The 57,671-nt window shown below is 37.0% G+C and carries 53 protein-coding genes and 4 riboswitches (1 of these 57 running past the window's edge); of the genes, 40 read left to right on the top strand and 13 right to left on the bottom strand.

Annotated features, from left to right (window positions below; genetic code table 11):
• The 8 genes from BFJ97_RS20210 to BFJ97_RS20175 all read left to right on the top strand — a co-directional run.
• A protein-coding gene (locus BFJ97_RS20210; protein WP_068986443.1) for a YcdB/YcdC domain-containing protein crosses the window boundary here: on the top strand, window positions 1-1,534 show its 3' portion. The gene continues 689 nt to the left of window position 1, outside the view; 1,534 of the gene's 2,223 nt are visible here — the last part of the coding sequence; its start codon lies beyond the left edge, outside the window; it ends in the stop codon at window positions 1,532-1,534.
• Window positions 1,535-1,634: 100 nt separating this feature from the next.
• Window positions 1,635-2,099 (top strand): YusW family protein, encoded by a 465-nt coding sequence (locus tag BFJ97_RS20205; RefSeq protein ID WP_068986442.1) that lies wholly within the window; start codon window positions 1,635-1,637, stop codon window positions 2,097-2,099.
• Window positions 2,100-2,265: 166 nt separating this feature from the next.
• Window positions 2,266-2,499: a MarR family transcriptional regulator gene (locus BFJ97_RS20200; protein ID WP_068986441.1), complete on the top strand. Its 234-nt coding sequence runs from the start codon at window positions 2,266-2,268 to the stop codon at window positions 2,497-2,499.
• Between the two features lie 59 nt (window positions 2,500-2,558).
• Window positions 2,559-3,542, top strand: a complete 984-nt coding sequence (locus BFJ97_RS20195) for a ring-cleaving dioxygenase (protein ID WP_068986440.1) — start codon at window positions 2,559-2,561, stop codon at window positions 3,540-3,542.
• Between the two features lie 76 nt (window positions 3,543-3,618).
• Window positions 3,619-4,236 (top strand): nitroreductase family protein, encoded by a 618-nt coding sequence (locus BFJ97_RS20190; RefSeq protein ID WP_068986439.1) that lies wholly within the window; start codon window positions 3,619-3,621, stop codon window positions 4,234-4,236.
• 62 nt (window positions 4,237-4,298) lie between these two features.
• A complete protein-coding gene (locus BFJ97_RS20185) occupies window positions 4,299-4,841 on the top strand; it encodes an NADPH-dependent FMN reductase (RefSeq protein WP_068986438.1) in 543 nt (180 codons plus the stop codon).
• Between the two features lie 518 nt (window positions 4,842-5,359).
• Window positions 5,360-6,724, top strand: a complete 1,365-nt coding sequence (locus BFJ97_RS20180) for a sensor histidine kinase (RefSeq protein ID WP_139114491.1) — start codon at window positions 5,360-5,362, stop codon at window positions 6,722-6,724.
• 6 nt (window positions 6,725-6,730) lie between these two features.
• Window positions 6,731-7,414: a response regulator transcription factor gene (locus tag BFJ97_RS20175; RefSeq protein ID WP_068986437.1), complete on the top strand. Its 684-nt coding sequence runs from the start codon at window positions 6,731-6,733 to the stop codon at window positions 7,412-7,414.
• Window positions 7,415-7,603: 189 nt separating this feature from the next.
• On the opposite strand, the gene BFJ97_RS20170 is transcribed toward BFJ97_RS20175, so the two are convergent.
• Together BFJ97_RS20170 and BFJ97_RS20165 are read right to left on the bottom strand one after the other, a co-directional pair.
• Window positions 7,604-8,188, bottom strand: coding sequence for a YdhK family protein (locus BFJ97_RS20170; RefSeq protein WP_068986436.1), 585 nt, complete (start codon window positions 8,186-8,188; stop codon window positions 7,604-7,606).
• Between the two features lie 126 nt (window positions 8,189-8,314).
• Window positions 8,315-8,911, bottom strand: a complete 597-nt coding sequence (locus BFJ97_RS20165; protein WP_068986435.1) for a biotin transporter BioY — start codon at window positions 8,909-8,911, stop codon at window positions 8,315-8,317.
• 172 nt (window positions 8,912-9,083) lie between these two features.
• A riboswitch (cobalamin riboswitch) is annotated at window positions 9,084-9,275 on the top strand.
• Window positions 9,276-9,429: 154 nt separating this feature from the next.
• Between BFJ97_RS20165 and BFJ97_RS20160 the strand changes: the two genes are divergently transcribed.
• Both BFJ97_RS20160 and BFJ97_RS20155 read left to right on the top strand, forming a co-directional pair.
• Window positions 9,430-10,476 carry a FecCD family ABC transporter permease gene (locus BFJ97_RS20160; RefSeq protein ID WP_068986434.1) on the top strand — a complete coding sequence of 349 codons (1,047 nt, stop codon included), beginning with the start codon at window positions 9,430-9,432 and terminating at the stop codon, window positions 10,474-10,476.
• A gap of 5 nt (window positions 10,477-10,481) precedes the next feature.
• Window positions 10,482-11,279, top strand: coding sequence for an ABC transporter ATP-binding protein (locus BFJ97_RS20155; RefSeq protein WP_068986433.1), 798 nt, complete (start codon window positions 10,482-10,484; stop codon window positions 11,277-11,279).
• A gap of 213 nt (window positions 11,280-11,492) precedes the next feature.
• On the opposite strand, the gene BFJ97_RS20150 is transcribed toward BFJ97_RS20155, so the two are convergent.
• From BFJ97_RS20150 to BFJ97_RS20135, 4 genes are all read right to left on the bottom strand, one after another.
• Window positions 11,493-11,801, bottom strand: coding sequence for a monooxygenase (locus BFJ97_RS20150; RefSeq protein WP_068986432.1), 309 nt, complete (start codon window positions 11,799-11,801; stop codon window positions 11,493-11,495).
• A 97-nt stretch (window positions 11,802-11,898) separates the two neighbouring features.
• Window positions 11,899-12,213 carry a DMT family transporter gene (locus BFJ97_RS20145; RefSeq protein WP_068986431.1) on the bottom strand — a complete coding sequence of 105 codons (315 nt, stop codon included), beginning with the start codon at window positions 12,211-12,213 and terminating at the stop codon, window positions 11,899-11,901.
• A complete protein-coding gene (locus tag BFJ97_RS20140; protein WP_068986430.1) occupies window positions 12,213-12,566 on the bottom strand; it encodes a DMT family transporter in 354 nt (117 codons plus the stop codon). The genes BFJ97_RS20145 and BFJ97_RS20140 overlap by 1 nt, the downstream gene beginning before the upstream one ends.
• Window positions 12,567-12,641: 75 nt before the next feature.
• A complete protein-coding gene (locus BFJ97_RS20135; protein ID WP_068986429.1) occupies window positions 12,642-13,220 on the bottom strand; it encodes a TetR family transcriptional regulator in 579 nt (192 codons plus the stop codon).
• 146 nt (window positions 13,221-13,366) lie between these two features.
• On the opposite strand from BFJ97_RS20135, the gene BFJ97_RS24900 reads away from it, so the two are divergent.
• The 3 genes from BFJ97_RS24900 (at window position 13,367) to BFJ97_RS20125 (ending at window position 16,485) form a co-directional block, all read left to right on the top strand.
• Complete coding sequence (locus BFJ97_RS24900; RefSeq protein WP_175401818.1) at window positions 13,367-13,528, top strand: hypothetical protein; 162 nt, start codon at window positions 13,367-13,369, stop codon at window positions 13,526-13,528.
• A 78-nt stretch (window positions 13,529-13,606) separates the two neighbouring features.
• Window positions 13,607-14,773 (top strand): endonuclease Q family protein, encoded by a 1,167-nt coding sequence (locus tag BFJ97_RS20130; RefSeq protein WP_068986458.1) that lies wholly within the window; start codon window positions 13,607-13,609, stop codon window positions 14,771-14,773.
• A 77-nt stretch (window positions 14,774-14,850) separates the two neighbouring features.
• Window positions 14,851-16,485 carry an S-layer homology domain-containing protein gene (locus tag BFJ97_RS20125; RefSeq protein WP_068986428.1) on the top strand — a complete coding sequence of 545 codons (1,635 nt, stop codon included), beginning with the start codon at window positions 14,851-14,853 and terminating at the stop codon, window positions 16,483-16,485.
• Between the two features lie 65 nt (window positions 16,486-16,550).
• Here the strand turns inward: BFJ97_RS20125 and BFJ97_RS20120 are convergent, their stop codons facing one another.
• Window positions 16,551-16,838, bottom strand: a complete 288-nt coding sequence (locus BFJ97_RS20120) for a DUF2653 family protein (protein ID WP_068986427.1) — start codon at window positions 16,836-16,838, stop codon at window positions 16,551-16,553.
• Entirely contained in the window at window positions 16,826-17,284 is a 459-nt protein-coding gene (locus tag BFJ97_RS20115) for a hypothetical protein (protein WP_068986426.1), read from the bottom strand. The genes BFJ97_RS20120 and BFJ97_RS20115 overlap by 13 nt, the downstream gene beginning before the upstream one ends.
• A gap of 185 nt (window positions 17,285-17,469) precedes the next feature.
• On the opposite strand from BFJ97_RS20115, the gene BFJ97_RS20110 reads away from it, so the two are divergent.
• The 11 genes from BFJ97_RS20110 to BFJ97_RS20060 all read left to right on the top strand — a co-directional run bounded on the left by BFJ97_RS20110 (window position 17,470) and on the right by BFJ97_RS20060 (window position 33,472).
• The gene (locus BFJ97_RS20110; protein WP_254660214.1) at window positions 17,470-18,486 is read left to right on the top strand and encodes a YdcF family protein; all 1,017 of its coding nucleotides are present in this window, start codon (window positions 17,470-17,472) and stop codon (window positions 18,484-18,486) included.
• Between the two features lie 169 nt (window positions 18,487-18,655).
• The gene (locus BFJ97_RS20105) at window positions 18,656-19,942 is read left to right on the top strand and encodes an SEL1-like repeat protein (protein ID WP_068986425.1); all 1,287 of its coding nucleotides are present in this window, start codon (window positions 18,656-18,658) and stop codon (window positions 19,940-19,942) included.
• Between the two features lie 504 nt (window positions 19,943-20,446).
• Window positions 20,447-21,736: a globin-coupled sensor protein gene (locus BFJ97_RS20100; RefSeq protein WP_068986424.1), complete on the top strand. Its 1,290-nt coding sequence runs from the start codon at window positions 20,447-20,449 to the stop codon at window positions 21,734-21,736.
• Between the two features lie 290 nt (window positions 21,737-22,026).
• Window positions 22,027-23,415 carry a protoporphyrinogen oxidase gene (locus tag BFJ97_RS20095; protein WP_068986423.1) on the top strand — a complete coding sequence of 463 codons (1,389 nt, stop codon included), beginning with the start codon at window positions 22,027-22,029 and terminating at the stop codon, window positions 23,413-23,415.
• Between the two features lie 127 nt (window positions 23,416-23,542).
• Window positions 23,543-23,642, top strand: a riboswitch (SAM riboswitch).
• 86 nt (window positions 23,643-23,728) lie between these two features.
• Window positions 23,729-25,576, top strand: coding sequence for a bifunctional homocysteine S-methyltransferase/methylenetetrahydrofolate reductase (locus BFJ97_RS20090; protein ID WP_068986422.1), 1,848 nt, complete (start codon window positions 23,729-23,731; stop codon window positions 25,574-25,576).
• Window positions 25,569-29,000 (top strand): methionine synthase, encoded by a 3,432-nt coding sequence (metH, locus tag BFJ97_RS20085; RefSeq protein ID WP_068986421.1) that lies wholly within the window; start codon window positions 25,569-25,571, stop codon window positions 28,998-29,000. Before BFJ97_RS20090 ends, metH begins: the two co-directional genes overlap by 8 nt.
• Window positions 29,001-29,142: 142 nt before the next feature.
• Window positions 29,143-29,643 carry a GNAT family N-acetyltransferase gene (locus BFJ97_RS20080; protein ID WP_068986420.1) on the top strand — a complete coding sequence of 167 codons (501 nt, stop codon included), beginning with the start codon at window positions 29,143-29,145 and terminating at the stop codon, window positions 29,641-29,643.
• Between the two features lie 111 nt (window positions 29,644-29,754).
• The gene (locus tag BFJ97_RS20075; RefSeq protein WP_068986419.1) at window positions 29,755-30,786 is read left to right on the top strand and encodes a fatty acid desaturase; all 1,032 of its coding nucleotides are present in this window, start codon (window positions 29,755-29,757) and stop codon (window positions 30,784-30,786) included.
• Between the two features lie 156 nt (window positions 30,787-30,942).
• Entirely contained in the window at window positions 30,943-32,088 is a 1,146-nt protein-coding gene (locus tag BFJ97_RS20070) for a sensor histidine kinase (protein ID WP_422655647.1), read from the top strand.
• A 16-nt stretch (window positions 32,089-32,104) separates the two neighbouring features.
• Window positions 32,105-32,716 (top strand): response regulator transcription factor, encoded by a 612-nt coding sequence (locus BFJ97_RS20065; protein ID WP_068986417.1) that lies wholly within the window; start codon window positions 32,105-32,107, stop codon window positions 32,714-32,716.
• Window positions 32,717-32,911: 195 nt separating this feature from the next.
• Window positions 32,912-33,472: a hypothetical protein gene (locus tag BFJ97_RS20060; RefSeq protein ID WP_068986456.1), complete on the top strand. Its 561-nt coding sequence runs from the start codon at window positions 32,912-32,914 to the stop codon at window positions 33,470-33,472.
• Between the two features lie 301 nt (window positions 33,473-33,773).
• On the opposite strand, the gene BFJ97_RS20055 is transcribed toward BFJ97_RS20060, so the two are convergent.
• The 3 genes from BFJ97_RS20055 to BFJ97_RS20045 all read right to left on the bottom strand — a co-directional run bounded on the left by BFJ97_RS20055 (window position 33,774) and on the right by BFJ97_RS20045 (window position 36,303).
• Window positions 33,774-34,748, bottom strand: a complete 975-nt coding sequence (locus BFJ97_RS20055) for a proline dehydrogenase family protein (RefSeq protein ID WP_068986416.1) — start codon at window positions 34,746-34,748, stop codon at window positions 33,774-33,776.
• 74 nt (window positions 34,749-34,822) lie between these two features.
• Window positions 34,823-35,575, bottom strand: coding sequence for an ABC transporter permease (locus BFJ97_RS20050; RefSeq protein WP_068986415.1), 753 nt, complete (start codon window positions 35,573-35,575; stop codon window positions 34,823-34,825).
• Entirely contained in the window at window positions 35,572-36,303 is a 732-nt protein-coding gene (locus BFJ97_RS20045) for an ABC transporter ATP-binding protein (protein ID WP_068986414.1), read from the bottom strand. The genes BFJ97_RS20050 and BFJ97_RS20045 overlap by 4 nt, the downstream gene beginning before the upstream one ends.
• A 124-nt stretch (window positions 36,304-36,427) precedes the next feature.
• Here BFJ97_RS20045 and BFJ97_RS20040 point away from each other — a divergent pair, with 124 nt between their 5' ends.
• Entirely contained in the window at window positions 36,428-36,928 is a 501-nt protein-coding gene (locus BFJ97_RS20040; RefSeq protein WP_068986413.1) for a methylated-DNA--[protein]-cysteine S-methyltransferase, read from the top strand.
• Between the two features lie 73 nt (window positions 36,929-37,001).
• Here BFJ97_RS20040 and BFJ97_RS20035 read toward each other — a convergent pair whose 3' ends face one another.
• Window positions 37,002-38,297: an ammonium transporter gene (locus BFJ97_RS20035; protein ID WP_068986412.1), complete on the bottom strand. Its 1,296-nt coding sequence runs from the start codon at window positions 38,295-38,297 to the stop codon at window positions 37,002-37,004.
• A 13-nt stretch (window positions 38,298-38,310) separates the two neighbouring features.
• Entirely contained in the window at window positions 38,311-38,652 is a 342-nt protein-coding gene (locus tag BFJ97_RS20030) for a P-II family nitrogen regulator (protein ID WP_068986411.1), read from the bottom strand.
• Window positions 38,653-38,965: 313 nt separating this feature from the next.
• Here BFJ97_RS20030 and BFJ97_RS20025 point away from each other — a divergent pair, with 313 nt between their 5' ends.
• The 15 genes from BFJ97_RS20025 (at window position 38,966) to BFJ97_RS19955 (ending at window position 57,253) form a co-directional block, all read left to right on the top strand.
• Entirely contained in the window at window positions 38,966-40,426 is a 1,461-nt protein-coding gene (locus BFJ97_RS20025; protein ID WP_083227111.1) for a nicotinate phosphoribosyltransferase, read from the top strand.
• A 21-nt stretch (window positions 40,427-40,447) separates the two neighbouring features.
• Entirely contained in the window at window positions 40,448-41,272 is an 825-nt protein-coding gene (gene nadE / locus BFJ97_RS20020) for an ammonia-dependent NAD(+) synthetase (protein ID WP_068986410.1), read from the top strand.
• A gap of 306 nt (window positions 41,273-41,578) precedes the next feature.
• Window positions 41,579-41,896, top strand: a complete 318-nt coding sequence (locus BFJ97_RS20015) for an NAD synthetase (RefSeq protein ID WP_068986409.1) — start codon at window positions 41,579-41,581, stop codon at window positions 41,894-41,896.
• Window positions 41,897-42,682: 786 nt separating this feature from the next.
• The gene (locus tag BFJ97_RS20010) at window positions 42,683-43,321 is read left to right on the top strand and encodes a nitrous oxide reductase accessory protein NosL (RefSeq protein ID WP_068986408.1); all 639 of its coding nucleotides are present in this window, start codon (window positions 42,683-42,685) and stop codon (window positions 43,319-43,321) included.
• A gap of 61 nt (window positions 43,322-43,382) precedes the next feature.
• Window positions 43,383-44,654 (top strand): right-handed parallel beta-helix repeat-containing protein, encoded by a 1,272-nt coding sequence (locus tag BFJ97_RS20005; RefSeq protein WP_254660215.1) that lies wholly within the window; start codon window positions 43,383-43,385, stop codon window positions 44,652-44,654.
• Window positions 44,651-45,103 carry a nitrous oxide reductase accessory protein NosL gene (locus BFJ97_RS20000; protein WP_068986407.1) on the top strand — a complete coding sequence of 151 codons (453 nt, stop codon included), beginning with the start codon at window positions 44,651-44,653 and terminating at the stop codon, window positions 45,101-45,103. Before BFJ97_RS20005 ends, BFJ97_RS20000 begins: the two co-directional genes overlap by 4 nt.
• Window positions 45,103-45,912, top strand: a complete 810-nt coding sequence (locus BFJ97_RS19995) for an ABC transporter permease (protein ID WP_223555375.1) — start codon at window positions 45,103-45,105, stop codon at window positions 45,910-45,912. Before BFJ97_RS20000 ends, BFJ97_RS19995 begins: the two co-directional genes overlap by 1 nt.
• Complete coding sequence (locus BFJ97_RS19990; RefSeq protein ID WP_068986406.1) at window positions 45,912-46,589, top strand: ABC transporter ATP-binding protein; 678 nt, start codon at window positions 45,912-45,914, stop codon at window positions 46,587-46,589. Before BFJ97_RS19995 ends, BFJ97_RS19990 begins: the two co-directional genes overlap by 1 nt.
• Window positions 46,590-46,817: 228 nt before the next feature.
• Window positions 46,818-47,762 (top strand): AAA family ATPase, encoded by a 945-nt coding sequence (locus BFJ97_RS19985; protein WP_068986405.1) that lies wholly within the window; start codon window positions 46,818-46,820, stop codon window positions 47,760-47,762.
• Window positions 47,759-48,940: a DUF58 domain-containing protein gene (locus BFJ97_RS19980; protein WP_068986404.1), complete on the top strand. Its 1,182-nt coding sequence runs from the start codon at window positions 47,759-47,761 to the stop codon at window positions 48,938-48,940. Before BFJ97_RS19985 ends, BFJ97_RS19980 begins: the two co-directional genes overlap by 4 nt.
• Window positions 48,937-51,120: a transglutaminase TgpA family protein gene (locus tag BFJ97_RS19975; protein WP_068986403.1), complete on the top strand. Its 2,184-nt coding sequence runs from the start codon at window positions 48,937-48,939 to the stop codon at window positions 51,118-51,120. The genes BFJ97_RS19980 and BFJ97_RS19975 overlap by 4 nt, the downstream gene beginning before the upstream one ends.
• Window positions 51,121-51,156: 36 nt before the next feature.
• Window positions 51,157-51,258: riboswitch (purine riboswitch) on the top strand.
• Between the two features lie 152 nt (window positions 51,259-51,410).
• Window positions 51,411-52,964: a glutamine-hydrolyzing GMP synthase gene (gene guaA, locus BFJ97_RS19970; protein WP_068986402.1), complete on the top strand. Its 1,554-nt coding sequence runs from the start codon at window positions 51,411-51,413 to the stop codon at window positions 52,962-52,964.
• 553 nt (window positions 52,965-53,517) lie between these two features.
• Window positions 53,518-54,603, top strand: coding sequence for an SH3 domain-containing protein (locus BFJ97_RS19965; protein WP_068986401.1), 1,086 nt, complete (start codon window positions 53,518-53,520; stop codon window positions 54,601-54,603).
• Between the two features lie 176 nt (window positions 54,604-54,779).
• A complete protein-coding gene (locus tag BFJ97_RS19960) occupies window positions 54,780-55,448 on the top strand; it encodes an MOSC domain-containing protein (protein WP_068986400.1) in 669 nt (222 codons plus the stop codon).
• Window positions 55,449-55,691: 243 nt separating this feature from the next.
• A riboswitch (purine riboswitch) is annotated at window positions 55,692-55,793 on the top strand.
• 134 nt (window positions 55,794-55,927) lie between these two features.
• A complete protein-coding gene (locus BFJ97_RS19955; protein ID WP_068986399.1) occupies window positions 55,928-57,253 on the top strand; it encodes an NCS2 family permease in 1,326 nt (441 codons plus the stop codon).
• Window positions 57,254-57,671 lie beyond the last annotated feature (418 nt).

The raw sequence follows: 57,671 nt of genomic DNA, 5'->3' as shown, positions 1-57,671 counted from the left end.
GAGTGAGGCAGACATACTTGCACAGATTCGCGAAAACTTGTCAGTAGAGTTACGTTATTTTATTGACTATAACTACCAATCAGAAGAAGCAATTGCTAAGCTTGTGTACATGCCTTCTAGCTTCATGGGTGTAAATGCTTTAAATGGACAATGGCAAACAACAAATGGTTTTACTTCACAAGTACCAAAAACAAAAGGTGTTGAAAAACTTTCAGCACAACCGCTTGAGCCTAGAAAGAAGAACATGACAGTAGCTGAAGTTGAAGAGTTAGCAAAGTCTCTCTTAAAAGTTGATTCAGACAAAGTAAAGCTACGAATTGAAGCGATTGATGAAAGAGAAAATGAAAATGGCGAGACAATTTATTCAGTAAATTACATGTATGATTATGGAAATCATGGCTCAGGCTCATCAATTGAAGTGAACAAAGCAACAGGTGAGATTGTAAACTTCTGGAATATGGGTAATGAATTCTTTGAGATGAATGATAAAGTAGAGCCAATCTCAAAAGATGCTGCGTTAGCAAAGGCAATTGGCTATTTAAAAGAGTTCGCTCCGTCACATCTTCATAACTATTCAAAACCACTAGAAGATCCAATGTATGATAAAGATAGTAAGCAATATAACTTCTCGTTCCCACGTATTGTTAATGGCATTGCTGTAATGGGGGATGAAATTTCTGTTGCTATTAATGCAGATGGGAAATTAGGTGCTTTACATGTTAATAATCAAAAGATTGATAATTGGCCATCTGTAAACAAGGCTATTTCTACTGATAAAGCAAAAACAATGTTCAGTGATGGGCTAAAACTAAATCTGCAGTATTCAAAACAGGATGGAGAGGATAATAACCACTATAATTTAGTATACTCTCCAGTTTATAATGGAATCCTATTCAATAGTATTGATGCAACAACTGGCGAATGGCTACTGAAAGCGGATGATTCTAAAGAAAAACCAGCTATTTCACATCCAACAGCTGGAGAAGAACTAACTTATTTACTACGCCAAAATGTGTTAGACGTTAAAGATCCAGCAAACTTTAATGCTGATGCAGCTGTAACAAAGGGAGAAGCTTTGAAAATATTAGTAAAATCATTATCATACGGATACTTTGAGTATGGTCCTTATGGTAGCGACAACGATAAGCAATCCTTTAATAATATTGACAAAAAGCATCCATTATATGAAACTGTTGAACAAGCTGTAAGAATGGGTATGTTACAACCTGCGGATAAATTTGAAGTTGATGCAACATTGACTCGTCAAGAGCTGGCACAATGGTTAGTACGTGCACTAGATTTAGAAAAAGCAGCAAAACATAGTGACATTTATAAATTAAACTTCACTGATGCAGGCACAATTGATTCAGCGCATGCAGGCTATGTTGCTTTAGTAAGCGCAATGGGGCTAATGGATGCACAGCAAAATAAATTTAATGCTACTGAGAAAGTGACATATGCAGATTTAGCTGTTTCAACAGTTCGTTTAGCAAAAGCAGTTAATGAAAATAACAGCAGTCGTAATTACTGGTAATCGATAATGAAAAGGGTATCTCCTAATTAAGTTGGGGATACTCTTTTTAGTTTGTTTATAGGCGATTATGGAAATAATAGTTGAAGAAAGGAGTGCCAAGATGAGAATGAAATTATGGTTAGTTGTTTCGTTAATGACAGTCATACTTTATGGTTGTACCAAGGAAAAAGTTCAAGACGTCCCTGCTAATGCTCCAACTAAACAAAATACAGGACAGCAGGTGAGCGATACTGCTACTGAACAAATAACGTTTAATTTTTTGGAACTTTCATTGGATGTTGATTATTCTGCAACGGATTCTTATGAGGTGGAATATGAAAATAAAAAATCCGGCATAGAGGCGAGACTAAAGGATGAACGTAAGAATGAAAAGCTTCAAGGTGATGCTGCTTATACAAAATTAGAACCATTGTTCAAGCAACTGACATTTGATTCTACTACACCGAATGATGAGGTAATAGACCAAGTAATCTCAGTATTTCATATTACTGAAGACTTCCAATCGATTGAGGTTGAAGTTGAGTTTGCTGATGGTAATGAAAAGGAATTTAAACGAATTAAATAACAAAACTTCGTTGCATTTATAATATGAAGAGCTAGTTAACACTATAATTACTGGCTCTTTTAATTTCGCTAGGATGATCGTCTCCCATAAGGGCACGAATAAATGAGCCAACATTGTACTATAGGAGATAACAGTAATACAAAAGATTTGCTGTTAAGAAGTCTATATGATATTATTATCTCGAATTAAAGATAATTGGTTTGATAAGCTCGAACAAAAAGGCTTTGTGTCTCGACATGCTTGCCCGAAGGATCGTCGTGTCACATATGATTTATTAACATATGAAGGAAATACTTTATGGAAGAAATATTTCCAAAGCATGAACAAAAAATTTAAAGTATTAGATCAACTAGAGATGGAAACAATGATTCTGTCTTTGAAAAAGGTTGGCTTGGAATAAAATAATAAAAAATTTTTACGTAAATATCTCGAATTCGAGATAAATAGGAGGAATATAGAATGAACCATTTAAAAGGAATTCATCACGTTACTGCTATTACAAGTAGTGCAGAAGAGAATTATAAATTTTTTACTCATGTATTAGGCATGCGATTAGTGAAAAAAACGGTTAATCAGGATGATATCCAAACATATCATTTATTCTTTGCAGATGATAAAGGAAGTGCTGGCACAGATATGACTTTCTTTGACTTCCCGAACATTCAAAAAGGTGTACATGGAACAAACGAAATTTCAAAAACATCATTCCGAGTTCCGACAGATGTTGCATTGGACTATTGGCTAAAACGATTTGATCGATTAAATATTAAACATACAGGTATTAAAGAACAGTTTGGTAAGAAAACTTTATCTTTCGTCGATTTTGACGATCAGCAATATCAACTGATCTCTGATGAAAATAATACAGGTGTTGCTTCAGGTACACCATGGCAAGATGGGCCGATACCACTTGAATATGCGATTACAGGCTTAGGTCCGGTTTTTGTTAGAGTTGCTAACTTTAAACATTTCAAAGAGGTGCTAGAGAAGGTGATGCTCTTTACAGAAATTGCGGAGGAAGGAGATTTCCATCTATTTGAGGTTGGAGAAGGCGGAAATGGTGCGCAAATGGTTGTAGAATTTAACACAGTTTTACCAGTAGCTCGACAAGGCTTCGGTACAGTGCACCATGCAGCATTCCGCGTAGAGAATCGTGCTGTATTAGATGAATGGACTGAACGATTTGAAAGCTTTGGTTTCCATACTTCTGGTTACGTAAATCGACACTTCTTTGAATCACTTTATGCACGAGTAGCACCACAAATTTTATTCGAGTTAGCTACTGATGACCCAGGATTTATGGGAGATGAGCCGTATGAAACTTTAGGTGAAAAATTATCGTTACCACCATTTTTAGAGCCAAAGCGTGCGCAAATCGAAGAGCTTGTTCGCCCTATTGACACTGTAAGAAGTGCTATTACGTTCGATAAAGAATATGAGTAATGCTTTTAATCCCATTCAGTAGAGAAATATAAGTCTCTACTGAATGGAAATTACATACTCTTAGGAGGTCAGCTGGATGGAATTTGCAAAGCTAATAGATAAGCGCCGATCAGCAAATAATTTTATAGAGGGCATCAAGATGAGTGAAGAAGATATACGTCCCATTTTGGAGGATGTAAAGCTTGTTCCATCCGCCTTTAATTTACAACATGCCAATTATATCGTTGTATTAGATGAAGAAAAAAAAGAAAAAGTACGAGAAGCAGCATACGGGCAATATAAAGTGCATTCAGCCTCAGCGGTTATACTTGTATTAGGAGATAAAGAAGCCTATAAAAATACTGCTAACCTTAATCAAGGAATGGTTGACTTAGGCATTATTAACGCTTGTGAATTAGAAAATATCGTTAATGAAAACGCTAAATTTTATGAAGAACGTGGCGAGGAATTTATGAAGGAGGAAGCCATTCGTAACGCTTCACTTTCAGCTATGTTATTTATGCTAGCAGCCAAAAATCGCGGATGGGATACATGCCCAATGATCGGCTTTGATCAGCAACAAATGAGAGCTCTTTTTAATGTCCCAGAAACACATGAAATTGCATTAATGATGACAATAGGTAAGGAAAAAGAAAGCAGTCGCCGCCTACGTGGTTATCGAAAACCAGTTGAAGAATTTGCAACCTATTATTAGGTCGGTATACAATGAAATTGATTTACAAATAAAGAATTTTTTCACATTGGGGAGGAAACGTCTTGAAAGTAGTTGCAATCGTAGGTAGTATCCGTAAAGAATCTTATAATATGCAATTAGCAAAATTTATTGAAAAGCGTTATGCAGGGAAATTTGATCTTGAAGTATTAAGTTTAAAGGATTTACCTATGTATAACCAAGATATTGAAAATGAAGCACCACAAATAGTACTTGATTTTAAAGCACAAGTAAAAGCGGCGGATGCAGTTCTTTGGGTGACACCAGAGTATAATGGAACTGTGCCGGGTGTAATGGTTAACGCAATCGATTGGTTATCCCGTGTGGACAAAGTAATGATTGGCAAGCCATCATTCATGATGGGGGCATCAATGGGTAACTTAGGTACTGTTAAAGCACAATTACATTTACGAGATATTTTATTCTCACCTGGTGTTAATTCACCATTACTTAGCGGTAATGATGTTTATATTGGTGCAGTACACACTAAGTTTGATGGAGAAGGCAATTTAACAGATGAGGGTACTGTCAAATTCCTTGATGTAGTTATTGATAACTTCTTAAACTGGATGAAAAAATACATTTAAAGATAAGAAGAAGCTGGGATATAACTGGTCAAAACCTTAAAAAGCGTGAGAAATCAATTTTAGAAACGTTGATTTCTCGCGCTTTTCTGATGTGAAATATTGTAATTTTGCTTTGAAAATATACTTATGTCCCCGCCTCTGAGTATTGATAAACACAATGGTCAAGGGAAATTTTTTGAATGTTGTGGCGCTTTACATGAGGGTGATTTCCGTTCTATGCTACTCGTTTACCTGTAGGTGAGCGTCGGGCTGCTTCCTCCGCTTATGTTGTTGCAGTCGCTACTCTTTCACACAGATAAACATTATTGCTGAAGTTTTGTTTTATCATTATGAATTAGAGTGACATGCGATAAGATACATACTATATGAAGTGGTTGATTTCCGTTCCGGCTGGACGCCCCAAGGAAAGCGCCCAGCCGGAACGGAAATCAACCTCTCGTTTTATAAGATTTATTTCTGCATGAAATCTTCACACTTTAACGTTATACTTTTATGAAATCCTAAATTGGTGGTTAGAGATGAAAAAACTTTCATTTAAGCTAGGAATAATCTTTTTTATCACATTATTTTGTATTGAAACATTTATGATGTTATTTTTACATGCTTCTTTAACCAATTCTAGAGTTGAAGAGGAATTAACGAGCTTGCAGGCAAGGGGAAATTCGCATCGAACAATATTAGAGCGAAATTTCGAGAAGGAAACATTAGCTCACGTAGTATTAATGGAATCAAAAGAAAATACAGATGTTGTTATTACAGATAAGACTGGGAAAATATTAGCTGCTTCACATCCACATCCTGAAATACAAGCTTATATTAAAAATTCCGAAGATAATGTTCCTTATAATGGTAAGGTTTTGCAGGGGGATTGGCAGGAGGAAAAATATATTTCCACAATTAGCCCTATCCAAAAACAGCAAACGACAATTGGATATGTTTTTATGTTTCAAAATACAGATTCCATCCATGCATTAATGGAACGATTAAATAGACATTTTCTAATTGTAGGTATTATTTCAGGAGTGGTGACCATTGCAGTCATTATTGTTCTGTCTAGAAAGCTTGCCTTTCCATTAGTTCAGATGAAAGAAGCGACTTTGAAAATGAGTAAAGGGGATTTTACAGTGGCCCTTTCTACGAATGGTAAAGATGAACTAAGTGATCTTTCTAATGCAATACAGCTTTTATCAGATGATTTACATCATTTAAGAGAGGAAAGAAAGGAGTTTTTATCAAGTATTGCCCATGAGCTTAGAACACCATTAACGTTTATAAAAGGCTATACAGATATTCTCTATAAACGTGATTTAACGGAGCGGGATCGCCAAAAGTATTTAGGTATTATTATAGAAGAGACCAATCGACTTTCTCGTTTAATAAAAGACTTATTTGATTTAGCAAAAATGGATGAAAACTCTTTTGTTATTGACAAAGAAAGTCTTCATTTGGATAAGTTTTTAGCCAATATTGAGACAAAGTTGAGCCCTGCTTTTCAGGAAAAACAAATACACTTTTTTGTTCAATGTGAAGAGGGATTAACATTAATGGCTGATTCGGCAAGACTTGAACAAATTATTTTAAATCTTTTAAATAACGCATTAACTTATTGTTCCTCAGGAGATTCAACTTCCATAATTGTAAAAAGACACAGTCGCTATTTACAAATTAGCATAAAGGATACTGGAAAAGGGATTCCGAAGAAGGACTTACCTTATATTTTTGAACGCTTTTATAGAGTAGAAAAATCTCGTACGCGTGCTCTTGGGGGTTCAGGTTTAGGCCTTGCTATTGTTAAAGAGCTTGTACATGCACATGGAGGAGAAGTAACCGTTTTTAGTGAGGAAAATAAAGGGACTACTTTTGAATTATTGTTTAAGGAGTAGGAACGAATGAAAACAATATTATTAATTGATGATGAACCTAGGATGTTAGATTTACTAATCCTTTACTTAGAGCCTACGTTTCATTGTAAAGCAATGTCATCAGCTAAAGATGCTCTAGTTTATTTAGAGGAAAATCATGTAGACTTAGTGCTGTTAGATATCATGATGCCAGAGATGGCTGGCTGGCAAGCTTGTCAGGAAATAAGGAAGTTTTGGGATGTACCAGTGATAATGCTAACAGCAAAAGGGGAACAGGCTGATATTATAAATGGGTTAAATATTGGGGCAGACGACTATATTTTAAAGCCCTTCGATGAGGAAGAGTTACTAGCCCGTATAAATGCGGTATTAAGAAGAACGAAAGTTGAAGAAAAAGTTATTTTCTTTGAAGGGCTCCGTTTAAATAAAGAATCCTTTGAATTATCCTTTCAACAAGAGGCTATTTCTTTAACGCCGAAAGAATTTGCGATGTTAGCGTTATTTCTTGATTATCAAAATAAAGTATTTTCAAGGGAGCATCTCATCAGTACTGTTTGGGGTTATCATGTATCAATCGAAGATAGAACAATCGACTCACATGTCCGTAATTTACGAGAAAAATTAAGGAAAAGCGGTTTCCCGGCGGATGAATATTTACAGACTGTTTGGGGGATCGGATACAAATGGTACAGGTCAGTTAATAGAAAATAGAAGCTAGAAAAACCAATCTCTGACGATTCCGCAAAGATTGGTTTTTGTTATGAAGGAAACTATAGATTTTTTTGCCTGTTTAGAGCATAGTCGTCTAGGCTAAAGCGCAACATCCTTGAGGTTGCTTCACTCCCACGGACAAAAGTGGTGGAGCGTTATTTTTGCTTCGGGCTCTCTAGCGTTTAGTTCTTATTTTGCTTCTAGCTCTTCTTCTGTAACCCATTTATGATTTTTTACAGCCTCGCCATTTGTTGTAGACGTATAATCAATCATATAAACTGTCGTTTGTATTGCCTCATCGATATGGACAGTCGCATTTTCCATGCCTTCCATATGGGATGCATCGGTTTTGACTTCCGTACCCGGAGCTAATGGAGCCTCACCTTGATTTATCAATTCCTCATGAATAACCCACTTATGATTTTCTACGCGATTTTCACCTGTAGTTGGCTCATAGGAGATAATGTATGCTGTCGTATCATAAGCGCCAACAATCGTTGCTTCTGCGCCTTTCATACCTGCCATGTGTCCATCCGTGATAATGGCGATGCTTCCAACTGGAAACTTTGGATTTTCAGCATTTTTCAAAGTTGTTGGTACTGCGCCAGAGCTTGAATGGTTCATCGTGGAATGATCCATCTCTGTGCTATGTTCAGTTTCGATGTTATTTTTTGAATCGGCTTCTGACTTAGTTGTATCGGCAGAGCAAGCCGATAATGTTAGTAAAGCTACTGCTGCTATTAAGCCAATTGACCACTTTCTTTTGAATAACATATTATATTCCTCCTCACTATTTGCTCTTAATGTAGCAAATAAATGTGCAGAAATTGTGGACAGCATTCATATAGGATTCCTAAAACAAAAAGCCCTCTTTAGCATTAAACTAAAGAAGGGCTTACGTTATTTAACAGGAATTATTTTTACTATTTTTTGTAGACGGTATGCAAAAATACCGGCAAATATCGCTAAAATAATATCCTTTGGTAATGGAGGCATCATCCAAAGCCATGCCATCTTATAAGAAAAAGCTTCTGGAGCACTAGCCCATAACTTGTAGGCGAAGTACATCCAATTTGTCCCAAGTAAATAATTAATGGCTGTTGCAATTAAAGCAGCAATTACATAGCTTTTTTTCGTTCCACTGCGCTCTACAATAAGCCCTGCAACATATGCAGCTAATATAAAAGTAACAATAAAACCGAATGTAGGACTTAAAATTTGTCCAAAGCCCCCACTGAAACGTGCAAATACAGGGGCGCCTGCTAAACCTATGCACATATAAACAGTACAAGCGAGTGCACCTTTTCTACTGCCAAGAATAAGTCCTGCTAATATAGCAAAAAATGTTTGTAGCGTGATGGGTACGCCACCAACAACCATAAAAGGTACAAAGGAAGTAATATTAGCGCCAATCATCATCAATGTTGAAAATAGTCCAATATAAGCAATATCTACTGTTCTTAATTTGTGATGCGAGTGTTCCGCTACTGTTGTCATTATTTCACCCCTAATAAGTAATATTGATAATAATAGTGTAAAAAAATAAACATTTTGTGTCAACCTAATATTTTATATAGGTTAACACAAAATGTTTATCCTTCATAATTTGATAAATAATTACTAGTAATAGACTAACTATTAAAATATATGATAGAATCGTCATAATTTTAAAATATCAGATGCAAATGGTGTGACATCTTGTAAAAGTGTCACTTAAAAGGGAAGTCGGTGCAAATCCGACGCTGTCCCGCAACTGTAACGAGGAGTTCTATGATGATTTAGGCCACTGTTCTAGAATGGGAAGGCAATCATAGGGACATTGATTCGAAGCCAGGAGACCTGCCAATTAGCGAATATCTGTAATGCCCACGAGGATGAAAGCGATTACGGACAATAGTAGAAGGGAATCTTTCTGACTTTGTTTAATCTAGGGTATTTCTATGCGTATTTTGCATGGAATACCCTTTTTTTATCTTCATTAAGTCTATTATTAATGATTAGGAGTTAATAAACAGATGAATAAAAAAATTATGCTACTATCAATGACTCTTCTTTTAGTACTAATCATTTCAATGACAATTGCCATAATGGTTGGATCGGTTTCTGTGACGCCAATTCACGTATGGAAGGTTATCCTTTCCAAAATACCAATTGTACAAAACTCAATCGAGCAAGATTGGAGTCGTTCACAGGAAATTATTATTTGGCAAATACGAGTTCCGCGTGTATTGCTCGCTGCTATTGTTGGAGCAGGGTTGGCAATTGCAGGAGCAGCTATTCAGGCTCTTGTCCGTAATTCAATTGCCGAACCATATATTTTAGGGATATCTTCTGGTGCAACGGTTGGGGCCACAGCTGTCATCATTTTAGGTGCTTTTTCATTTCTTGGCGTTTATGCTCTTTCCGTATCTGCATTTATAGGTTCTCTGACAGCAATGGCGTTAGTTTTCTTCTTAGCATGTGTTGGCGGTAGAGTTTCTGTCTTTCGACTTTTACTTTCAGGGATGGCGGTGTCGTTTATTTTATCTGCTATTTCAAATTTTATATTAATGACGTCGAAGCAAGAGGGCGGAATGAAGGCAGTTATGTTTTGGATGCTAGGAAGCTTAGCGGGTGCGAAGTGGAGTAATCTTTTAATTCCTACAGTTATTTTTATCGTGGTATTTGCCTTGTTATGGCTCCATTATCGAAGCTTAAATTTATTACTTCTTGGGGAAGAAGCAGCGGTTACATTAGGGGTTAACTTACAACAATTTCGAATACAGCTTATCTTATTAGTATCGTTATTAACGGGTGTGCTTGTCGCAGTAAGTGGTTCAATCGGATTTGTTGGCTTAATCATTCCGCATATTGTACGGCTGATCGTAGGTTCAAACCATAAATATGTCATACCGATTAGTGCTTTGTTTGGGGCGATTTTCTTAGTGTGGGCAGATGCACTTGCTCGGATTATAATTGCCCCTGAAGAAATGCCAATTGGAATTATCACAGCTTTTTGTGGAGGGCCGTTTTTCATTTGGCTACTACGTCGTAACAATTATTCTTTCGGTGAAGGGGATTAAAGCATATGACATTAGAGACGAAACAAGTATCTTTCTCCATTTCTGATGAGCGCATATTACATGAAGTAAGTGTACAAATAAAGGAAAAACAATTTGTTGGGTTAATCGGTCCAAATGGTAGTGGGAAGTCAACGCTATTAAAGAATATGTATCGTTTATTAAAACCAGAAAGTGGAACAGTTTTATTAAATGAACAGGATATTTTAAAGCAATCGAGTAAAAGTATTGCGAAAAATTTAGCAGTAGTGAGTCAAGAAACGCCGGTCGTATTCGATTTTACCGTACATGATTTAGTCAGTATGGGAAGAACACCACATAAAAAACTATTTGAGCTTGATCAGGAACGAGATTTTCAAATTGTAAAAAATGCACTAGATCAAACAGGAATTGCTCATTTAGAGAAACGTAGCTTTAGTTCTCTTTCAGGCGGAGAAAAAAAGCGTGTGATGGTTGCCCGTGCCCTCGCTCAGCAAGCACAGATGCTTATTTTAGATGAGCCAACAAATCATCTAGATATTCAGCATCAATTGCAGCTAATGGATCTAATTCAAACCCTACATTTAACAGTTGTTGCGGCAATACATGATTTAAACATTGCAGCTATGTATTGTGATCAAATTTATGTTTTACAGCAAGGGCGAATTGTCAATTTTGGAACACCAGAAGAAGTACTTACACCAGCATTATTACAAGATGTTTTTGGTGTTTACGCTGATATTCAAACACATCCACTTACAGGGAAGCCTTATTTAACGTATGTCTCAGAGCAATTTACGAAGAAAGCTTTAAAACTACATAAATAAAGTACGGTTCTTCGGCAAAACGAGGGGTGATTTCCGTTCCGACTGAGCGCAGATGTTTTTTGTGCGAAAGCGAAGCGGCAGCAACAGATGTTTTTTGTGCGAAAGCGAATAGTTTGGAACAGAAACCACCCTTATTTAAAGCGCAATAACATTCACAAAGATTTTCTTGTCCATTATCGCTATGAGGTGTGTCTGTAATAACAGATACGCCTGTTATTTATGGATAGGACCATTGTTAATAGAAGATAAAGCTTCATTAACTTCAAAAATTTTACCACGAATATTTGTTATCCCAAAGCTTGTTAATCGAGCAGAGTGCATGGCTAAATATTTTTCTGCGCTTTCCTTCGTTTCGAATAAATAAACACCACCAGCTTCTTTAGCTACCGTATCCTCAGTCCAAATTTTCCACATGATTCCTTGTTCGTCATTAATGCTATGAGCTAAATCTTTAAATCCTTCAGACATTTCATCACCAAAAGGACCGTCCATTGTAAAATCAACTTGTAACAAATAAACCATTCAGCAAAACTCCTTTTCTCTTCATTTATATAGTAATTATAACGAAAAGTAAATTTCCAATATTGGTCCATAATACAAAGAATAGGAGTCAAATAAATTAAGATACTGCTTTCAATCCTGCCACACCAATGATAATAGCAATGATACTAATAATCCTCTTCATATTTTTAGACTCCCCGAAGAATATAATATTTACGAGAACAGCACCAACTGTACCAATTCCAACCCAGACTACATAGGCAATGCTTAACTGTAAATAGTTAAAGGATGTATACAAAAGCACAAAGGACATTCCAAAGCCGCCCGCATATATTAATAAATTACGTATAGTTTTTTCCTGACTATAAAAGCGTAAACCTACAACACCGATAATTTCTGAAATTGCAGCTAATAAAACAAGTAACCAACCCATTATGCATTAGCTCCTTTCTTTTCAGCATGATCTTTTGAAGGGTTATCAGCTAAATTAAGACCAATAACACCCAGTACTATAATGAAAATGAAAATTCCTTTAATAGCATTAAATTCACCGTCAAAAATAAAAATGTCCATTAATGTAGTACCAATTGTACCGACCCCAGCGAAAGTCGCATAAACAGTTCCTGTAGGTAGATTTTCACAAGCCTTCGATAAGAAATGAAAATCCAACGCAATTAAGGACACGATAATAACCCAATGCCACCAAGAGTCGGCAACATTAAAACCAAATATCCAAAACAATTCAAACAAACTAGTTAATCCAACATATATCCAATCTTTTTGCATAATTAGAGATTCCTTTCACGTGATAGTTTTCAATGACTGACATTCAGTCATTTTTAATGTAAAAGAGAACGTCACTTATGGGTGACGTAGGCCAAGTGCATGGTGTAAAAAGTCAAGGAGCTCGAGCTTAACAAGTTTCATCGTTGCATCTTTGCAATCATCAAACAAATAAACTTGTTCAGCTGCAGATTCGATTAAACCTATAATGAGCTTGGAAGACCGTGAAGTATCTATCGAAGCACGTATCGTTCCTTGTTGTTGAGCTTGTAATAAAAAATCATCCATCCATGCATAATAGGGAGCATAGATATTTTCCCACTCTTTCAAATGCTCAGTTTGTGCAATACCAGCATAGATGAGTGCAACGAGATCGCCATATTCTTTTGTTATAGAAAAGCCAACGTCTACAACTTCTTCAAGTTGTTGTTCAAAAGGCTTTTGAGTTGATACGCCTTCTTCAATTGCAGTAATAATTTTTTCAACCATAACTTTCGCGATAGCTGGCATTACTGAAAGCCGTGAAGGGAAATAAAGATAAAATGTTCCTTGTGCGATACCTGCAGCTTTTACGATATCTGAAACCTTAGCCTTTTCAATTCCTTTTTCACGAAAAACTTCAATAGCAGCCTGAATAATTTTCTCTTCCTTTGACATGAAATCCCTCGCTTTTGACCTGCTTATTTAAATGTTACAAAATAGTTGAAATAAAGTCAAAGGAAAATGACTGAAAATCAGTCATTTTTCCCGTGTATACATATTTCCTATTCGGGGAACTTTATTTCTGAAAGGAATTGATGAAAATGGAAGAGATTAAATTGGCACAATTAGATCAGCAACAGCTTGACAAAATTAATGAGCTAGAGAAGACAATTGGCGTGACATTAGTGGCATATGATTCTTCAGCAATGCCAGCACAGAGTTCTAGTGCCTATGAGTCAAATAATAATCATCACCCTTCATAAAAAATTAAGCGAGAATACCTTGCAGCAATGTGAGGTATTTCTACTTTGTATATAATGCAATGGGAGTTGTTACAAATGATGAAAGATTTCTATGCGGATTTACATATTCATATTGGACGTACTTCTAGTGGACGAGCTGTCAAAATTACGGGCAGTAAGATGCTAACATTAACAAGAATTCTTGAGATTGCTAGTACAAGAAAGGGACTAGATATTATCGGGATTATTGATTGTCATGCACCAGAGATAATGGATGAAATGGTAGGGATGATTGAACAAGGGGAGCTAAAGGAGCTAGTACAGGGAGGACTTCGTTATCAAGACACAACCCTTATTCCAGGCACGGAAATTGAGATTTATGATCAGCATTGCCTTGGACCAATCCATGTACTTGCCTATTTTCCAACACTTTCGCTTATGAGGGAATTTTCAAATTGGATGTCTCATCATATGAAAAATATCCATTTAAGCTCTCAGCGAATCTATTGTGATGGTCAAACATTGCAACAAAAGGTTCGTGAGTTAGGAGGGCTTTTTATTCCTGCTCATGTTTTTACACCATTTAAAAGCCTGTTTGGAAAAGGGGTACATCGTAGTTTAACAGAAGTATTTGATCCCCAACTTATAGATGCGATTGAGCTAGGTTTAAGTTCTGATACTGATATGGTGAGTCACATTAGAGAGCTTCAAGCATACACATTTGTCAGCAATTCTGATGCACATTCACTTGGCAAAATTGCACGCGAGTATCAAAAATTAAGACTATCTGATGCCAATTTTACAGAATTAAAAATGGCGCTTCATGAACAGCAAAAACGAGCTATAACAGCTAATTATGGCTTAAATCCTTTGCTTGGTAAATATTATCAGACCGTCTGTGCAAAATGTGGTGAACAGCTTTGCAATATGGCGACAATCTGTACTAACTGTGAAAGTACTCAAATTATTAAAGGGGTTTCTTTACGTATTATAGAGCTATCAGAGCAGCTGACGGATAAACATGTTCGACCACCATATATTCATCAAGTACCACTGGAATTTATTCCAGGTCTAGGGCCGAAAATGATGGAAAGATTACTACAAGCATTTGATACAGAGATGAAGATCTTGCATCGAGTTTCACTAGAACAGCTTGAACAAATCGTACCATATAAGATTGCTAAGGTGATCGATTTAGCAAGAACAGGACAATTAGCAATTGAAGCTGGTGGCGGGGGGACTTATGGAAAGATACAAAGTGAATAAAAACACTTGCTCATATTTACCCCATTTTCATCCTTCATCTATTAAAATAGTAATTAGTAGAAGTGGAGGGAGTAATTATGCAATTATCAAAGAAATTTCGATTTTTAGCGGCTGGTGTACTGGCGTTGCAATTAGCGATGCCAGTAGGAGCAAACGCTGTGGAGCAGAGAGATTCCATAGCGCCAAGTTGGGTGTCTCAGGCGGATTACGTAGCACTTGGCGATTCCTTGGCACATGGTATGAATGAGGTTGGCATAATTGGTTTAGGTTACGCAGATTTTGTGGCACAAGCTTTACATCAAGATGGTTTCATAACTTCTTATAATAAGGGGTTTGCTTATTCAGGCTACACAACAAAAAATGTATTGGAAGATATACAAAATGATGTGGAAAAGCCTGTAACAGGATTCGGTTATCAAAGTGACAAGGTAAAACTTCGTACGTCTATTAAAGAGGCTGAAATCATTACTTTGACAGCTGGCGCCAATGATTTAATACCTATTTTAAAAGAGTCTCAGACAACTGGTATTAATGCAGCAGCGATGTTAAAGGCATCACAAGGAGCAATAAAAACTATTGCAACAATTTTAGAAGAAATTAAGAAGTTAAATCCGAACGCTCAAGTGTATGTTATGGGATATTATAATTCTTTCCCGTACTATAGGGAGGATGTACAGAAACAATTTAAAATGCTATTAACAGTTATGAATACAACGATTAAAACAACTGTTGAAAAAGCAGGAGCTATCTTTGTACCAACTTACGATATTATAGCGAAAGATGTTCCAAGCTATTTACCAAACCCAGAAAATATTCATTTAAGTGAAGCAGGTTATTTAGCAGTAGCGAACGAGGGTTTTTTACCAGCGATTAAAGAAAGTACTTTATGGGATGTATCAAAGGCTATCCAAGTAAACATAAAAGATAGTACAACTGTAAAACTAAGCTGGCAAGAAGCGAAGGATAATGTAGGGATCACTAATTACAACGTATATGTAAACGGTAAGCTAGCATTTACACAAAATGCAGATACAACAGCTATAACTTTAGATAAATTATCAAAAAATACTGCATACACGGTAAATGTTAAAGCAGTAGATGCAGCTGGCAATGAAAGTGTTCAAAGTCCAACAGTTACTTTTACTACAGAAAGGACTTTAAGCTTTACTGATATAGAAAATCATTGGGCGAAGGAATTTATTCTGAAGGCCGCAGAAGAAGGGATTATGAAAGGCTATGTAGATGGTACGTTTAGACCTGAACAAAATGTTACCCGTGCACAGGCTGCTAGTATACTTGTTAGAAGTCTAGGTTTAACGACGAAAGAACAGGCACCATTTACAGATATATCAAGCTATGATGTCGGCACGCAGTCAGAAATTGCAGCAGCTTACGCATATGGGCTAGTTAAGGGAACGGGTGAGAAGTTTAACCCAGGACAGCCAGTTACTCGTGCTCAATTAGCATTAATGATTAATCGTGCATATGAACATCAGCTAAAACACCCTTATGCTGTGAAAGGAAAAGCACCATTTTCTGATATTGCTTCTTACAATGAAGAAACTAAACGTGCAATAACAATGTTATATGAACAAGGTATTGTTAGAGGTAATGAAGGGGAATTTTCACCAGAGGCTCCGACAAAACGTAGCCATGCAGCAAAAATATTTGTGAATTTTAGTAGTCTATTAAAAAATACTGAAGTCAAATAATAATAAAACAAAGCAGTTCACTAAATCTCATTTAAGATTTAGTGAACTGCTATTATTTTTCTTATTTACGATAGTCTAGCAATAATACCTTCCTCATCGTCTAGAACGAGTGCGATACCAGTTGAAAATGGATCAAGATGTAGGACATCTTTAATCCATACACGTAGTGCGCCAATCATGGCTGCGGTATTGAATATCTCGATTTGCCCATTAACTTCAACTTCTGCACCAAAGCCTGTGTCATCATCGTATGTTAGTTCTACAAGTACATCTTCAGGGCGAATGTTTTTATAATAGGCTTGTGATAAGCAAATTGCATTAATAATATCTTGCTCATTAATTACTTGTGCCATTGTGCTTCCTCTTTACGTTTTTTGTCTTTAAACATATTAATAACTTTTACAACTAGCATTACAATAATAGCGATGGCTGCAACGTTAACTATTAAGCCTAAAATGTTACCAAGCATACCCATTCCGCTGAAAAGACCTCCGAATAATAAGCCTGCTAAGCCACCAAGCATTAAACCTTTCATAAGGCCACCTGAGAAGAAGCCGCCTTTCTTAGCTGTTGAATCCGTTTTGTTCGTGTTTTTATTTGTTGTTACATTATTTTGATCTTTAGAAGTATCCTGAGATTTTTGGATATTTGAGCTATTGTTATTATTGTTTGAATATCCTTTTTTACCTGATTTATAGGATTTAGCTTCTGCAGTTGGTGTATCAGAAATGAACAATGTTGCACCAACAGTCGAAAACATAAGTGTAGCTGCAAAAAGAGCGGCAAGAATTTTTTTCATTACTTATATTCCTCCAATATAATATTTAGATTCGTCATAAACTAGTTCTTAATAGTAATCTTACATGAACAATCACGAAAAATAAAATAATCGCTTTCATTAAATTAGGTATATCAACAAATTTGAACAAGAAGTGTCAATAGGGAATAAGTGTAAAAATGGTGTAAAAAGAAAGGTGTGAGACGGTGAATACAGCAATAGTATTAACAATTGCAATTTTTTTATTGTTATATATAACGGAAAAAAGACGATTCTTCAATGCAGTAGTGCTAGGTTTTTTAGGTTTGTATATTTTGAGCACAATAATTAGTCATTATCCTTTATTACTACCAAATGAACAGGGGATTATGTCAAAAATGGGGATAGTCATTATACTTGGCAGTTTCCCGAGTATGATGTTTATATTATCGATTGCTACATTTTTTAATAGTAAAGTTTTACTTGAAAAAGAAGGACGTAAAGTTCGTAATCTATTGTTAGCTGTTTTTGGCTTAGTATTTTTTATCATGATGATTTGGTATGTATTTGTTATTTTCACGAATATCGAACATGAGATTTGGCATATTCTTTTCTTCTATGCGTTTTTGATTTTTGGTTATACAATGTTTTTATATACAAGTGTGATGGCTTATGCGACTATATACCTTTTTACACCCATTTTCTATGAGCCTAACTATATTATTGCGCTAGGATCAGGGCTAATTGGTGATAAAGTACCGCCACTTTTAGCTAGTCGTTTAGACGAGGCGGTAAAGCAATATAAAAAATATGGGGAACGACCTTACATTATTGTCTCAGGTGGTCAGGGAAGTGATGAAAAAGTATCAGAAGCATATGCGATGAAAAAATATGTAGTTGACGTACATCAAATACCAACTAAAAAAATATTAATGGAAGATCAATCGACAAATACTGAACAGAATTTGGTATTCTCTAAAGAAATTATGGATAAACATGCCCAAGGAAAAAAATATCGATCTTTATTTGTGACGAATAATTTTCATGTTTTTCGAGCAAGTATTTATGCCAAAAAGGCGAGGCTAGATGCACAAGGTGTTGGTTCAAAGACAGCCCTTTACTATTTACCAAATGCCTTTACTCGTGAATTTATCGGTTTATTAGAAATGTATAAATGGATTCATGTTACTATCTTTTTATTCATCACATTGTTCATTGGAATAATATTGAGATCATATGTGTAACCAATTTAGAACTATCTTCCATATAATGTTGGTAAGGCAGTTTTTATATTCATTCAGGAGAAAGCGAAGTGTTAATGAAGGGACAGCTAAAATGTTTTTGTAGCGAAAGCAAAGCGACAGCTACAAGTAGGCCAAGGTGAAATTGATACTGTGCAAGGGGGGAAAACTAATGTATGGACAATTTTTAGCAAAACAAAATAACGAGCGAATTGAATCCCTACAAAAGCTCACGCAAACACAGGATACGTGGTTTGCACAAAAGATTAATTTGATAACGGTTGAAGAAGTGAAATTAACAGTCTTGCACAAAATATTGTATCAAGTTGTGCGAGGACTTTTGAAAAAAAATCAACAAAGACATTTACAAATTATACATCCAGAGCAGACACAGTCAGTACAGGAGAATGTGTTAACGCTTTTAGCAGAATATGATGATTTACTGCGTGAAGCCATTCCACTCCCTATTTATATATTCATTTGGCAAATTTCTTCGCTGGAGAAGTTAGCGAATCGCGTTGAAGTTGTTGATGATGTACTTGATGTATTGGAATGGTATTTTATTCACCAGGATGATCAGGTACAGGCGTTTGATGAAGAAGATTTGGATCATGAGATAATTATTGACTTATACAAAGATGCCATTGAGGAACAGGATGCAGATGCTCAATTTCAGCTTGGAGAATATTATAGTGCAATTGACGATACACATTTCCAACCTAAAAAATCGATAAAGTGGTTTGAGTTAGCGGCAGCACAGGGCAATGCTGACGCACAATATGCACTTGGTAATTTTTATTTTGAAGGTATGGGTGTGCAAGAAAACTATAATCAGGCTTTTATATTGTATGAGGCTGCGGCAAAACAGGGGCATCCAGACGCAGCGAATAACTTAGCCGATATGTACTTTAACGGTGAAGGTGTACAAGAAAATATGGTACTTGCGAAAAAATGGTTCGACTTCGCCGCAAAAAAAGGCGTTGCAGAGGCAATGTTTACGCTCGGAATTATTTACGAGCAGGGACTAGGTGTTGACATTGATGATGAGCAGGCATTTATCTACTATAAAAAATCTGCTGAAGCAGGCTATATTGAAGCACAATATAGGCTGGGAGGAATCTATTTAGAGGGGCGTTTAGGCCAACCTAGAGATGCGAACAATGGGCTATATTGGTATGAAAGAGCTGCGGAGCGATATCATGTAGACGCTTTTTATGATTTAGGATTTATTTGGAGCAAAGGATTAACAGGTATTCGCAATATAGAAAAGGGAATACATTGGTTTAAACAGGCTGCTCTTCAAGGCGATTCTCAAGCTAAATTACAACTAGGGCATATTTATAATAAAGGGGATGGAATAGCTAGAAATATTCAAGAGGCGATTAAGTGGTATGGACTTGCGGCAGATGCAGGTAATGAGGAGGCAGCTATTTTACTTCAAGAATTAAAAGGAATGTAAATTTTTTGTTAAAAACCAACGGGTGTTTAGATTCAATTATTCCTTTTTTCATTTAGGTAAAAGATCTTAGTTTTTAGTTTTTTAATAGGTATATGTTATCGGTTTTTACTCATTGTATAAATACTAATATAATGATGAGATAATTTTGACAAACAAAAACAAGAAGAAATAAGCATGAGTAACAAAAGATGATATAAATTGGCTGCCAAATAGTATATTGGTAGCTTTTTATGTTTCTGAGCAATTAGTTCGATGATAAGGACTTTTTATGCAATTTATGTTAAAAAAATGAGCATAAGAAATTGACAGCTATTTATAAAATGTATAAGGTATATTGAGTGATTTTGAAACAGCGGTTAATAATTTTGGCTCATTTGGTGTTATTTCGGTATATTAATCTGTTGTGTATGATCGAAAATAAGAGCGTGTTTTCTAATATTTTTGTAAACGGAATGGATTTTCCTCAGCCTTGCAAAAGTTCACGTTATGAAAGAAGGAAAATGTGTGATTTTTCAAAAACAGAGAAAGACAACGGCGCTAGATTTGCAACAATACATTGTAAAAATGGATGTACCAAATCACCAGTCAATGGTAAAGCAAATTGAAATGCTAAATTTAACAAAGCAGGATTTACAATATTTAAAAGCCTTTCAACCATTTGTTATGGATAATATTGATGGAATTGTTGACAGGTTTTACTCAATGATTGTAACTGAACGTGACTTAGTAGATATTATTAATAGACATAGTTCTGTAGAAAAATTGAAGGTTACACTACGTCGGCATATTATCGAAATGTTTAATGGGATCATTGATGAAGAGTTTTATCTTAGACGAATTAAAATTGCAAAGGTACATGTACATATAGGTCTAAGAACACAATGGTATATTTGTGCTTTTCAAGATTTGACGGTATCATTTATTGATTTAGTTGAGCAGTATATAACTCATCCAAAGGACCAGTTCAGTACAATTCGAGCTATTTCGAAGATATCTAATTTTGAGCAACAATTGGTTCTAGAAGCATTTGAGAACACTGTTGAGCAGCATAAGGAAATGATGGAACGAAAGAAAGAAGTCGTGGAGAAGAAAATAATAGAATCTTCAGAGGGTCTTGCCACAATATCTCAGGAAACAAATAACTCATTTCAGCGCTTAAGTAAACAATCAGATGAAATTAAACTATTAGCCAAAAAGTCAATTCAAGTGTCGGCGATGGCTGAGAATCAGGCATTAGAAGGTCGGGAACAATTAAAAAGTCAATCACAAAATATGAATAATATTATTCATTCTCTTAATGATATAACGGAAAATACTGAACAGTTGACTGAGATGTCAAAGGAAATGGAATCTATCATGAGTGTTGTCACGAATATTGCGAACCAAACAAATTTGTTAGCATTAAACGCAGCTATAGAAGCGGCTCGTGCTGGAGAAGCGGGGAAAGGCTTTAGTGTTGTTGCGGATGAGGTTCGAAAATTATCGATTCAAACAAAAGAATCTGTTACTTCTGTAGCGACGTTATTACACAAAACGAATGATCGGATTGATAAACTTGTTCATTCCCTTAGTAATATACAAGAAGAGGTCGCATCTGGGGAAGGAAATATGGTACAAACAGAAGGACAATTTACCAATATATTAAATTCTATGACTGAAGCTAAAGAACAAAATGATTGTATGGAAAAAGAAGTTCTAGCGATAGCGGAAATTCTCAATGAATTAGGTATGGCCTTTGAAGAGGTAACGAGTTCTGCTGAAAAATTAGCGAATGTTGCCCAAAATCTAAACTAATTAATATAAAAAACACCACACATTCTAGGACATAAAAACACTATATCAACTATTAATATATATATAATCCAATGAGTCTAGAGGACGTTAGATGGGTGTTTTCATAAAGTTTGAAGAAATGACGCAAAAGTATTTTTGATGATCTCTACATAAATATATAGTAATGAAAAAATGGAGCTATCCCAAATGCTGGGTAGCTCCATTTTTGCTAAATTTGTAAAGTGTTTTGCGTAATTTTTAGGTAAAAAAGTTTATACTGAATAAAGAACTAAAAATAGGGGCGGTTTAACATGAAAACAGTTGTTGTATTAGGTGGCGGAATTACAGGATTGTGCACAATGCATTATTTGCAACGTCAGATTCGAGAGAAAAACCTAGATGTGAAGCTTGTGCTCGTTGAAAAAAATACATATCTAGGTGGCAAGCTGCACTCAGCGTATAAACAAGGCTTTATCCTGGAAACAGGAGCAGATTCCATTGTTGCACGTCATAAAGGTGTTTTAGAGTTAGTAGAGGAACTTGATTTTAAACAGAATCTTGTTTATAACGAAACTGGTATTTCGTATATTTATACAAATAATGAGTTACATGCTATCCCAGCAGACTCGACGTTCGGAATTCCAATGAGCTTACCATCACTTGAGGAAAGTACGCTTGTATCAGAAGAAGGGAAAAAAGCAGCATTAAAGGATTTAACAATGCCAAATGAAGGGTTTACAAAGGAAAGCTCGATTGGGGAATTTTTAACGTATTATTTAGGTGAGGAGCTTGTTCAAAATCAAATAGCACCAGTACTTGCAGGTGTATATTCGGGAGATTTAAATCAACTTTCAATTGCTTCCACATTACCGTATTTAATCGATTATAAAAATGATTACGGTAGTATTATTAAAGGTTTTGATGCAAACAGAGAGCAATTTGTGAAAGCTGCTAATAAAAAATTTATTTCATTTAAAAATGGTTTATCGTCACTAATTGAACGACTTGAAGAAACTTTAACAGATGTAGAAATTGTGAAAGGAATTGCTACGACTAGTGTTAAAAAGCAGGAGAATCAATATATCGTTACTTTAGCAAACGATAAAATGATTGAAGCAGATCATGTTGTTTTGGCACTTCCTAACGATTCGGTACAAAACTTATTGCAAGATGAATCATTGAATCGCTATTTTGGTCAATTCAATACTGCATCAGCCATTACGATTTACTTAGGGTTTGACGTACCCGATCATAGATTACCAGCAGATGGAACAGGCTATATTGTATCACATAATTCCGATGTTATATGTAATGCAGCAACGTGGACAAGTCGCAAGTGGAAGCACACCTCTGCAGAAGGGAAATTACTTGTACGACTTTTTTATAAGAGCATTAACCCTGCGTATGAGAGATTGCGTATGATGACAGATGAAGAATTAGCAGCTGTTGCCTTAGAGGATGTAAGAAAAAGCTTGGGGATTGAGGAAAAACCAACTGTAGTCGATGTGACAAAATGGATTGATCAAATGCCGAAGTATGACTTGGCACATCGTGAGGCGTTACAAGGTCTAGTGCAAGAGCTTGAGAACAACTATCCAAATTTATTAATAGCGGGATGCTCTTATTTTGGAGTAGGCATAGGGGCTTGTATTCAAAACGGGAAAAAAATTGGTGAGGAACTTGCTGAAAAACTATTGTAATTGTTTGATAAAAATCGAAAAATAATATTTTTTTCGTAGAAAATATCTTTTGTTCAGTGAAATAGTCTTGACTCTATCGTTCGTAAACGATATGATTCTTTTAATTATTTAAAAAATTCATACTACATTCTTATCAAGAGAAGCTGAGGGACTGGCCCTATGAAGCTTCAGCAACCAACTTTTTGTCAGGTGCTAAATCCAGAAGACCAATGTGTCGAAGATGAGAAGGAAAAACAATTACGAAACGTAAAAGCCTTCTTTTTTTGAAAGAAGGCTTTTTTATTTGATAGATAAGGGAAGAGAGGCTAGTTTTATGGGATTGCTTGAAAAGTTAAAAACGAATGTTCTTACAGCAGATGGTGCAATTGGTACGCTTTTATACGGCTATGGCTTGGAGTACTGCCATGAGGAAATGAATGTTCAAAGACCAGAATTAATTGAAAAGATTCATAGAGAGTATATAGCAGCTGGAGCCGACATTATTCAAACAAACACGTATGGAGCTAATGCCATAAAATTAGCTCGCTATGGATTAGAATCACGTGTGCAGCAGTTTAATGAAGCTGCTATTACGATTGCCAAACGAGCGGCGGCAGATGGTGGACAATTTGTCTTGGGTACTATTGGAGGAATCCGTGGTATTCGAAAGAGTGATGCAACGTTAGAGGAAATTCTGGCAACGGTTGAAGAGCAAACAACTGTTTTACTTGCGGGAAATCCAGATGGTCTTTTACTTGAAACATATTATGATTTTGAAGAGCTGACAGCAACTTTAACAATGTTACGAGCTAAAACAAAATTACCGATTATTGCGCAAGTTTCTATGCACGAACCAGGCATTTTGCAAAATGGAATGAGTTTAAACGCCGCTTTACATAAACTTGAAGCGCTAGGTGCTGATATCGTGGGTGTTAACTGTCGCTTAGGCCCACACCATACTATTCAAGCATTTGAAGGTGTAGAGCTTCCTGAAAAGGCATTTATGTCAGCGTATCCGAATGCCTCTCTTCTTGATTTGGAGGATGGCCGTGTCGTTTATGAATCTGAGGCAGATTATTTTGGGCGAGCAGCTATAGCACTTCGTGATCAAGGAGTGCGTTTAATAGGTGGCTGCTGTGGTACGACACCCAAGCATATTGCCGCAGTGAAAAAGTATTTAGAGGCGCTATCTCCAGTTGAGGAAAAGCACGCAAAGCCAGAAAAAATCGCAGTTTTACGTGAGGCAGAGCCGCCAAATTATGAGCCGTTACATGTAAAAGTAAAACGAGAACGCTCAGTTATCGTGGAGTTAGATACTCCTAGACATTTAGAAATTGAAGGCTTTATTGAAGGTGCCGAAAAATTGTATAAAGCTGGTGCAGATGTAGTCATGATGGCTGATAATTCACTGGCATCGCCAAGGATTAGTAATATTGCGATGGGTGCCCTATTAAAAGAAGTACATGGGGTACGCCCATTGACACATATAACATGCCGAGATCGTAATTTAATTGGTCTTCAATCACATTTAATGGGATTAAATGCACTTGGGATTCATGATATTTTAGCGGTTACTGGAGATCCGACAAAGGTAGGTGATTTCCCAGGGGCGACTAGCGTTTATGACGTATCTTCAATGGAACTAATCCAATTAATAAAACAGTTAAATGAAGGTGTATCGTTCTCAGGGAAACCACTTCGTAAAAAGGCGAATTTCTCTGTAGCGGCAGCGTTTAATCCTAATGTACGTGTACTAGATCGTGCTGTGTCTCGATTAGAAAAGAAAATTGAACATGGGGCAGATTATTTTATTTCACAGCCTGTTTATACAAAGGAAAAAATCGTGGAAATTTACGAGGCGACAAAGCATTTAGAAACACCAATATATATAGGTATTATGCCAGTAACGAGCTATAAAAGTGCGGAGTTTTTACATCATGAAGTACCAGGCATCAAACTATCAGATGATGCGTTAACGCGTATGAAGGCTTGTGGTGATGATAAGGAACGCGCAACACTAGAAGGGATTGCAATTGCCAAGGAATTAGTAGAAGTAGCAGCGGAATATTTCAATGGTATTTATCTTATCACACCGTTTCTGCGCTATGATATGACACTTGAATTGATGAAATATATTGAGCAATTGGATGAACAGAAAAAAGGGGTAAGTATAAATGGCTAAGCACTTGATTGAAGAACAACTTGAGAAACGAATATTAATTCTTGATGGCGCAATGGGTACAATGCTACAAAATGAAAATTTATTAGCGGAGGATTTTGGCGGCGAGGAATACGATGGCTGTAATGAAAATCTTGTGCTAACTAGACCAGATGTGCTTGAAAAAGTTCATAGAAAATATTTAGAGGCTGGAGCAGATATTATTTGTACAAATACATTTGGTGGAACACCACTTGTACTAAACGAATATGATCTTGGCGCAAAGGCAGAAGAGATCAATAAACGTGCTGTGGAAATTGCGCGCAAAGTAGTAGATGAATTTTCAACATCCGATTGGCCACGTTTTGTAGCGGGGGCTATGGGGCCAACTACAAAAACCTTGTCGGTAACAGGTGGTATTTCATTTGACGAGTTAGAGGAAAACTTTTACGTTCAGGCCAAGGCATTAATCGAAGCTGGGGCGGACGTTCTATTGCTAGAAACAAGTCAGGATATGTTGAATGTGAAGGCGGGGACTCTAGGAGTATCTCGTGCTTTTGAAGCAACTAGAAAAGAGCTCCCTGTGATGATATCGGGAACAATTGAACCGATGGGCACGACACTTGCCGGTCAAACAATCGATGCTTTCTACATTTCTATTGAGCATATTAAGCCGTTATCAGTTGGCTTAAACTGTGCGACGGGACCAGAGTTTATGACTGACCACATTCGCTCACTAGCAGAGCTTTCAACTGGCTATATTAGCTGTTATCCGAATGCGGGCTTACCTGATGAGGAAGGTTGCTACCATGAGTCGCCTGAATCGTTATCTCAGAAATTAAAAGGTTTTGCAGAAAAGGGTTGGCTGAATATTGTCGGAGGTTGCTGTGGTACAACGCCAGCACATATTGCAGCAATTCGAGAGGTGCTAAGGAACGAAAAGCCTCGCCAATTACCAGTTGCAACGCATGGTCATGTAGTATCAGGTATCGAGCCATTAGTGTACGACGATTCCATGCGTCCATTATTTATTGGGGAACGTACAAATGTCATCGGCTCTAGAAAGTTTAAAAATTTAATTATTGACGGAAAATTTGAGGAAGCAGCTGAAATCGCTCGTGCCCAAGTGAAAAATGGAGCACATGTTATTGATATTTGTTTAGCGAATCCGGATCGCGATGAATTAGCTGATATGCAAGGTTTTATGCAAGAGGTTGTAAAAAAAGTAAAAGTACCTCTTGTTATTGACTCGACAGATGAAAAAGTAATTGAAGAGGCACTTAAGTTTTCTCAAGGAAAAGCTATCATCAATTCTATTAACTTAGAAGATGGCGAGGAGCGTTTTGATGCAGTTTTACCGTTAGTGAAAAAATATGGTGCCTCCTTAGTTGTGGGTACAATTGATGAGCAAGGCATGGCGGTTGATCGACACCGCAAGCTAGAGATTGCTGAGCGATCCTATAATTTGTTAACAGAAAAGTGGGGCATTGCACCTGAGGATATCATTTTTGACCCATTAATGTTCCCTGTAGGTACGGGAGATGAGCAGTATATTGGCTCAGCACTTGAAACAGTTGAAGGGATTCGCCTTATTAAAGAAAAAATGCCACGTACATTAACAGTGCTTGGTGTAAGTAATATTTCATTCGGATTACCGCCTGTAGGTCGGGAAGTATTAAATGCTGTGTATTTATATCACTGTACACAGGCTGGTTTAGATTATGCAATTGTTAATACCGAAAAGCTGGAACGTTATGCATCTATTCCTGAAGCGGAAATTAAGCTAGCCAATGAATTACTCTTTAATACAAATGACGAAACGTTAGCCGTTTTCACGGATTTCTATCGTGATAAAAAGAAGGAAAAAACGGAGGCAGATATTCCGAAAACGGTAGAAGGTCGTTTGGCTTACTATATTCTAGAGGGTACAAAGGAAGGTCTTATTGAGGATTTAGATGCTGCTCGTGAAATTTTCCAAATGCCACTAGATATTATTAATGGACCATTAATGGATGGAATGGCTGAGGTTGGTCGCTTATTTAATGATAATCAGCTAATCGTAGCGGAAGTATTGCAATCAGCAGGAGTTATGAAGGCAGCAGTGGCACATTTAGAACAATTTATGGAGAAAAATGAAGAGAGTACTGGTAAGGGGAAAATGGTACTTGCTACTGTAAAAGGTGATGTGCATGATATTGGGAAAAACCTAGTCGATATTATTTTAAGTAATAATGGCTATAAAGTTGTTGATCTTGGCATTAAAGTAACACCTGCCCAATTAATTGAAGCCATTCGTAAGGAAAAGCCAGATTTCATTGGACTTTCTGGCTTACTTGTAAAATCAGCACAGCAAATGGTTATTACAGCTCAGGACTTCAAGGAAGCGGGTATTGACGTACCGATTTTAGTAGGAGGGGCTGCATTATCTCGTCGCTTTACTGAAACGAAAATCGCCGGCGAATATAATGGACCTGTCATTTATTCAAAGGATGCGATGCAAGGATTAGAGCAGGCGAATCGGTTAATGGGGGCGGATACACGTGCTGACTTCTTAGTTGAAATTGAGGAATCACGGAAAAAACGTTTAGAGGCAGACGAAAAAAGAGCGGCTCGTCCTGCAAAAGAAGTAACTGTAAAGCCTGCACGCACGGTACAAGAAGCTTCTGTCTTTCTTCCGGCTGATTTGCGACGCCATGTAAAGCGAGAGTATGCTGTTTCGCATTTATATCCATATGTTAATATGCGGACATTACTCGGACATCATCTAGGTTTAAAGGGGCAAGTACAGCAATTGCTTGATGCTGGTGATGCAAGAGCAACAGAATTAAAAGACTTAGTCGATGATTATTTGCAAGGTGATCTATTGAAGCCATCAGGTATGTATCAGTTTTTCCCTGCTCAAGCAGATGGGGATGATGTAGTCGTTTATGACCCAGCGGATAGTAAAACGGAAATTGAACGATTTACCTTCCCGCGTCAGCAGGTTGAACCGTTTTTATGTCTAGCAGATTACCTAAAAACAGTCGAAAGCGGTGAAATGGACTATATTGCCTTAATGGTCGTAACGGCAGGGCAAGGTGTCATGGCAAAGGCTCGTCAGCTAAAAGAAGAAGGGAAATTCCTCGAAAGTCATGCATTACAATCTACAGCGCTTGAGCTTGCGGAAGGCTTTGCGGAGCGTATGCACCAAGAAATTCGTGACCAGTGGGGCTTCTCAGATGCGACAGATTTTACAATGCGTGATCGATTTGCGGCAAAATATCAAGGACAGCGCTTCTCATTCGGCTATCCTGCATGTCCGAACCTAGAGGATCAAGAGAAATTGTTTGGTTTATTAAAACCGGAGGACATTGGTGTTCATTTAACGGAAGGCTTTATGATGGAGCCAGAAGCTTCTGTGTCGGCGATTGTCTTTGCACATCCGGATGCTCGATATTTTAATGTGTAAAGTTGAAATAAGTGACTCATCACTGAAAGTTGGGGGATGATACTTTGTTAAAACATATGCATAAGTTGATTGGAGTTAGATTCGATGCCCCCTATGACAGTGCGCTTTAGGTCTATTTCTATTAATGAAGGAAGTGAGTATGATGATTCGATTAATGGAAGAGAAAGATTTACCCGAGGTTTTAGCCATCTACAATGACATTATTTTAACGAGCAAAGCTGTTTATCGATATGAGACACAATCGTTAGAAGAAAAAAAGAAGTGGTTTAAGGAGCAGCAAGCATCTAGCAACCCTCTCCTTATCTTTGATGAAAACGGCATAGTAGCCGGCTTTGCAACATATAGTCAGTTCCGTCCATACCCCGGTTATAAACACACTATGGAGCACTCAGTGTATGTGCATAAAGATCACTATCAAAAGGGTATTGCTACGAAGTTAATGCATGAACTTATTCGAATTGCAGAAGAGCAAGGTGTGAAGACTCTCGTAGCTGGCATTGATGGTGAAAATATGGGCAGCATTAAAGCACATGAAAAATTAGGCTTTGAATATGCAGGGACAATTAAAAATGCGGGCTTTAAATTTGGACAATGGCTAGATCTTATGTTTTATCAGCTACATTTAACTGGACCAAAAGCATAAAAAAGGGTATGACAAATGTCATATCCTTTTTATGATGTTTGCATCTGTTGCTAGTTTACACTCATGTTTTATGATGAGGTCATAAGAAAAAGGAAACGAGGGAGTAAAACGATGGCAACAGATAAAGAAAAAACAAAAAAACTGCGCCAGGATGTAGCACCATTTGCGAAATCTGATACAGCTAAAAGTATTTTTCAAATGGTCAATACGATTGTACCGTTAATCGCTCTATGGGTAGCTGCATATATGTTGGTGGATATTTCACCATGGTTAACAGTTGGTTTAAGTGTAATCTCTGCTGGTTTTGTCGTAAGAACATTTATTATTTTCCATGATTGTACACACGGTTCATTTTTCAAAAGTAAAAAAGCAAACGACTGGGTTGGTTTTGTAACTGGAGTGTTAACATCATTCCCATATGAAAAATGGAAGCGTGAGCATACAATTCACCACGCAACTAGCTCGAACTTAGACAAGCGTGGTATTGGTGATATTGATATGATGACAGTGGAAGAGTTTTTACAAGCATCTAAAGGACAACGTTTATGGTATCGTTTTTACCGTAATCCATTCGTAATGTTTGGCTTAGGACCACTGTTTATGGTGTTAATTTTAAACCGTCGTAATCGTAATGACGCTAAACAGAAAGAACGTTTTAACACTTATTTAACAAATATAGTCATTACGGGAATTTGTGTTGCGTTAATTTACTTTATGGGATGGCAAGCATTCGTATTAGTGCATGTTGTAACGTTGTATGTTGCTGCCTCTCTTGGCATTTGGTTATTTTTCATCCAACATACGTATGAAGATTCTTATTTTGAGCATGAATCAGAGTGGGATTATGTAAAGGCTGCTGTTGAAGGTAGCTCGTATTATAAATTACCGAAACTATTACAATGGATTACAGGCAATATTGGTTTCCACCATGTGCATCATTTAGCTCCACGTGTGCCGAACTATAATCTTGAACAAGCGCATAATGAAATACCGCCATTACACACGGCAACGACTATTACATTACGTAAAAGCTTGGAATCATTACGCTTCAAGTTATATGATGAAGATCAAGGTAAGTTTGTATCCTTTAAAGACGTTAATGAAATAATCAAACGAAAAGCAAGAGGTAGTCTTGCTGCTTAGTAAAAATTTTTTTCAGCCATCTCTTCTAAGGGATGGCTGTTTTACATAAATGAGTAGTCTATTGCAATATGGCTCATACACTGATAACCATGTACAGGCATAAAATTAATTTTCTTGTTATAATGAGGGAAAAGTAGGAAAGAGCGTGAGATTATGATGAGGAAATGGCATAGTATTATTCCGAATAGTCCGATGCTCAGTATATATTTATGGATTATTTTCTGTTTTCTACCGTTTTTCTTCATTTTTAGAAAATCATCTTATATTGACATATCAATAGGGATTACATTTTTAATGCTCTATTTTATCTTCTATCGGTTTTCCATGAATTCGAAAAGCGGTCTAGTTTATATGTGGATTAGTTTTGAGATGGTCATTAATATCGTTATGACTATATTGTATGGTTATGTGTATTTATCAATTTTTACAGCTTTCTTTATAGGAAATATTCGTAGACCTGTTGGCTTCTATATTATATATGGATTACATATTGGCTTTACGGTTATTTCGACAGGTATTGGCTTCTTTGTTGAGCTACAATTATTTTTATCACAACTACCATTTGTTGTTTTAACGATTTTAGTAGTGGTGCTTATGCCACTAACGATTTATTCAAAAAATAAACGTGAAAATTTAGAGGGTCAGCTTGAGACTGCTAATGAACGAATAGCTGAGTTAATTGTTTTTGAGGAAAGACAACGTATTGCTCGTGACTTACATGATACGCTCGGTCAAAAATTATCGATGATAGGCTTGAAAAGTGACTTAGCTTCAAGATTAATTGAACGTGATCCACAGCAGGCTCTAACAGAGATTAAGGATATTCGTCAAACGGCGAGTATCGCATTAAAAGAGGTACGTGAATTAGTATCAGATATGCGAACAGCTAGGTTTGAGGATGAGCTTATGCGTATTTCTCAAATGTTAAAGGCGGCCGAAATGGAATTCGTATTTGATGGAGATAAAGATAAACTGCAAGTTCCACCACTTGTAGAAAATGTATTATCCATGTGCTTAAAAGAGGCAGTTAATAATGTCGTTAAGCATAGTGGTGCTACAAAATGCGAAATAGCCTTCCATCAAAATTTTAAGGAAGTATATTTAGTAGTTCGTGATAATGGACATGGCATCACAAAAAAACAAGCTTGGAAAACAGGAAACGGATTGAAGGGAATGCGTGAACGCTTAGAGTTTATTAACGGTTCCTTTAAAATCGAAAGTGAAGAGGGTACTACATTAACGGTGTCGATTCCAGTGGCGATTACGCATCAGAAGGTCAAAGAAAATCTGAAGAACATTTAGAAAAGAGGGTTGTGACATGATACGAATTGTAATTGCTGAAGATCAAGGTATGCTATTAGGCGCACTTCGTTCTTTACTTAGTATGGAGGATGATATGGAGGTCGTCGGCTTAGCAAAAAATGGTGAGGAGGCATTGGCGCTTGTAGAAGAGCATCAGCCTGATATTTGTATTATGGATATTGAAATGCCATTGAAAACAGGACTGGATGCTGCCGAGGAGCTGCATGGCTCTGGTTCCGATTGTAAAGTAATTATATTAACGACATTTGCGAGGCCTGGTTATTTTGAGCGTGCACGAAAGGCCAGTGTTCGAGGCTATCTTTTAAAGGATAGTCCGATAGAAGAATTGGTCAGTGCCATTCGCACAATTATGGATGGTAAAAGAATTTATGCGCCTGAACTCGTTGATTTTGTTTATGAGGATGATAGTGAAAATCCTTTAACTGAACGTGAGAGTCAGGTGCTGACACTTGTTGCAGAGGGAAAAACGACAAAAGAAATTGCAGCAGAATTATTTTTATCGGCAGGGACTGTTCGAAATTATATCTCCACTATTTTAGAAAAATTAAATGTTGGGAATCGTATTGAAGCCATTGCCCGCTTTAAAGAAAAAGGCTGGAATAAATAAGTAGCTTAAGAAGTTATCGTGAATACCCTTATACCTAAGGGGATGTATAGATTAAAAATAGACAAAAGGCATTGAATTATTTTAAATTCAGTGCCTTTTGTCATAAAAAAATATATTAGGATATTGTATATTTTGACTACAAATGATAATATTTAGAAAACTATAAATGTTTTAATAGGAAGGATGAAAATGATTATGAGAAAAATTATGAAAGTTACATCAACAGCATTATTAGCAACAACATTTGCCGTGACTAGCGCATATCCTTCAGCCGCTTTTGCTGCAAGCAATGAGATGGTTAATCCAGTAGTTGAGACAGAGACAGAGACATCTATCCCATTACAAAATAGTATGGACAAAGCTGTTCAGGCAGCGTTAGGCGGCCCTGAAATTAAAAAACTAAATGTACTAGGTCATGAATTTAATGTAAAACCAGCTGGTATTACGAAAAAAAATGAACTAACAGTAGTAGATGGTCAGATCTCCCATCATTTAAGTTGGCGTCCAGATGATCAGCTATACTACCATATTGAAAAAGAAAACGGAGAAGTAAAAAAAGTGGAGATCAAAATTGATCGAGGTGGATGGACAAGTTTATCAGCTCCATTTATTGCTACATTAGCAGAAAAAAATGATATCCCGATTACGCTAGAAATGATACAAGAGCTTGGGCAAAAACTAGGAAGCTATATTGATGGTAAATGGGAGTACGCAGCAGAAACAATTGTTTCAACTATTGCTTTACATGTTGAATAAAGTGAAACTTCAATCAGTGGGGGTTCTTCATCTCCGCTGATGATTAATCTTCACAAATCGGGCAGTTAACCTCCAGCCTATATTCTTTGCTTTCACAGAATTTTGAGGAGGGCGTCTTACTGCTCTAAACTGAACGCAGTGGGGAAAGAGGCTTGAGAATTGCCTATGTAAATATTAGAGCAACTTTAGGTTAGAGGAACAAATTGTAACAAGTTATTTTCACCGTATAGCCTTTTTAAATAGCCAAAACTAAAGCCAGAAGCTTATTCGACTAAGCTTCTGGCTTCTTTATATATAAACCTTATTTCTTACGTTTTGTTAAACGTCCAAGAACGAATGCACCTGCTGCTACAGCAAGGACTGTGTTCGTTTTTTTCGTAAATACTTGCTTTGTCACAAGATTAATGTTTTGAGGACGCTCTGCTAAACGGCGCATAAAGTAGCCGTACCAATCTTCACCGAATGGTACATATACACAGAAATTATAGCCTTCTTTAGCAAGCTCTTTTTGCATATCTGTACGGAAGCCGTAAAGCATTTGGAATTCGAATTTATCGAGCGGAATATTATTGTCTGCTACAAATCGTTTTACGTGAGCAATCACATTATGGTCATGTGTTGCGATGGACGTAAATTTACCGTTTAGTAAATGATATTCGATTAACTCAATGAAGTTTAAATCGATATCTAATTTATCTTGGAAAGCAACTTCTACAGGTTCTTTATAAGCACCTTTTACGATACGTAGACGATAGTTTTTGAATTTTTCGATATCGTCTTTTGCACGGTAAAAGTAAGATTGGATAACAGTACCCACATTATTAAAAGTTTTGGATAGCTCTTCAACCATATCAAAGGAAGTTTGTAAACGACCGTAGTCTTCCATATCAAAGTTAACAAATATATCATATGCTGCTGCTTTTTCTACAATCTCATATAAATTGTCGTAGCAAAAATCAACATCAATATCTAAGCCTAATTGAGAGGGCTTTAACGAAATATGTGCGTTAACACTGTTTTCATGAATAGCTTCAATAACAGCAAGGATTTGTTCTTTAGCTTTCGTTGCTTCTTCTTCAGTTGAAACAAATTCCCCTAAATTATCTACTGTGCAAGAGATATTATGTGCATTAAGTTCTTTGATGCTTGCAATTGTTTCTTCAATATTTGTACCAGCTACTACATTTTGTGCTCCTAATTTTAGACCGTATTTTTTGGCAGAACTATTTAATAGTTGGTTTTCAGATAAGTGGATGAAAAAATCGCGTAATAACATGGTCATTCTCCTCACTGCATTTTCTTCTTAGTATAACATAATTTAGAAAATATATATTGATTTCACCATAACAATTATTTCATTTCGAGTAGTTGCATGCGTTCATTAAAAAGTGCAGGATAGCTTAAAAAACCTATCATTATGCTCGATAATGTCGCAGTTGTTAGAAGGGCGAAAATGATTAGGAGTTGAAATTGCACTGCTTGAATAGGGTCTGCACCACCAATTATTTGGCCGCTCATCATACCTGGCAATTGTACGAGACCAATCGTTTTTTGGCTTTCGATTGTAGGAATCATACTTGCTTTTACCGCATTAATTAGCTGTCGATGAATTGCTTGTTTTGGTGTGCCTCCAAGGGATAAAATTAACTCAATTTCATTTTGGTGACTTGTAATTTCTGCTGTAAAACGATTTAAAAATAAAATAGATAATACCATTGAGTTGCCAATCATCATACCACTAATTGGAATAATATATTGTGCAGTTGCTGGAACAATATTAAAGCCAAGCAATACACCTTGTGTAACAAATTCTATTACAATAAGAGTTAGTGCTATTTTCCATGTGATGCCTTTAATACCCTTTCCTTTTTTGCGAGCATTTAATGTTGCTACTACGATCATTAATGCAACCATAAGAAAAATATACATATAGCTTTGGGCATCAAAAACAAATTTTAAAATATAGCCTACTGCAAGCAGTTGAATAATTGAACGTATTGTTGCAAGGATTGTATCTTTTTCAAGTCCAAGCTTTAACGTTTTAGACAGTAACAGTGGGATAAAAACAAAAATTAATGTTAGGGAAAGTGATATATAGGTCATGCATTTACCCCCTGTACAAATTCTGCGACACGTGGATCTGTAGGGGCGTTTAGTAAGGAGCTTTTTCCTGTTTCAATTAGCTCACCATCCATCATGACCCAAGTATAATGCCCAATTGTTAATGCTTGCTGTAAATTATGTGTTATCCAAATCATTGTGACATTGTATTTTTTATTGATAGAAGCAATAAGTGTCTCAATTTCCTGCACGGATTGACGGTCTAGTGCAGATGTGATTTCGTCTAACAATAAAATAGAAGATTGATTAATAAGTGTTCGGGCAATAGAGACCTTTTGCCGTTGTCCGCCTGATAACCCGTTTGTAGGACGTTGTAAAAAGCTTTGATCTAATCCAACATCTTGTAAATATTGAATGGCTTCTTGCTTTGTCAGTTTTTTTTCTTGTAACGAACGAGGAAGTGCAAAATTTTCAAACACTGTGCCTGCTATCATGGGTGCGGCTTGAAGAGCGATGCCTACATGCTTTCTTAAAGTAGTTGGTTCGTATGTAGAAATAGATTGATTATCAATTAATATTTGACCATCTGTTGGCGTTAACAGACCATTACATAATTTAAGCAGTGTTGTTTTACCAGCACCTGAAGGACCAACTAAAGTTGTGATTTTGCCTTTAGGGAATGACCCCGTAATCGCTTTTAATATCGTTTTGTTATTTGCTGAAAAGCTGACCTGTTGAAAGTGAATAGCAGGCTCGTATAACATATTCATATAGTTGAACTCCTTTATAATAGTAAGTAAAATAACTGTAGCATGAAATTATGGAGAGCTACAGCCGTTTTACATTTTTACATTTTGTAGAATTTGATGATTATGAATGTAAGGGGAGCAGGGAATGGATGTATTATACGTAGATACACTAACATATGCACAGGGCACTATGTATATCGTTGCCTCAGATGAAGGTCTTGTATATATCGGAACACCAAATGTATCGTTTGACGAGGTAGAAGTGTGGGCGAAAAAGCCATTTAAAGGCTATCGCTTTGAAGAACATAAAGTAAAGTTACAACCTTATATAAAGCAATTAACAGCTTATTTTAATGGAGAGCTTACTGAATTTGATTTGCCGATACATGTCAAAGGGACTCCGTTTCAACTAGCAGTATGGGATGCCTTAAAGGAGCTGCCATACGGTGCAACTGCAACGTACTCAGACATTGCACATCGCATCGGGAATCCGAAAGCGGTAAGAGCTGTAGGTAGTGCTATAGGTGCCAATCCTATATTAGCGATTATTCCGTGTCATCGTGTGATTGGAAAAAATGGTAAGCTAACAGGTTTTCGTAGTGGATTAGCGATGAAAGAATTTTTACTTGAGCTAGAGAGAGTATAAACAAGCATGTGCATAAGTTGTTTCTTATGCACATGCTTGTTCTTTGTTGAGAAGGAGTAAAACTTGCTGGACACTATACATGTTCTTCTTGGACAACGGTGTGTGTTTTACCGAAATGAGTTAAACGATGTGCAAATGTTTCTCCTCGTACGGCAGAGCCTTTGAAAATATCCTGAAATTCATAAGCTGGAGCGCCGTGTTCGATGACATCTAGGCCAGAGACTTCTTCTTCAGAAGAAACACGTAATGGCACAAATGCTTTTATGATAAATAAACCAGCTGTTACTGAAACGCTAACCCAGGCAATTGTAGCAATAACGCCAATTGCTTGCACACCTAATAGGCCAAAGCCTCCTCCATAAAATAACCCTCGACCACCAATATCAAACAAGCCAACTGCTAGGGTACCCCAAGCACCACAGATACCGTGTACAGCAATTGCCCCCACAGGATCATCAACTTTTAATTTCCATTCAATAAAGCGGACACCCTCAACTAATAATGGAGCAGCAATCAAGCCGATCATGATTGAACCAATAATACTAACAGTAGCAGCCCCGGCAGTAATAGCCACGAGCCCTGCTAAAGCACCGTTTAATGTTAGTGAACCATCAATATGACCATATCGAAACTGCGTATAAAAGGCAGTTGCGACAACTCCAGCAGCTGCTGCGAAAAATGTATTTGCGATTACAATAGGAACAAGTTTAGGATCAGCGGCAAATGTAGAAGCACCATTGAAGCCGAACCAACCAAACCAAAGTAAAAATACACCTAGAGCTCCTAATGGGATACTATGTCCTGTAATAACGTTAACACGACCATTTTCATATTTTCCAAGACGAGGACCAACCATGACTGCTGCTATAAGTGCCGCAACTGCACCTGTTAAGTGAACAGCGGTAGATCCTGCGAAGTCAACAAAGCCAAGATCTGTTAACCAACCTTGATCACTCCACACCCAATGGCCAACAACAGGATAAACAAGTGATGACATGAGAATAATAACACCGATATAAGCAAAGATATTAGTACGCTCCGCCACTGCTCCAGATAAAATTGTTGCTCCAGTTGCAGCAAACATCGTTTGGAAGATAAAGAAGGAAAGATCATCTACACCATTTAAAGCAAAGCCACTTGTACCGAAGAAACCGCCAGCTGAATCACCAAACATAATAGCGTACCCACATAGAAAATAGACAATACCGCCAAGTGAAATAGTAAGGAAATTTTTCATAATAATATTGACTGCGTTTTTTGAACGCGTAAAGCCAGCCTCAACCATAGCAAAACCAGCGTGCATAAAGAATACTAAAACTGTACCGAGCATTACCCAAACTAAATTTACAGATAATATTACTTCATCCATATATGTGCCCTCCTTATTCTACAGCAATCGATCCGACTTCTTTTGTGCGGATACGAATTGCTTGTTCTACTGGATAAATAAAGATTTTTCCGTCTCCAACCTTGCCGGTTGCTGCATCACGTAATAAAACTTCTACAATAGGATCTACTTTTTCATCATCAACAATCATTTCTAATTTCAACTTTGGCAAAAATTCAATTTCATAGGTATTTCCACGAAATAACCCAGTCCGACCTAATTGCTTCCCGCAGCCAGCTATTTCAGAAACACTTAGTCCTGCAATTCCTTCCTGTGCCAGTCCGTCCCTAACAGCACCGAAAACTTCGGGACGAATGATTGCTTCTATTTTTTTCATCACTACCAGCTCCTTGTCGTAATTTTAATTTACATGTTAAAACGGCATAAAAAACAGTGCAATGGTTTTTTTATAATACATGTTATGTTTTGTTACATAGTATATTTCGGATTTCGTACTAGTTTAGGAAAAAGGTTTTTATAAGGGGAATGAAAGCGGTACTAAAAAATGTGTCTAAATTGTGTACGATTCGAAATTTTCTGATTTTTAATGTGAGAAAACCTCACATTAAAATAGAGGAATGTAAAACGCAAGAATTTGGGTATATAGTGTATACTAGGACTAATTATCAAAGCGGAAGAAGGGGTTTCTTGTGAGATCAAACTATGCAGATGATAGCTTAGCGCTACACACAGACTTATACCAAATCAATATGGCAGAGTCGTATTGGGCTGATGGTATACATAATAGAAAAGCAATTTTTGAATTATATTTTAGAAAATTGCCTTTTGGCAATGGTTATGCTATTTTTGCGGGATTAGAGAGAATGCTTGAGTATTTACGTGATTTCCGCTTCAGTGATTCGGATATTGCGTATTTGCGTGAAGAAGTTGGTTACAAAGAGGATTTTATCGAGTATTTAAAGAATATTCGATTTACAGGGGATATGTATTCTATGGTAGAAGGAGAGCTTGTTTTCGCTAATGAACCAATTGTCCGCATTGAAGCCCCATTAGTAGAGGCGCAGCTAATTGAAACAGCATTACTTAACATTGTGAACTACCAAACTTTAATTGCAACAAAGGCTAGCCGCATTAAACAAATTATAAAAAATGAGGCGGCGATGGAGTTCGGTACGCGACGCGCTCAAGAGATGGATGCGGCAATTTGGGGAACACGTGCAGCGTTTATAGGTGGATTTGCTTCAACTAGTAACGTTCGTGCAGGTAAACTCTTTAATATACCGGTGTCGGGTACTCATGCACATGCACTTGTGCAGGCCTATAAAAATGATTATGATGCATTTCATGCTTATGCAAAACGTCATCGTGATTGCGTGTTCCTTGTGGATACTTACAATACGTTAAAATCAGGTGTGCCAACAGCGATCAAAGTGGCTAAAGAGCTTGGTGACAAAATTAATTTTATTGGAATTCGTTTAGACAGTGGAGATGTAGCTTTCTTGTCAAAAGAAGCTCGTCGTATGTTAGATGAGGCAGGATTCCAAAACGCTAAAATTATCGTATCAAATGATTTAGATGAATACACAATCTTAAACTTGAAAGCTCAAGGTGCAAAAGTCGATGTGTGGGGAATTGGCACAAAGCTTATTACAGCGTACGACCAACCTGCTTTAGGGGCAGTTTATAAAATGGTTGCTATTGAAAATAGCGAAGGACAATTAGAAGATACGATTAAAATTTCTGCGAATGCTGAAAAGGTATCGACACCAGGTCTTAAAAATGTCTATCGCATTATTGATCGAAAAAATGGCAAGGCAGAGGGAGATTACATTACGATGCAAGATGAAAATCCTCAATCAGAGGAGCGCATTAAAATGTTCCACCCTGTTCATACATTTGTATCAAAATTTGTAACGAACTTTGAAGCAAAAAATTTACAACAGCAAGTAATTAAAAATGGCGAAATTAATTATCAAAATCCTACTTTGGAAGAAATGCGCGACTATGCAGCTGAAAATCTGGAATTGTTATGGGATGAATATAAACGTGCCATGAATCCTGAGGAATATCCAGTCGATTTAAGCCAACAATGCTGGGATAATAAAATGCGCAATATCGAAGAAGCTCGTGAAATGGTTAATCGATTGTAAAACGTAAGGAGTGAAAGCAAAATGACATTACAGCAAGAAATCATTAAGGAATTACGTGTATTACCTACTATTAATGTGCAGGAAGAAATACGCAAATCTATTGATTTTTTAAAGGAATATGCTCAGCGTTACAGCTTTGTAAAAGGATTTGTTCTCGGGATATCGGGTGGACAAGATTCAACATTAACTGGCAAACTAGCGCAGCTCGCAGTTGATGAGTTAAATGCCGAGGTCGGAGAAGCAGAGTATTCATTTTGGGCTGTCCGCTTACCATATGGTGTGCAGGCTGATGAAAAGGACTGTCAGGATGCCATTGATTATATTAAACCTACGAAAACCTTCACAGTAAATATTAAAAATGCCGTCGATGCTAGTATACAGTCATTAGCTAATGCAGGTATTGAGGTAAGTGATTTTGTAAAAGGAAATGAAAAGGCACGCGAGCGAATGAAGGTGCAATATGCTATTGCTGCTATGAATAATGCTGTTGTGCTTGGGACAGATCATGCTGCAGAAGCAATTACAGGTTTTTACACTAAGTTTGGTGATGGTGGAGCGGATTTAATGCCAATCTTCCGTCTTAACAAGCGTCAGGGTAAACAAATATTAACTGCGCTTAATTGCCCAGAGCATCTTTATTTAAAGGTACCAACTGCGGATTTAGAGGAAAATCGCCCTTCTTTACCAGACGAAGCAGCACTTGGTCTGACATATGACCAGATTGATGATTATTTAGAAGGGAAGGAGATCCCTGAAGAAGCTCGTAAAACATTAGAAGGGCATTATTTACGTTCTCAACATAAACGTCATATGCCAATTACAATATTTGATGATTTTTGGAAGTGATATATATTTGAGGGCCATCGCCAATAGTTGGCAATGATTTGTTAAAAAGTACGTCATGTATATAAGTTGATTTCCATTCCGGTCGGACGCTCCTAGGAAAGCGCCAGTCTGAACGGAAATCAACCCCACATTATGAAGATGAGTCAAATCTGGGAAAAGAGTTATAAGAAAAAGTGATTATTACTTTTTCGTATAGCCCTTTTCTCCTTTTTTTTTATAATTTGGTTCTACACTGTTAATTTTTCGCATATAATGTCGATACAAATACCTATAGAGTTGATAAAAAGTAAAGGAGGGTAATTATTTATGAGGACTTCTAGAGTAAGTGCGACGACAAGTAGTATATTTCGGAACGAGCAACAGTATTTACATGCAGGGGATATAAGCCACAATTTTGGACAAAATCCGAAACAACAGTTTAAAAAGAGTATGCAAAAAAATAAAGATAAGAAGAGTACGGACAACACTAAACAACTTCAACAACGCTCAAATAAAATAGAGGCTAGTTTTTTGGACGGCACATACGATTTACAAATACGCAATGAATTAAATGAAACTGCCGTTAAGCTAAGTCTTGTCAGCAAGCAAAAGAAGCTTCTCAATAGTTACCGCTCTTCTGTATAACCGATCGTAAATGAAACTTTTATGTCAATAGTATAAAGGGTTTTCTATTAAATAAAGTATGGCTCTTTGGCAAAACGAGGGGTTGATTCCCGTTCCGGCAGTGCGCTTTGTTGTTGCTGTCGTTGCACTTTCGCACAGAGCAAAGCTTCCTAGGGGCGTCCGATGAGCCGCTTGGGCCAACAGATGTTTTTTGCGCGAAAGCGAAGCGACAGCAGAGGGTTTTGTTTGTGCGAAAGCGTAGCGACAGCAACAGCACGATGTTGGTCACGAAGGCGTTATCACAGGACGTGATGTTTTTAACCTTCGTTCCTCTATCGCTAATCCCCAAGGAGTCGCCCGGCCTCTACTCCGATCAACCTCTTCACATAATATGTATCTTCTGGTATGTCACTTTAATATATTCAACGAAACTTCTCCAACAAATATTTCTGTACGCTTGCTCACAGAAAAGTGAGTACCTGAAACGGAAATCACTCCATTTAAAGCGCCAACATTTACAAAGATTCCTTTGAGGATTTTGTTTTTCAATACTATGAGACTCTCTATGTCATTCTTAATGTAGAGAGTTTTTTTCCTTTGGGGAAAGTTAGATGGAAATAGAATCACCCTGTTAGCTATCGAAAAAATGGAAATGATATATTTTATATTCAAAATATTTGAAATCGAGATGTTCAATGAATATTCAAGATAATTTTTCCAATGCTTCACAGTTATTTTTAACTTATTTCACAACTTACCTGTAAAGTGTTTAGTAGGAACAGAAAAAAGAAATTGGGGGAAGTAGTTGTGAAAAAATTATGGTTACCTGTACTAGCGGTATTACTATTACTCGCGGCTTGTGGTACGGAAAAAGAGAAAGTTAAGGAAGAAGAATCTAAGCAAGATGTTGCGGCGACTGAAGCAGAAGCAAAGGATAAGTCTGAAAAAGAAACTTCTGTAGCTGATTCACGTTTACAAGAGCCGAAAGAAGATACGATGTGTGAAATGTGTAATATGAAAGTATATATGAAGGACGAAGAGATGGGTGAATTTTCTACTCAAGCAATTAAAGAGGATGGAACAATTGCCTTTTATGATGACATCGGCTGTTTAGTAAATGCTGAGGTTGCAAATAATGAAAAGAACGAAAAATTTGTACGTGATTTTAATACAAAAGATTGGGTAAAAGTTGATGATGCAACGATCGTCAAAACAGACCTAAAATCTCCGATGAATTGGGGATATGTTTATTTCAATGATAAAGCTGATGCTGACAAATATATAGCTGACAATCCAACTGCACATGTAGAAGAATTACAAAAAATTAAAGACGATGCATTAGAGCGTCGTAACAAGAAAATGAAAGAAAAAGCTGAAAAAGAAGCCAAAGGTGAATCTGACTCTATGCATATGGAAGAGAAGAATCATGATGGTCAAGGTCATTAATCGAATGGACTAGGGGGAATTCCTCTAGTCTTTTCGTGCTGAACTGGGAGGTAAGGGATTGGTGAAAAAAATAGGGTTTGCCTTATTGTTTTTTCTATTCATAAGCCAGACGGTGTACGCAGATTTCGATGTACAGCATGCAATTGATGCAGCCAAACCTGGAGAGGTTGTACATATTCCTGCTGGTCGTTACCATGGCAATTTCATCGTGACAAAACCGATAATGTTAAAAGGTGAAGAGGGAACTGAACTAATTGCAGAAAAAAACGAGCCGGCACTTCGAATTGAAAATACTGCCAATATAACTGTGGAAAATATAAATTTATCAGGAAAAAACAAAGCGATTGTTGCTAGTAATGTAGATGGACTTGAGCTACATAAATTACAAATTAAAGATTTTCATTCCGGCGTTCATATACAACGTTCTAAAAATGTACGTATACATGAAGTTAATGTGACCGGTAATGTGGGGCATTATTCAAGAAAAGGTAATGGGTTGGCTGTTTTTAAGAGTGAGAACATCATAATCGAGAACAATACTATTGAGCAAGTGCAGGATGGAATTTATGTAGAGGATGTAAAGCGTATCGTAGTCCAACGAAATAAGGTTACGAACAGTCGTTACGGTACGCATTTTATGTATACGAGTGATGCTGAAGCACTTTTGAATACATACCATCATAATGTCACGGGTCTTATGGTTATGATGACAACAGACATCCACCTTGAAAGCAATACAGTAGAAAATCATGTTGATTTTAATGGCTACGGTATGCTCCTCTACGATGTACAGCAAGCAAAAATTAAGCATAACACCATCAAGAATAATCGAACTGGTGTAGCATTGCAGAAAAGTTCAAATGTTCACATTGAAACGAATGATTTTCAGATGAACCAAACAGCTCTTGAGGGCACGAAGGTGAGTGACGACACGAAAGCTAGTAATAATAACTTTACAGGTAATATTTTAACTGCTCGCTCCGATAAGCAAGGCTTTAAACTAGAAAGCAATTATTATGATGATTATTCGGGAATTGATTTAGAAGACAATGGTCTCGGTGATGTACCGTACGTGGCAGTGTCAAGCTTTGGTCAATGGATGGTACGTCAGCCTGTTTACCAATATTTTGTAGAATCTCCAAGTGTCATTCTGCTGACATCACTTGATCAGCAAATTAACAAAACTGAAAAGAATATGCTCGTTGATCATACTCCGAGATTGGCTGCGGAGGGTACGAAAGAAAAGAATAAGGTAAATGTCGTGCAAATGCTATTAGGTTTATCCTTAATTTTAAGTAGTTTATGGCTATGGAAAAGAGGAATAACAGAATGAAAAAATGGATGATGATTGTAATGCTATGTTGCGTTATGTTGATAGGTTGTAGTGAAAAAACATATGAACCTCGTGAAATAGTTAGTGAAACTGATGTTTGTAAAATTTGCAATATGAGTATAGTTCATAATGCATATGCTGGTCAGATTGCGTTGAAGAATGGTGATTATGAAATTTTCGATGACATTGGCTGTCTTATGGAATATATAGAAGCGAATGGAGAAGATGAGATTGGAGCTGCCTATATAAAAGATGCAGCAAAAGATGAATGGATTGACGTTTTTGAAGCGGTATATGTGTACAACAAGGATTATTGGACACCGATGAATTATGGGGTAGTTGCATTCGATACGAAGGGAGCAGCACAGGAGTGGATGTCTACAGAGGGGGATGGTCAGCTACTTACTTATAAGGATTTACACGATTTTAAATGGGGGATCCATGAGTAATGTATAGTATGCTTATCAAACTAGAATTGAAGCAAATGCTCAGAAGTCGTTGGATGCAACTGGTCGGTATACTTTTCACACTTGTTTTTACAGCTATCATTGTGATTCAGCAAATGGCATTACCAGATGTAGAGGGCTTTACACGACAAACAGCCTCGTTTTTAAATGTATTGCTGTTTTTATTACCGCTTTTTATATTAACCATCGGAAGTATGAGCGTAGCTGGTGACGTGGAATCAGGGTGGTTTTCTTTATTAAAGACATATCCGATGACACGTACGCAATATATTGCAGGAAAGTATATGGCATCCGTGCTGGCCTTTTTATTGGTCGTTGTAGTGGCATTTGGGGTTATACTAGCGCTTGGTGGATTTTTAGGTGGAGTACGTTTACCGATTATTTTCATTATCCTGACATTGCTATGTATATTCATTTTCGTGTCATTGGCCATTGCGGTTGGAGCATTTGCGAAAACAAGGTTATATGCACTGTCGTTATCACTTGTTTTTTGGTCAATTTTTTTATTGCTTATCTCTTACGCTTTAATGGCTATTGGAACTGTTGTTGCGGGGCACGTTCTACAAAAACTGACGATTATAGCGATGCACATTAATCCTGTAGAGTGGCTACGCTTTGGCTACTTTATCTTTACAGATCAGGCTAGTGTGCTTGGACCAGCATTTTATGATATAACGCAGTTTTATTCGTCACCACTAGGCTATGCTGTGTACGTGGCGGTGACATTACTTTGGATAGCATGTCCATTAGCTTACGCTAGCTTACTTTTGAAGAAAGGGGAAAGAAGATAATGCTATTAGAAGCAAAGGAATTATCGAATATCTATGACAATAATAGAGGTCTTCAAGAAGCCTCCTTTTCTTTACAGGCAGGGCGTATTTTAGCGCTTGTAGGAGGAAATGGTGCAGGAAAGAGTACTTTGATTCGCATGCTAACCGGTCAGGAAAAACAAAAATCAGGAGAAATAATATGGCATAAGCCACAAGCTATTCGATATATGCCTGATGATGTGGATTTTCCGTCCATGTTAACAGCAGCGGAAATTTTACAACTTCTTGCTTCTTTGAAGAAAATCGGTAAAGAAGAACAAGAAGATGTCCTGAGACGCGTTGCTTTATGGGATGTTCGAAAGCAAAGAGTAAAACATTTCTCAAAGGGGATGCGTCAACGGCTTAACCTCGCCCAAAGCTTACTTGGTGAGGGCTCTTTGCTTATTCTAGACGAGCCTACTAATGGTCTGGATCCGTTTTGGATTGCAGAGCTAAAAAAAATGATGCTAGAAGAAAAAACAAGGGGTTGTACTGTAATATTTTCCACGCATTTGCTTGCTTTTGCGGAGGAAGTAGCGGACGATGTGTTAGTTTTACATGAAGGAAACATACTTATTTCTGGTGAATTAGAGGAAATACTTTTACAAGAAAATTCATCTTCATTAGAGAATTTATGGTTAAAAAAATTAAATCTGTAACATTCTGAGAGGTAATGGCGTTATACTAGGAGGTAGGCTTGTTTGAACGAGAATTCAGACAAGCCTTCTTTTTCATGCTAAGGTTTTATTACCACTAATTAATTGCAGGAAATAAAGCAATAGATGCACGCTTCATATAATTGTGTTATAAAACATATTTCGTTATGCTTAAGAAAGTTATCATGCAATTCAAACAATTGCTGGGTGAAATAGGAGGTTTTTTGATTTATGAATTCACAAATACAAGATGTATTAGAGAATATAGAAAAAGTAATGATCGGCAAAAGAGAGGTTGCGGAGCTTAGCATAGTAGCCATGCTGGCAAGGGGACATGTCTTGCTTGAGGACGTACCAGGTGTCGGCAAAACAATGATGGTGCGAGCACTGGCAAAATCCTTTGATGCGCAGTTTAAAAGAATTCAATTTACACCTGATTTATTGCCATCGGATGTTTTAGGGGTATCTATTTATAATCCAAAAACGTTGGAATTTGAGTTCCGACCTGGTCCGATTATGGGAGATGTCATTTTAGCGGATGAAATTAATCGTACATCTCCGAAAACACAATCTGCTTTGCTTGAGGGGATGGAGGAAGCATCTGTCACAGTTGATGGTAAAACCTTAATCATTAACCAGCCATTTTTCGTTATGGCCACTCAAAATCCAATAGAGCATGAAGGCACATATCCGTTACCAGAAGCACAGCTGGATCGTTTCTTACTAAAAATAAGAATGGGCTATCCTACACGAGGGCAAGAAGTGGAGATTCTACGTCGAGCTGAACATGGTAAGCCGATTGAAAAAATTGAATCTGTGTTAACCGTTGCACAATTAATTGAATTACAGGAGCTTGTACAGGGAGTATATGTTGAAGGCTCTGTTAAAAATTATATGGTCGAGCTAGCGACTCAAACAAGGGAAGATAGCTATGTGCATTTAGGAGTAAGCCCTCGGGCAACAATTGCTTTAATGAAAGCCTCACAAGCTTATGCATTTATAAAAGGGCGTAATTATGTTACTCCTGACGATGTCCAATATTTAGTGCCATTTGTTTTTAGCCATCGTTTAGTATTAAAACCAGATGCTCGTTATGATAACGTGACGGCAGAGGAAATTATCGAGCGTATTATTGCGAAAACACCTGTGCCAACAAAAAGGTTTGCGGAGCAATGATGAAATGGCGAACTTTTATAGAGAAAAGTAAACATTTCTTATTAGTGTCTTTGTTAATGATCATAACGTTTTGTTATGCCATGTTCCAAGGTGGGTTTGTCAGCTGGTTTGTATTTTTTACGGTTAGTCCGTTTTTGTTATATGCATTTATTTTCTTACTAGTAAAAGAAGATATTTTACTTGTGGAACGCAAAATTGAGCCTTCTCATATTGAGAGTGGACAATCTGCTAAAGTTACAATTACGGTAGAACGAAAAACGCGCTTTCCGTTTGTTTATATGCTGATGGAGGAACTTGTAAACAGTGAAGCCCTTGTTCAATCGAAAGTGCAAGGAACAAATGCCATTAAGTTTGTAGGCTTCAGGAAGAAATTTAGTTGGAATTACGTACTGGAAAATATGCCCCGTGGCGAGCATCGTTACTTAGGTGTTACTATTGTTTTCTGTGATTTTTTTGGCTGGGCAAAAAAGAAAGTTGTAGTGGAAAAGGAACAAGTCATTTTAATTTATCCGAGAGTACGAGAGATGAAGTATGCTGCACTTCAAACAAAATTTGATGTTGGTACAATGATGTCACCTTATTCGATTGTTAAGGATACTTCTATGGCTGTTGGCTTACGTGAATATGTTCCAGGAGACCGTTTTTCATGGATTCACTGGAAATCATTTGCGAAAACGCAAACATTGCAATCTAAGGAATTTGAAGATCGTCAATCACAGGAGTTAATGTTGGTACTCCATGCCGAAAAGACTCCGTTATTTGAAGAAAAAATTGAGCTTGTGGCATCGATGTTACAAACAATTGTTGAAGAACGTGGAGATATTTCATTTGTTTCAGCCGGTGCTCAAACGAAGGTGTTTCCGATTATTCAAGGTAATAAGCAGCTAGATCAAGTAATGCATCATTTAGCTGCTTTAAAACCTGCGGAGACTGTCAAATTCCATTTACGAGATCAACATGCCTTTAAGCATGTCGCAACATTACTGTATGTTACGAGTGAAGTATCAGATGAATTACTTCATACTCTTGCCACTAGGGTAAAAAGCTGTATTTGTTTTGTAGTCGCGGAGCAGCCACCTATGCAATCAGAGCTAGTAAAGCGTTATAAGCAAATTCGAGTTGTGTATGTAAATCCAATAGATTATTACCATTTGTTCACGGAGGTGATGAAGCCGTGAAAAAATCACAAGGAGATTTTATAGAATTAGCAATAGCATACGTAATTATTTTTCTAATTTTACGTGAATGGCTTATTCCTGTAATGGAGCTAACAAATACAGGAGGGTTGCATTTATTTTTAGTGTTTATTGGTCTATCACTATTCCTCAGTTTATTTCAAGTACATCCATTTCTGTCGGGATTAGTGAAATTTGGCTATATTACTTGGTTTATAGTGTTTGTTTATAGTGATAATCCCTTTTTATCTGGACAGAAATTACCCTTTTTAATAAATGAATGGAAATGGAATATGTCAGTCATTCTTTCGGGCGACTTTGGACAAGTATCAGATGCGTTTAGGACTATGCTATTCCTTGCGCTTATTTGGATGTTAATATATCTAATTCACCACTGGATCACCGTGAGGAAAAATATATTCTATTTCTTTGCGTTAACAGTATTCTTTATTGCCACGCTCGATACGTTTAGTGAATATGATGGAAAGGTGGCAATTGTTAAAGTTATTGTACTTGGATTAATGATGACAGGCTTTCTTTTTGTCAAACGCTTATGGCTTCACACGGATGAACCGGGCAATGTAATAGAAAAGTGGAAGCTAGTTATACCGATGATTGTTTCAGTAATGCTTGTTAGTACAGTGGCATTCTTTTTACCTAAGGCAGGTCCGACTTGGGCTGATCCAGTGCCTTTTATTAAAGGGGTTGCAGGGCAAGGGGACTTAGGGACAGGTGAAAAAACAGTTGGTTACAGCGAGGATGATAGCCGATTAGGGGGACCGTTTCAAGGTGATAATACACTAGTTTTCACTGCAACTTCCCGTGATCGTCATTATTGGAGAATCGATACAAAGGATACTTATACATCGAAGGGTTGGATTCTTTCAGATGGGAACTTCGGACAAAATGTCTATCAGAACAATACCCCTATCCTAACTTCGTTACAAGTTGGAACTCCTGAAAATGTACGCCAGATTCAGATGGATATCGCTGCTCCAATGCCATTTTTAATTCAAACATATGGCATGCTATCTGTTTCTGCCCAAGATTCACCCCTGTTTATTCAGGATGGGCGTACTGAAAAAATAGCAATAGAACAACAAAATGGCGAGTCAAAATTATTGTCTAACTATACGATAGATTATAGTGAGCCAGTATATAGCATGGAGCAGCTCCAAACGTCAAAACCGTCCATGCTAGGAACATTAGATTCGTCCTTTGATCGTTTTTTACAGTTGCCAAATACACTCCCACAACGTGTTGGGGATTTAGCGACAGAAATCACACAAGATAAAGCTTCGGTATATGATCAAATAAAAGCAGTTGAAAAATATTTTTCAACTCATGGCTTTAGATACGATAAAACAGAAGTAGCAATCCCGGCTGAGGATCAAGATTATGTTGACCAGTTTTTATTTGATACTAAAATTGGCTACTGTGATAATTTCTCAACATCAATGGTCGTGCTCCTACGTTCCGTGGGGATACCCGCACGCTGGGTAAAAGGCTTTGCACCTGGTGAATCTGGTCCGATGTCAGATGGTTTACGTGAATATCGAATTACGAATGATAATGCACACTCGTGGGTAGAAGCATATGTACCTGGAACCGGCTGGATGGAGTTCGAACCAACGATTGGCTTTTCAGGGAATGTTAATATTGATTATGATATAAAGCAAGACACTCCTCAGCAAGAGCAAGTATTACAGCCAGAAAAAAAACAAGAGCAACCAGAGAAGGAAGAGTCAGCACCAAAGAAAGAAACATCTAGCAAAACGTTTAGCTTAGATACAGTATGGACATGGGTTAAAAAACTTACTTATGTATGGATTGCTCTGGGTGTTTTGCTGGTCATTGCAGGCATTAACCTGTTTATGCAACGTAAAACGTGGATACCTAAAATGCAAGTACGTGCATATCGTAAAAAAGAAGCGAACTGGACAAACTTTGATGCTTCTTACCATGCTTTAACGAAGCAATTATCTCGTATTGGATTACGCCGGAAAGATGGCGAGACATTACGAGCATTTGCTGAACGAGTTGATGCATCGTTAGAGACAGAGCAGATGCTAAAACTGACCGCTGTATATGAACAACATATTTATGGCAAGGATAAACAAGAGGTTGATTTTATGAAACTGAAAGAAAGTTGGGAATATTTAATCAATCGCACTATCAGTTGATTTTGATGGGGACAAAGAGTAAAATTAAAAAAAATTATATATGATTAGGATTGCTTTCATATAAGTTCGATAATAAGGTTCGGATGTTTCTACGAAATCACCATAAATGATTTCTCTATGAAGGTGAATGTTTTGGATAGGTGAGAAGGTTAGTGAAATACTTGTCTTTGCTACGCATTCGCCTTTATAAATTAAGAGCTTATGAACGCGTAGGAAGTTTTTACTTTCATACGCGTTTTTCTTTGAACATATGAAAAGTTCCTTTAAAAATAGTAGAAGAGGTGGAAATATTGTCAGCTAGCCCTTTATTAAAAGAGCAAGAAAAAATCGTCGTTCTTGACTTCGGTAGCCAATTTAACCAATTAATTACGCGTCGTATCCGTGAATTTGGTGTATTCAGTGAGTTACATCCACATACGATTACAGCAGAAGAAATTAAAAATATGAACGCAGCAGGTATTATCTTTTCAGGTGGTCCAAACTCTGTTTATGATGAAAAGGCCTTTCATGTAGACCCTGCTATTTTCGAATTAGGCTTACCAATCCTAGGTATTTGCTACGGTATGCAATTAATGGCACATACACAAGGTGGTAAAGTAGAAGGTGCTGAAACACGCGAATATGGTAAAGCTGAGATCCAAGTAACAGCTTCAAACAAACTATTCGGTGAGTTACCAACAGAACAGATCGTATGGATGAGCCACGGTGACCATGTAACAGAAGTGCCTGCTGGCTTTGAGGTAATCGCAACAAGTGCTGCTTGCCCAATCGCTGCAATGGCAAATGTAGAACGTAAACTTTACGCAGTACAATTCCACCCAGAAGTACGTCACTCTGTATACGGTAATGACTTATTACGTCAGTTCGTGTTCGATGTTTGTGAAGCAAAAGGCGACTGGTCAATGGCAAACTTCATTGAACTTGAAATCGCGAAGATCCGTGAAATAGTAGGGGACAAAAAAGTATTATGTGCACTTTCAGGCGGTGTAGACTCTTCTGTAGTAGCCGTATTAATTCATAAAGCAATTGGTGATCAGCTTACTTGTATGTTCGTAGACCACAACTTAAACCGTAAAGGTGAAGTTGAACAAGTAATGAAAACATTCACTGAAGACTTTGATATGAATCTTATTAAAATTGATGCACGTCAACGTTTCATGGATAAGCTTGCTGGCGTTTCTGATCCAGAGAAAAAACGTAAAATTATCGGTAACGAGTTTATTTACGTATTTGATGAAGAAGCGGCTAAACTTGAAGGAATGGATTTCTTAGCACAAGGTACGCTTTATACAGATATCATTGAATCTGGTACAGCAACTGCCCAAACTATTAAATCACACCATAACGTTGGTGGTCTTCCGGAAGATATGCAATTCCAATTAATTGAGCCACTTAACACATTATTTAAAGATGAAGTGCGCGCATTAGGGCTAGAGCTTGGTCTTGATGAAAAAATCGTTTGGCGTCAACCATTCCCAGGTCCTGGTCTAGGTATCCGTGTACTTGGTGAAGTAACGGAAGAAAAACTTGAAATCGTACGCGAATCTGATTTCATCCTACGTGAGGAAATCGCTAAAGCTGGTCTTGATCGTGACATCTGGCAATACTTCACGGTATTACCTGACATCCGTTCAGTTGGCGTAATGGGCGATGCTCGTACTTATGACTACGCAATCGGTATCCGTGCGGTAACATCTATCGACGGTATGACTTCTGACTGGGCACGTATTCCTTGGGATGTATTAGAGAAAGTGTCTGTACGTCTAGTAAACGAAGTAAAACACGTTAACCGCGTGCTGTATGATATTACATCTAAGCCACCAGCGACTATTGAGTGGGAATAGACCTATAGTATAATTTGGATTGTTGCCCCTATTCAACAATGTTTTTAACGTTATGAATAGCAAAAAGAGTGGGATTTAAAATAAGTCCCCCTCTAGCAGTCCCACCAAAATAACTTTTTTGGCTGATAAAATAGAACGTTTTGGTGGAAATAATTTGATAAGTGAATATATATAAAGCCTAGTTTAAGGATATGTCAATTGAATCCTTAAACTAGGCTTTTTTTATTTCATACTAAATCCTCGCTCTATATTTTAGAGAGAAATAGTCTTAAAAGATAACAATTCCCGGCGGATGTAACGATTTGGAAGAGAAGCTTTTCAAGCGAGTTCGAAAAAATCCAGACAAATTGTTTGTTTGCGCAAGGCGAAGCGTCAGCTGCAAATGTTTTCTGGAGCGACAGCTACAATAACGCCGAGGCGTTATTGATACCGTTATATGTTTTATGGGTTTTGGGTCTTTTCACATTTAAAGTTTGGAAATATAAATATGAAAATATATACAGTCAATAGTATAAATGGTAGAATAGTTAAAATATAAAAGGGGGTAAATTGGTTGGGTATACTCAAGAAATGGTTTGTTGCAGTTTTTGTACTCGTGATGTTATTTGGCATTCAGTATCAAGTAGCAGATGCGGCTGATTATCGAACAGTGAAGGTTGTAAGTGGCTCAAACTTGCTTGTGAGAGAGTCGCCGAATGATACAGCCAATTCTATTGGTAATCTAGGTAAGGGTGAGTTTGTGATAGAGTTTTCTTCCTCAAATGGTTGGTCTCACATTCAAGCAGGTGATGTAAAGGGATATGTTCCTTCCTCTTTTTTAAGTGTTCCACCTTCGAAGATTAGAATCGCAAATTCCAAAAGTGGTCTCGTTGTGAAATCTAAGCCATCTCCTTCAGCACCAACATTAGCTACACTAAAGTATAATATGATTGTTGAAGACTATGGATCGGTAGGAAACGGTTGGTCTTTTGTGCAATATGGCAATGTGGTAGGCTATGTTAAATCCGATTTTATTGGGCAGACTAAAACAACGACAAAGTACGTTAATACAGGTAGTGGGGTTATCGTTCGAAATATTGCCAGTCAATCTGGAGCTTCAGTAGGTTCATTAAGTAATGGTACACAGGTGACTGTACATGCTACATTAGTAGGTTGGTCTTATGTGACCGCTGGTAATATCAAAGGATACGTAGTAGATGCATTTTTATCCACAAAGAAACCTGTTGTGCCTTTCAACAATATTAACTTTAAATTGACTATTCGTGATGTAGAGAAAAATGAAAAATCAACGTTTATACAAAAACTTCAAGAGGGTAGAGAGACTTATTTAATCTATGAAACGACAAAATATGGCTATCCAGCAGAGTTGACATACATTTTTATAGGTGGGCAATTAGAGTATATTAGCTATGATTTCCTTCCTGAACAAGATAGTTATCACACATGGGATCAAATGTCTATTTTACATGACCTACTACATAGACAAGGGATTGTGGAATTTGGTAAGGATTATCAATTTACCTATACAAAATATAGCAGTCTACATACAAGCTGGGAAAAAAGTGGTTACACAGCTTTGATCACTGTGAATGATGACAATCTTTATACATCTGCAAGATTAACGTATTATCGTAAATAAAATTTTGCTCCAATGACAGGACCCTATGCTATATTAATTCTAAAGTATATTCCAAAATGGGCCGTTCTAAGAAACAACTTCGTATTAAGAAAGAGTTATACGATGAAGTATTAGGTATAGTTAACTAATGAATATCAATAGGACTCTATGTCGCTATTTAGTTTAGGGGGATTGAAATGGAAAAAAATATAGCGATGATTCATACACTTGCTATTGGTATGCCCAAAGAATTGCATGATAGTAATGGGCGCTCAATGATTACAGGGATTGAAAAAGGAAAAGTACAAGAAGTTTATTTGTCTACACGTGGATTTGAGGGGGATGATGTAGCAGATAAAAAACATCATGGTGGTCCTGACCGTGCCGTTTGTTTATATCCTGCGGAGCATTACATACAATGGGAACAGGAAACTGGTAAACCGTTGCCGACAGCAGCATTCGGTGAAAACTTAACAGTAACGAATATGTTGGAAGTGGATATTTGTATTGGCGATATTTATAAAATAGGTGATGCTGTCATCCAAATTACCCAAGGACGTGTACCATGCAGTACGATTGATAAATATACTGAGGCGAACATATTACTCAAACGTTTAATTGAAACAGGTTATACGGGCTACCTTGCGCGTGTACTGGAAGAAGGGAAAATTTGTGCAGATTCAAAAATTGAATTAGTGGAAAAGGACCCTGCGCGTGTTTCAGTTTTGCATTGCAACGAAGTGTATTTTAAAAACGAAGATGCACTTGCCATGAAACGTATACAAGCAGTTGATGCGTTAGCAGAAGATTGGAAACAAAAATTAGAAAAAAGAATTCAGCTCTTGCAAAGTAAAGTAATAAATTAAACATATGTCGATCAAGGGAGCTCTCCCATAATCGCTGTATGATAATCCGCTAGTATTCGAATGAATGTTAGCGGAATTTTTTATTTTATAACTATCGATAAAACGTTCAGTTCTAACCTATTTATGCAACGGTTTCTTAAAATGTGAACATTAAATAAGTTTTTTACACGAACTTTCGTATTTTATTTTTGAAAAATGTTCGGAAATAGGGTTGAAATCTAAAAAATGAAATGATATATTACGAGTGTAAATTAAATAAGTCGTCGTATAATGTCGGGGATAAGGCCCGTGAGTTTCTACCAAGTTACCGTAAATAACTTGACTACGATTTTAGTTATATATATATCAATGTATAGACACTAATTAATTTCACACAAAAACTGTAGTGAAATGTATCGTAGACATGCGACTAGTAGAGTAGTCAGCGTGTCTTTTTTGTTGTCGATATTGAAGACGACCATACGGAGGATTTCTTTAAAATGAAAAAGTATTTCATGTTCGATGAATTAGGAACTAATTATCGCCGCGAAGTTCTTGGTGGTTTTACAACGTTCTTAGCAATGGCTTACATTTTAGTAGTAAACCCAGTAACATTGACATTAGCGAATGTAAAGGATTTACCAGACGCTTTACGTATGGATTATGGGGCAGTGTTTGTTGCAACTGCTGTGTCAGCAGCAATTGGTTGTTTTATTATGGGGTTCTTGGCAAAGTATCCTCTCGCCTTAGCACCTGGTTTGGGTCTTAATGCATTTTTTGCATATACAGTAGTATTAGTAAACGGTAGTCCATGGCAGCATGCACTAGCAGCAGTATTTATTTCAGGTCTATTTTTCTTATTACTAACATTAACAGGCTTACGTGAAAAATTAATTAATGCGATCCCTATGGAATTAAAATTAGCAGTAGGTGCTGGTATCGGTTTATTCATTGCTTTTATCGGGATGCAAAATGCACACATTATAGTTAAAAATGATGCAACTTTAGTTGGTATCGGTAATTTACACGAACCAGAGGTATTACTAGCAATATTCGGTATTATAGTAACAGTTATTTTAATGGTGCGTGGTATTAAAGGCGGCGTATTCTACGGTATGGTGTTAACATCAATCGTTGGTATGCTTACAGGACTTGTTGATATTCCTGAAAAAGTTGTATCAGCACCACCTAGCATTTCACCAACATTCGGAGCGTTATTCAGTTCTTTCTCTGATCCAACCTTTTATACATTATCGATGTTGTCAGTAATTTTAACTTTCTTATTTGTAGACTTCTTTGATAATGCAGGGACATTAATTGCGGTAGCTAACCAAGCGGGATTAGTTAAAGATAATCGTTTACCACGCGCGGGTAAAGCTTTAATTTCTGATTCAATTGCAACGATTGTTGGTTCAATTCTTGGTACATCTACTATTACATCTTATGTAGAATCTTCTTCAGGTGTAGCAGCTGGCGCACGTTCAGGTTTCGCTTCAATTGTAACTGGATGTTTATTTTTACTATCACTATTCTTTTTACCGTTGTTAGGTGTGGTTACCCCAGCTGTTACTGCTCCAGCATTAATAATAGTAGGAGTTTTAATGGTTGCTTCTTTAGGCCAAATTGCTTGGGATCGCTTTGAAATCGCAGTACCATCATTCTTAACAATGATTATGATGCCATTAACATATTCAATCGCAACTGGTATTGCAGTAGGGTTCATTTTCTATCCATTAACAATGATTATTAAAGGGAAAGCGAAAGAAGTAAATCCGATTATGTATGTTTTCGCGGTAATCTTCTTATTGTATCTAGCAACTTTATAAAATAGAAGCTGTTCACAAATTCGGTTCGACGATATTTGTGAACAGTTTTTTGTTACAAGAATAATTTCTTTGCAGAAACATTTATATAGGAAAGGATTCAGTTTTCTATATAAAATGCATTTCACGGAATTATCTTTCTTTTTAAATACGGTTGTATTACTAGAAGATTAGTGATATATTTAAACACGTTGTTACGAAACAAACAGCAACTTAAAAAAACATTAACATAAAGAGTTGACGTAGAGTTAACATTATGTTAAAGTATAGAAAGTCACTTAGTTGTGACGAATTAATGAACCTTGAAAACTGAACAAGCAAAACGTAATCAATAAAGTTTTTAGTAGCTAACCTTGAGTTAGTGAACGAAACAAAATTTTGGACATCAAACATGATGCCAGCAAAACAATTTGAGCTAATC

Source organism: Lysinibacillus xylanilyticus (genome assembly GCF_001708185.1).
Lineage (GTDB): Bacteria > Bacillota > Bacilli > Bacillales_A > Planococcaceae > Lysinibacillus > Lysinibacillus xylanilyticus_A.
This window is presented reverse-complemented; position numbering and strand designations above follow the sequence as displayed.

Bases quoted from the DNA above. Each gene is read 5' to 3' on its own strand.
- BFJ97_RS20205 (WP_068986442.1), top strand. From the start codon at position 1,635: ATGAGAATGAAATTATGGTTAGTTGTTTCGTTAATGACAGTCATACTT.
- BFJ97_RS20200 (WP_068986441.1), top strand. From the start codon at position 2,266: ATGATATTATTATCTCGAATTAAAGATAATTGGTTTGATAAGCTCGAA.
- BFJ97_RS20195 (WP_068986440.1), top strand. From the start codon at position 2,559: ATGAACCATTTAAAAGGAATTCATCACGTTACTGCTATTACAAGTAGT.
- BFJ97_RS20190 (WP_068986439.1), top strand. From the start codon at position 3,619: ATGGAATTTGCAAAGCTAATAGATAAGCGCCGATCAGCAAATAATTTT.
- BFJ97_RS20180 (WP_139114491.1), top strand. From the start codon at position 5,360: ATGAAAAAACTTTCATTTAAGCTAGGAATAATCTTTTTTATCACATTA.
- BFJ97_RS20175 (WP_068986437.1), top strand. From the start codon at position 6,731: ATGAAAACAATATTATTAATTGATGATGAACCTAGGATGTTAGATTTA.
- BFJ97_RS20170 (WP_068986436.1), bottom strand. From the start codon at position 8,188: ATGTTATTCAAAAGAAAGTGGTCAATTGGCTTAATAGCAGCAGTAGCT.
- BFJ97_RS20165 (WP_068986435.1), bottom strand. From the start codon at position 8,911: ATGACAACAGTAGCGGAACACTCGCATCACAAATTAAGAACAGTAGAT.
- BFJ97_RS20160 (WP_068986434.1), top strand. From the start codon at position 9,430: ATGAATAAAAAAATTATGCTACTATCAATGACTCTTCTTTTAGTACTA.
- BFJ97_RS20155 (WP_068986433.1), top strand. From the start codon at position 10,482: ATGACATTAGAGACGAAACAAGTATCTTTCTCCATTTCTGATGAGCGC.
- BFJ97_RS20150 (WP_068986432.1), bottom strand. From the start codon at position 11,801: ATGGTTTATTTGTTACAAGTTGATTTTACAATGGACGGTCCTTTTGGT.
- BFJ97_RS20145 (WP_068986431.1), bottom strand. From the start codon at position 12,213: ATGGGTTGGTTACTTGTTTTATTAGCTGCAATTTCAGAAATTATCGGT.
- BFJ97_RS20140 (WP_068986430.1), bottom strand. From the start codon at position 12,566: ATGCAAAAAGATTGGATATATGTTGGATTAACTAGTTTGTTTGAATTG.
- BFJ97_RS20135 (WP_068986429.1), bottom strand. From the start codon at position 13,220: ATGTCAAAGGAAGAGAAAATTATTCAGGCTGCTATTGAAGTTTTTCGT.
- BFJ97_RS24900 (WP_175401818.1), top strand. From the start codon at position 13,367: ATGGAAGAGATTAAATTGGCACAATTAGATCAGCAACAGCTTGACAAA.
- BFJ97_RS20130 (WP_068986458.1), top strand. From the start codon at position 13,607: ATGAAAGATTTCTATGCGGATTTACATATTCATATTGGACGTACTTCT.
- BFJ97_RS20125 (WP_068986428.1), top strand. From the start codon at position 14,851: ATGCAATTATCAAAGAAATTTCGATTTTTAGCGGCTGGTGTACTGGCG.
- BFJ97_RS20120 (WP_068986427.1), bottom strand. From the start codon at position 16,838: ATGGCACAAGTAATTAATGAGCAAGATATTATTAATGCAATTTGCTTA.
- BFJ97_RS20115 (WP_068986426.1), bottom strand. From the start codon at position 17,284: ATGAAAAAAATTCTTGCCGCTCTTTTTGCAGCTACACTTATGTTTTCG.
- BFJ97_RS20105 (WP_068986425.1), top strand. From the start codon at position 18,656: ATGTATGGACAATTTTTAGCAAAACAAAATAACGAGCGAATTGAATCC.
- BFJ97_RS20095 (WP_068986423.1), top strand. From the start codon at position 22,027: ATGAAAACAGTTGTTGTATTAGGTGGCGGAATTACAGGATTGTGCACA.
- BFJ97_RS20090 (WP_068986422.1), top strand. From the start codon at position 23,729: ATGGGATTGCTTGAAAAGTTAAAAACGAATGTTCTTACAGCAGATGGT.
- metH (WP_068986421.1), top strand. From the start codon at position 25,569: ATGGCTAAGCACTTGATTGAAGAACAACTTGAGAAACGAATATTAATT.
- BFJ97_RS20080 (WP_068986420.1), top strand. From the start codon at position 29,143: ATGATTCGATTAATGGAAGAGAAAGATTTACCCGAGGTTTTAGCCATC.
- BFJ97_RS20075 (WP_068986419.1), top strand. From the start codon at position 29,755: ATGGCAACAGATAAAGAAAAAACAAAAAAACTGCGCCAGGATGTAGCA.
- BFJ97_RS20070 (WP_422655647.1), top strand. From the start codon at position 30,943: ATGAGGAAATGGCATAGTATTATTCCGAATAGTCCGATGCTCAGTATA.
- BFJ97_RS20065 (WP_068986417.1), top strand. From the start codon at position 32,105: ATGATACGAATTGTAATTGCTGAAGATCAAGGTATGCTATTAGGCGCA.
- BFJ97_RS20060 (WP_068986456.1), top strand. From the start codon at position 32,912: ATGAGAAAAATTATGAAAGTTACATCAACAGCATTATTAGCAACAACA.
- BFJ97_RS20055 (WP_068986416.1), bottom strand. From the start codon at position 34,748: ATGTTATTACGCGATTTTTTCATCCACTTATCTGAAAACCAACTATTA.
- BFJ97_RS20050 (WP_068986415.1), bottom strand. From the start codon at position 35,575: ATGACCTATATATCACTTTCCCTAACATTAATTTTTGTTTTTATCCCA.
- BFJ97_RS20045 (WP_068986414.1), bottom strand. From the start codon at position 36,303: ATGAATATGTTATACGAGCCTGCTATTCACTTTCAACAGGTCAGCTTT.
- BFJ97_RS20040 (WP_068986413.1), top strand. From the start codon at position 36,428: ATGGATGTATTATACGTAGATACACTAACATATGCACAGGGCACTATG.
- BFJ97_RS20035 (WP_068986412.1), bottom strand. From the start codon at position 38,297: ATGGATGAAGTAATATTATCTGTAAATTTAGTTTGGGTAATGCTCGGT.
- BFJ97_RS20030 (WP_068986411.1), bottom strand. From the start codon at position 38,652: ATGAAAAAAATAGAAGCAATCATTCGTCCCGAAGTTTTCGGTGCTGTT.
- nadE (WP_068986410.1), top strand. From the start codon at position 40,448: ATGACATTACAGCAAGAAATCATTAAGGAATTACGTGTATTACCTACT.
- BFJ97_RS20015 (WP_068986409.1), top strand. From the start codon at position 41,579: ATGAGGACTTCTAGAGTAAGTGCGACGACAAGTAGTATATTTCGGAAC.
- BFJ97_RS20000 (WP_068986407.1), top strand. From the start codon at position 44,651: ATGAAAAAATGGATGATGATTGTAATGCTATGTTGCGTTATGTTGATA.
- BFJ97_RS19995 (WP_223555375.1), top strand. From the start codon at position 45,103: ATGTATAGTATGCTTATCAAACTAGAATTGAAGCAAATGCTCAGAAGT.
- BFJ97_RS19990 (WP_068986406.1), top strand. From the start codon at position 45,912: ATGCTATTAGAAGCAAAGGAATTATCGAATATCTATGACAATAATAGA.
- BFJ97_RS19985 (WP_068986405.1), top strand. From the start codon at position 46,818: ATGAATTCACAAATACAAGATGTATTAGAGAATATAGAAAAAGTAATG.
- BFJ97_RS19980 (WP_068986404.1), top strand. From the start codon at position 47,759: ATGATGAAATGGCGAACTTTTATAGAGAAAAGTAAACATTTCTTATTA.
- BFJ97_RS19960 (WP_068986400.1), top strand. From the start codon at position 54,780: ATGGAAAAAAATATAGCGATGATTCATACACTTGCTATTGGTATGCCC.
- BFJ97_RS19955 (WP_068986399.1), top strand. From the start codon at position 55,928: ATGAAAAAGTATTTCATGTTCGATGAATTAGGAACTAATTATCGCCGC.